The 55553-nt window shown below is 35.9% G+C and carries 71 protein-coding genes and 1 pseudogene; 51 read left to right on the top strand and 21 right to left on the bottom strand.

Annotated features, from left to right (window positions below; genetic code table 11):
* Nucleotides 1-124 precede the first annotated feature (124 nt).
* The 3 genes from CWO92_RS11165 to floT all read left to right on the top strand — a co-directional run bounded on the left by CWO92_RS11165 (nucleotide 125) and on the right by floT (nucleotide 3104).
* Nucleotides 125-838, top strand: coding sequence for an LbetaH domain-containing protein (locus tag CWO92_RS11165; RefSeq protein WP_101354288.1), 714 nt, complete (start codon nucleotides 125-127; stop codon nucleotides 836-838).
* Nucleotides 839-998: 160 nt separating this feature from the next.
* On the top strand, nucleotides 999-1541 hold the full coding sequence (locus tag CWO92_RS11160) for an NfeD family membrane protein (RefSeq protein ID WP_165786672.1): 543 nt from the start codon (nucleotides 999-1001) through the stop codon (nucleotides 1539-1541).
* A gap of 33 nt (nucleotides 1542-1574) precedes the next feature.
* The gene (gene floT, locus CWO92_RS11155) at nucleotides 1575-3104 is read left to right on the top strand and encodes a flotillin lipid rafts scaffold protein FloT (RefSeq protein WP_233269778.1); all 1530 of its coding nucleotides are present in this window, start codon (nucleotides 1575-1577) and stop codon (nucleotides 3102-3104) included.
* A gap of 32 nt (nucleotides 3105-3136) precedes the next feature.
* Here the strand turns inward: floT and CWO92_RS11150 are convergent, their stop codons facing one another.
* From CWO92_RS11150 to CWO92_RS11130, 5 genes are all read right to left on the bottom strand, one after another.
* The gene (locus CWO92_RS11150) at nucleotides 3137-3364 is read right to left on the bottom strand and encodes a hypothetical protein (protein WP_101354285.1); all 228 of its coding nucleotides are present in this window, start codon (nucleotides 3362-3364) and stop codon (nucleotides 3137-3139) included.
* Nucleotides 3365-3635: 271 nt separating this feature from the next.
* Nucleotides 3636-4643 carry a rod-share determining protein MreBH gene (gene mreBH / locus CWO92_RS11145; protein ID WP_101354284.1) on the bottom strand — a complete coding sequence of 336 codons (1008 nt, stop codon included), beginning with the start codon at nucleotides 4641-4643 and terminating at the stop codon, nucleotides 3636-3638.
* Between the two features lie 389 nt (nucleotides 4644-5032).
* On the bottom strand, nucleotides 5033-5869 hold the full coding sequence (locus CWO92_RS11140; protein ID WP_101354283.1) for a TIGR03943 family putative permease subunit: 837 nt from the start codon (nucleotides 5867-5869) through the stop codon (nucleotides 5033-5035).
* A gap of 105 nt (nucleotides 5870-5974) precedes the next feature.
* Complete coding sequence (locus CWO92_RS11135; protein WP_101354282.1) at nucleotides 5975-6859, bottom strand: permease; 885 nt, start codon at nucleotides 6857-6859, stop codon at nucleotides 5975-5977.
* Nucleotides 6860-7090: 231 nt separating this feature from the next.
* On the bottom strand, nucleotides 7091-7603 hold the full coding sequence (locus CWO92_RS11130; RefSeq protein WP_101354281.1) for an acyl-CoA thioesterase: 513 nt from the start codon (nucleotides 7601-7603) through the stop codon (nucleotides 7091-7093).
* A gap of 322 nt (nucleotides 7604-7925) precedes the next feature.
* Between CWO92_RS11130 and hutH the strand changes: the two genes are divergently transcribed.
* Nucleotides 7926-9446 (top strand): histidine ammonia-lyase, encoded by a 1521-nt coding sequence (hutH, locus tag CWO92_RS11125; RefSeq protein WP_437177541.1) that lies wholly within the window; start codon nucleotides 7926-7928, stop codon nucleotides 9444-9446.
* 142 nt (nucleotides 9447-9588) lie between these two features.
* Here the strand turns inward: hutH and CWO92_RS11120 are convergent, their stop codons facing one another.
* The 3 genes from CWO92_RS11120 to CWO92_RS11110 all read right to left on the bottom strand — a co-directional run bounded on the left by CWO92_RS11120 (nucleotide 9589) and on the right by CWO92_RS11110 (nucleotide 13231).
* The gene (locus CWO92_RS11120; protein WP_101354405.1) at nucleotides 9589-10368 is read right to left on the bottom strand and encodes a TraR/DksA C4-type zinc finger protein; all 780 of its coding nucleotides are present in this window, start codon (nucleotides 10366-10368) and stop codon (nucleotides 9589-9591) included.
* Between the two features lie 174 nt (nucleotides 10369-10542).
* On the bottom strand, nucleotides 10543-11814 hold the full coding sequence (locus CWO92_RS11115) for an MDR family MFS transporter (protein WP_101354279.1): 1272 nt from the start codon (nucleotides 11812-11814) through the stop codon (nucleotides 10543-10545).
* Nucleotides 11815-11995: 181 nt separating this feature from the next.
* Nucleotides 11996-13231 (bottom strand): aminopeptidase, encoded by a 1236-nt coding sequence (locus CWO92_RS11110; RefSeq protein ID WP_101354278.1) that lies wholly within the window; start codon nucleotides 13229-13231, stop codon nucleotides 11996-11998.
* 140 nt (nucleotides 13232-13371) lie between these two features.
* On the opposite strand from CWO92_RS11110, the gene CWO92_RS11105 reads away from it, so the two are divergent.
* Nucleotides 13372-13728 carry a DUF488 domain-containing protein gene (locus CWO92_RS11105; protein WP_165786671.1) on the top strand — a complete coding sequence of 119 codons (357 nt, stop codon included), beginning with the start codon at nucleotides 13372-13374 and terminating at the stop codon, nucleotides 13726-13728.
* A 175-nt stretch (nucleotides 13729-13903) separates the two neighbouring features.
* Here the strand turns inward: CWO92_RS11105 and CWO92_RS11100 are convergent, their stop codons facing one another.
* Nucleotides 13904-14341, bottom strand: a complete 438-nt coding sequence (locus CWO92_RS11100; protein ID WP_101354276.1) for an RrF2 family transcriptional regulator — start codon at nucleotides 14339-14341, stop codon at nucleotides 13904-13906.
* Between the two features lie 437 nt (nucleotides 14342-14778).
* On the opposite strand from CWO92_RS11100, the gene hmpA reads away from it, so the two are divergent.
* Nucleotides 14779-15999: an NO-inducible flavohemoprotein gene (gene hmpA / locus CWO92_RS11095; protein ID WP_101354275.1), complete on the top strand. Its 1221-nt coding sequence runs from the start codon at nucleotides 14779-14781 to the stop codon at nucleotides 15997-15999.
* Nucleotides 16000-16039: 40 nt separating this feature from the next.
* On the opposite strand, the gene CWO92_RS11090 is transcribed toward hmpA, so the two are convergent.
* Entirely contained in the window at nucleotides 16040-16462 is a 423-nt protein-coding gene (locus CWO92_RS11090) for an RDD family protein (RefSeq protein WP_437177540.1), read from the bottom strand.
* Nucleotides 16463-16568: 106 nt separating this feature from the next.
* Complete coding sequence (locus CWO92_RS25405) at nucleotides 16569-16724, bottom strand: hypothetical protein (protein WP_165786670.1); 156 nt, start codon at nucleotides 16722-16724, stop codon at nucleotides 16569-16571.
* A 182-nt stretch (nucleotides 16725-16906) separates the two neighbouring features.
* Between CWO92_RS25405 and CWO92_RS11085 the strand changes: the two genes are divergently transcribed.
* The 4 genes from CWO92_RS11085 (at nucleotide 16907) to map (ending at nucleotide 20004) form a co-directional block, all read left to right on the top strand.
* A complete protein-coding gene (locus CWO92_RS11085) occupies nucleotides 16907-17281 on the top strand; it encodes a DnaJ family domain-containing protein (protein ID WP_101354274.1) in 375 nt (124 codons plus the stop codon).
* Nucleotides 17282-17425: 144 nt separating this feature from the next.
* A complete protein-coding gene (gene motA / locus CWO92_RS11080) occupies nucleotides 17426-18220 on the top strand; it encodes a flagellar motor stator protein MotA (protein ID WP_101354273.1) in 795 nt (264 codons plus the stop codon).
* Nucleotides 18213-19001, top strand: coding sequence for a flagellar motor protein MotB (gene motB / locus CWO92_RS11075; RefSeq protein WP_101354272.1), 789 nt, complete (start codon nucleotides 18213-18215; stop codon nucleotides 18999-19001). Before motA ends, motB begins: the two co-directional genes overlap by 8 nt.
* Nucleotides 19002-19251: 250 nt before the next feature.
* Nucleotides 19252-20004, top strand: a complete 753-nt coding sequence (gene map, locus CWO92_RS11070) for a type I methionyl aminopeptidase (protein WP_101354271.1) — start codon at nucleotides 19252-19254, stop codon at nucleotides 20002-20004.
* Between the two features lie 76 nt (nucleotides 20005-20080).
* Here the strand turns inward: map and CWO92_RS11065 are convergent, their stop codons facing one another.
* Complete coding sequence (locus tag CWO92_RS11065) at nucleotides 20081-20302, bottom strand: DUF1128 domain-containing protein (protein ID WP_101354403.1); 222 nt, start codon at nucleotides 20300-20302, stop codon at nucleotides 20081-20083.
* A 156-nt stretch (nucleotides 20303-20458) separates the two neighbouring features.
* Here CWO92_RS11065 and CWO92_RS11060 point away from each other — a divergent pair, with 156 nt between their 5' ends.
* Nucleotides 20459-21301, top strand: coding sequence for a YihY/virulence factor BrkB family protein (locus CWO92_RS11060; RefSeq protein ID WP_101354270.1), 843 nt, complete (start codon nucleotides 20459-20461; stop codon nucleotides 21299-21301).
* Nucleotides 21302-21507: 206 nt separating this feature from the next.
* On the opposite strand, the gene CWO92_RS11055 is transcribed toward CWO92_RS11060, so the two are convergent.
* Entirely contained in the window at nucleotides 21508-22680 is a 1173-nt protein-coding gene (locus CWO92_RS11055; RefSeq protein ID WP_101354402.1) for an MFS transporter, read from the bottom strand.
* A gap of 417 nt (nucleotides 22681-23097) precedes the next feature.
* On the opposite strand from CWO92_RS11055, the gene cax reads away from it, so the two are divergent.
* The 4 genes from cax to CWO92_RS11040 all read left to right on the top strand — a co-directional run bounded on the left by cax (nucleotide 23098) and on the right by CWO92_RS11040 (nucleotide 27343).
* Nucleotides 23098-24153 carry a calcium/proton exchanger gene (gene cax / locus CWO92_RS11050; RefSeq protein ID WP_199256874.1) on the top strand — a complete coding sequence of 352 codons (1056 nt, stop codon included), beginning with the start codon at nucleotides 23098-23100 and terminating at the stop codon, nucleotides 24151-24153.
* 128 nt (nucleotides 24154-24281) lie between these two features.
* Complete coding sequence (locus CWO92_RS11045; RefSeq protein WP_101354268.1) at nucleotides 24282-25094, top strand: YfkD famly protein; 813 nt, start codon at nucleotides 24282-24284, stop codon at nucleotides 25092-25094.
* Between the two features lie 379 nt (nucleotides 25095-25473).
* Complete coding sequence (locus tag CWO92_RS25400) at nucleotides 25474-25650, top strand: SE1561 family protein (RefSeq protein ID WP_165786669.1); 177 nt, start codon at nucleotides 25474-25476, stop codon at nucleotides 25648-25650.
* Nucleotides 25651-25795: 145 nt separating this feature from the next.
* Nucleotides 25796-27343, top strand: a complete 1548-nt coding sequence (locus CWO92_RS11040) for a fumarate hydratase (RefSeq protein ID WP_101354267.1) — start codon at nucleotides 25796-25798, stop codon at nucleotides 27341-27343.
* A gap of 42 nt (nucleotides 27344-27385) precedes the next feature.
* On the opposite strand, the gene CWO92_RS11035 is transcribed toward CWO92_RS11040, so the two are convergent.
* Complete coding sequence (locus CWO92_RS11035; protein ID WP_101354266.1) at nucleotides 27386-27811, bottom strand: hypothetical protein; 426 nt, start codon at nucleotides 27809-27811, stop codon at nucleotides 27386-27388.
* A gap of 273 nt (nucleotides 27812-28084) precedes the next feature.
* Here CWO92_RS11035 and pdaA point away from each other — a divergent pair, with 273 nt between their 5' ends.
* Nucleotides 28085-28882, top strand: coding sequence for a delta-lactam-biosynthetic de-N-acetylase (gene pdaA / locus CWO92_RS11030; RefSeq protein ID WP_101354265.1), 798 nt, complete (start codon nucleotides 28085-28087; stop codon nucleotides 28880-28882).
* Between the two features lie 45 nt (nucleotides 28883-28927).
* On the opposite strand, the gene CWO92_RS11025 is transcribed toward pdaA, so the two are convergent.
* Both CWO92_RS11025 and CWO92_RS26305 read right to left on the bottom strand, forming a co-directional pair.
* Nucleotides 28928-29206, bottom strand: a complete 279-nt coding sequence (locus tag CWO92_RS11025) for a hypothetical protein (protein WP_101354264.1) — start codon at nucleotides 29204-29206, stop codon at nucleotides 28928-28930.
* An 18-nt stretch (nucleotides 29207-29224) separates the two neighbouring features.
* Nucleotides 29225-29791: a helix-turn-helix domain-containing protein gene (locus CWO92_RS26305; RefSeq protein ID WP_101354263.1), complete on the bottom strand. Its 567-nt coding sequence runs from the start codon at nucleotides 29789-29791 to the stop codon at nucleotides 29225-29227.
* A gap of 175 nt (nucleotides 29792-29966) precedes the next feature.
* Here CWO92_RS26305 and rlmD point away from each other — a divergent pair, with 175 nt between their 5' ends.
* Nucleotides 29967-31346 (top strand): 23S rRNA (uracil(1939)-C(5))-methyltransferase RlmD, encoded by a 1380-nt coding sequence (gene rlmD / locus CWO92_RS11015; protein WP_101354262.1) that lies wholly within the window; start codon nucleotides 29967-29969, stop codon nucleotides 31344-31346.
* Nucleotides 31347-31432: 86 nt separating this feature from the next.
* Here rlmD and CWO92_RS11010 read toward each other — a convergent pair whose 3' ends face one another.
* The 3 genes from CWO92_RS11010 to CWO92_RS11000 are packed head-to-tail and all read right to left on the bottom strand — an operon-like array spanning nucleotide 31433 to nucleotide 33461.
* Nucleotides 31433-32563, bottom strand: coding sequence for a site-specific integrase (locus tag CWO92_RS11010; protein ID WP_101354261.1), 1131 nt, complete (start codon nucleotides 32561-32563; stop codon nucleotides 31433-31435).
* Between the two features lie 6 nt (nucleotides 32564-32569).
* The gene (locus CWO92_RS11005; protein ID WP_101354260.1) at nucleotides 32570-33016 is read right to left on the bottom strand and encodes an ImmA/IrrE family metallo-endopeptidase; all 447 of its coding nucleotides are present in this window, start codon (nucleotides 33014-33016) and stop codon (nucleotides 32570-32572) included.
* 22 nt (nucleotides 33017-33038) lie between these two features.
* Nucleotides 33039-33461, bottom strand: coding sequence for a helix-turn-helix domain-containing protein (locus CWO92_RS11000; protein WP_101354259.1), 423 nt, complete (start codon nucleotides 33459-33461; stop codon nucleotides 33039-33041).
* A gap of 288 nt (nucleotides 33462-33749) precedes the next feature.
* Between CWO92_RS11000 and CWO92_RS10995 the strand changes: the two genes are divergently transcribed.
* From CWO92_RS10995 to CWO92_RS25395, 3 genes are all read left to right on the top strand, one after another.
* A complete protein-coding gene (locus CWO92_RS10995; RefSeq protein WP_101354258.1) occupies nucleotides 33750-33947 on the top strand; it encodes a helix-turn-helix domain-containing protein in 198 nt (65 codons plus the stop codon).
* Between the two features lie 5 nt (nucleotides 33948-33952).
* Nucleotides 33953-34201: a helix-turn-helix domain-containing protein gene (locus CWO92_RS10990; protein WP_101354257.1), complete on the top strand. Its 249-nt coding sequence runs from the start codon at nucleotides 33953-33955 to the stop codon at nucleotides 34199-34201.
* Nucleotides 34202-34288: 87 nt separating this feature from the next.
* The gene (locus tag CWO92_RS25395) at nucleotides 34289-34438 is read left to right on the top strand and encodes a hypothetical protein (RefSeq protein WP_165786668.1); all 150 of its coding nucleotides are present in this window, start codon (nucleotides 34289-34291) and stop codon (nucleotides 34436-34438) included.
* A 17-nt stretch (nucleotides 34439-34455) separates the two neighbouring features.
* Here CWO92_RS25395 and CWO92_RS10985 read toward each other — a convergent pair whose 3' ends face one another.
* Nucleotides 34456-34773 carry a hypothetical protein gene (locus CWO92_RS10985; RefSeq protein ID WP_101354256.1) on the bottom strand — a complete coding sequence of 106 codons (318 nt, stop codon included), beginning with the start codon at nucleotides 34771-34773 and terminating at the stop codon, nucleotides 34456-34458.
* A 180-nt stretch (nucleotides 34774-34953) separates the two neighbouring features.
* Here CWO92_RS10985 and CWO92_RS10980 point away from each other — a divergent pair, with 180 nt between their 5' ends.
* From CWO92_RS10980 to CWO92_RS25010, 12 genes and pseudogenes are all read left to right on the top strand, one after another.
* Nucleotides 34954-35631 (top strand): ORF6N domain-containing protein, encoded by a 678-nt coding sequence (locus CWO92_RS10980; protein ID WP_101354255.1) that lies wholly within the window; start codon nucleotides 34954-34956, stop codon nucleotides 35629-35631.
* 17 nt (nucleotides 35632-35648) lie between these two features.
* On the top strand, nucleotides 35649-35834 hold the full coding sequence (locus CWO92_RS10975; RefSeq protein WP_101354254.1) for a hypothetical protein: 186 nt from the start codon (nucleotides 35649-35651) through the stop codon (nucleotides 35832-35834).
* A 64-nt stretch (nucleotides 35835-35898) separates the two neighbouring features.
* Complete coding sequence (locus CWO92_RS10970) at nucleotides 35899-36726, top strand: DnaD domain-containing protein (protein ID WP_101354253.1); 828 nt, start codon at nucleotides 35899-35901, stop codon at nucleotides 36724-36726.
* Entirely contained in the window at nucleotides 36723-37973 is a 1251-nt protein-coding gene (locus tag CWO92_RS10965) for a replicative DNA helicase (protein WP_235851596.1), read from the top strand. The genes CWO92_RS10970 and CWO92_RS10965 overlap by 4 nt, the downstream gene beginning before the upstream one ends.
* A complete protein-coding gene (locus CWO92_RS10960) occupies nucleotides 37951-38379 on the top strand; it encodes a hypothetical protein (RefSeq protein ID WP_101354251.1) in 429 nt (142 codons plus the stop codon). The genes CWO92_RS10965 and CWO92_RS10960 overlap by 23 nt, the downstream gene beginning before the upstream one ends.
* A gap of 15 nt (nucleotides 38380-38394) precedes the next feature.
* Entirely contained in the window at nucleotides 38395-38598 is a 204-nt protein-coding gene (locus tag CWO92_RS10955; protein ID WP_101354250.1) for a hypothetical protein, read from the top strand.
* Entirely contained in the window at nucleotides 38582-38959 is a 378-nt protein-coding gene (locus CWO92_RS10950; protein WP_235851595.1) for a replication terminator protein, read from the top strand. The genes CWO92_RS10955 and CWO92_RS10950 overlap by 17 nt, the downstream gene beginning before the upstream one ends.
* Before the next feature lie 21 nt (nucleotides 38960-38980).
* Nucleotides 38981-39694 carry a hypothetical protein gene (locus CWO92_RS10945; RefSeq protein ID WP_101354249.1) on the top strand — a complete coding sequence of 238 codons (714 nt, stop codon included), beginning with the start codon at nucleotides 38981-38983 and terminating at the stop codon, nucleotides 39692-39694.
* Between the two features lie 57 nt (nucleotides 39695-39751).
* Complete coding sequence (locus CWO92_RS10940) at nucleotides 39752-39940, top strand: Fur-regulated basic protein FbpA (RefSeq protein WP_101354248.1); 189 nt, start codon at nucleotides 39752-39754, stop codon at nucleotides 39938-39940.
* A 56-nt stretch (nucleotides 39941-39996) separates the two neighbouring features.
* A complete protein-coding gene (locus CWO92_RS25390) occupies nucleotides 39997-40152 on the top strand; it encodes a hypothetical protein (protein WP_165786667.1) in 156 nt (51 codons plus the stop codon).
* Between the two features lie 147 nt (nucleotides 40153-40299).
* The gene (locus CWO92_RS10930) at nucleotides 40300-40560 is read left to right on the top strand and encodes a hypothetical protein (protein WP_101354246.1); all 261 of its coding nucleotides are present in this window, start codon (nucleotides 40300-40302) and stop codon (nucleotides 40558-40560) included.
* Between the two features lie 30 nt (nucleotides 40561-40590).
* Nucleotides 40591-40689, top strand: a pseudogene (locus CWO92_RS25010) (DUF3983 domain-containing protein); the annotation flags it as partial.
* A gap of 97 nt (nucleotides 40690-40786) precedes the next feature.
* On the opposite strand, the gene CWO92_RS10925 reads toward CWO92_RS25010, so the two are convergent.
* Entirely contained in the window at nucleotides 40787-41542 is a 756-nt protein-coding gene (locus tag CWO92_RS10925) for a DUF4393 domain-containing protein (protein ID WP_101354245.1), read from the bottom strand.
* Between the two features lie 323 nt (nucleotides 41543-41865).
* Here CWO92_RS10925 and CWO92_RS10920 point away from each other — a divergent pair, with 323 nt between their 5' ends.
* The 19 genes from CWO92_RS10920 to CWO92_RS10830 form a co-directional block, all read left to right on the top strand.
* Nucleotides 41866-42249 (top strand): ArpU family phage packaging/lysis transcriptional regulator, encoded by a 384-nt coding sequence (locus tag CWO92_RS10920; RefSeq protein WP_101354244.1) that lies wholly within the window; start codon nucleotides 41866-41868, stop codon nucleotides 42247-42249.
* 567 nt (nucleotides 42250-42816) lie between these two features.
* Complete coding sequence (locus CWO92_RS10915; RefSeq protein ID WP_101354400.1) at nucleotides 42817-43359, top strand: site-specific integrase; 543 nt, start codon at nucleotides 42817-42819, stop codon at nucleotides 43357-43359.
* A gap of 254 nt (nucleotides 43360-43613) precedes the next feature.
* Nucleotides 43614-44972, top strand: coding sequence for a site-specific DNA-methyltransferase (locus tag CWO92_RS10910; protein ID WP_101354243.1), 1359 nt, complete (start codon nucleotides 43614-43616; stop codon nucleotides 44970-44972).
* Nucleotides 44973-45114: 142 nt separating this feature from the next.
* A complete protein-coding gene (locus CWO92_RS10905) occupies nucleotides 45115-45354 on the top strand; it encodes a hypothetical protein (protein WP_367593489.1) in 240 nt (79 codons plus the stop codon).
* A gap of 19 nt (nucleotides 45355-45373) precedes the next feature.
* Entirely contained in the window at nucleotides 45374-45676 is a 303-nt protein-coding gene (locus tag CWO92_RS10900) for a hypothetical protein (protein ID WP_101354241.1), read from the top strand.
* A gap of 7 nt (nucleotides 45677-45683) precedes the next feature.
* The gene (locus tag CWO92_RS10895) at nucleotides 45684-46025 is read left to right on the top strand and encodes an HNH endonuclease signature motif containing protein (protein ID WP_101354240.1); all 342 of its coding nucleotides are present in this window, start codon (nucleotides 45684-45686) and stop codon (nucleotides 46023-46025) included.
* A 161-nt stretch (nucleotides 46026-46186) separates the two neighbouring features.
* A complete protein-coding gene (locus tag CWO92_RS10890) occupies nucleotides 46187-46474 on the top strand; it encodes a phage terminase small subunit P27 family (RefSeq protein ID WP_165786676.1) in 288 nt (95 codons plus the stop codon).
* Nucleotides 46449-48179, top strand: coding sequence for a terminase large subunit (locus CWO92_RS10885; protein WP_101354238.1), 1731 nt, complete (start codon nucleotides 46449-46451; stop codon nucleotides 48177-48179). The genes CWO92_RS10890 and CWO92_RS10885 overlap by 26 nt, the downstream gene beginning before the upstream one ends.
* An 18-nt stretch (nucleotides 48180-48197) precedes the next feature.
* Complete coding sequence (locus CWO92_RS10880) at nucleotides 48198-49415, top strand: phage portal protein (protein ID WP_101354237.1); 1218 nt, start codon at nucleotides 48198-48200, stop codon at nucleotides 49413-49415.
* Complete coding sequence (locus CWO92_RS10875) at nucleotides 49393-50151, top strand: head maturation protease, ClpP-related (protein WP_101354236.1); 759 nt, start codon at nucleotides 49393-49395, stop codon at nucleotides 50149-50151. The genes CWO92_RS10880 and CWO92_RS10875 overlap by 23 nt, the downstream gene beginning before the upstream one ends.
* Nucleotides 50151-51302: a phage major capsid protein gene (locus CWO92_RS10870; RefSeq protein ID WP_101354235.1), complete on the top strand. Its 1152-nt coding sequence runs from the start codon at nucleotides 50151-50153 to the stop codon at nucleotides 51300-51302. The genes CWO92_RS10875 and CWO92_RS10870 overlap by 1 nt, the downstream gene beginning before the upstream one ends.
* Complete coding sequence (locus tag CWO92_RS26690; RefSeq protein ID WP_101354399.1) at nucleotides 51289-51561, top strand: fibronectin type III domain-containing protein; 273 nt, start codon at nucleotides 51289-51291, stop codon at nucleotides 51559-51561. Before CWO92_RS10870 ends, CWO92_RS26690 begins: the two co-directional genes overlap by 14 nt.
* A complete protein-coding gene (locus tag CWO92_RS10860; protein ID WP_101354234.1) occupies nucleotides 51561-51860 on the top strand; it encodes a head-tail connector protein in 300 nt (99 codons plus the stop codon). The genes CWO92_RS26690 and CWO92_RS10860 overlap by 1 nt, the downstream gene beginning before the upstream one ends.
* Nucleotides 51841-52170 carry a phage head closure protein gene (locus CWO92_RS10855; RefSeq protein ID WP_101354233.1) on the top strand — a complete coding sequence of 110 codons (330 nt, stop codon included), beginning with the start codon at nucleotides 51841-51843 and terminating at the stop codon, nucleotides 52168-52170. The genes CWO92_RS10860 and CWO92_RS10855 overlap by 20 nt, the downstream gene beginning before the upstream one ends.
* The gene (locus tag CWO92_RS10850) at nucleotides 52170-52535 is read left to right on the top strand and encodes an HK97-gp10 family putative phage morphogenesis protein (RefSeq protein WP_101354232.1); all 366 of its coding nucleotides are present in this window, start codon (nucleotides 52170-52172) and stop codon (nucleotides 52533-52535) included. Before CWO92_RS10855 ends, CWO92_RS10850 begins: the two co-directional genes overlap by 1 nt.
* Complete coding sequence (locus CWO92_RS10845) at nucleotides 52532-52921, top strand: hypothetical protein (protein WP_101354231.1); 390 nt, start codon at nucleotides 52532-52534, stop codon at nucleotides 52919-52921. The genes CWO92_RS10850 and CWO92_RS10845 overlap by 4 nt, the downstream gene beginning before the upstream one ends.
* Nucleotides 52922-52936: 15 nt before the next feature.
* Entirely contained in the window at nucleotides 52937-53503 is a 567-nt protein-coding gene (locus CWO92_RS10840) for a major tail protein (RefSeq protein ID WP_101354230.1), read from the top strand.
* A gap of 15 nt (nucleotides 53504-53518) precedes the next feature.
* Entirely contained in the window at nucleotides 53519-53845 is a 327-nt protein-coding gene (gene gpG / locus CWO92_RS10835; RefSeq protein WP_101354229.1) for a phage tail assembly chaperone G, read from the top strand.
* Between the two features lie 270 nt (nucleotides 53846-54115).
* Nucleotides 54116-55553, top strand: a 1438-nt coding sequence (locus CWO92_RS10830) for a phage tail tape measure protein (protein WP_207767796.1), incomplete at its 3' end; no start/stop codon positions are given.

The raw sequence follows: 55553 nt of genomic DNA, 5'->3' as shown, positions 1-55553 counted from the left end.
ATTAGAATAAAGTCCACGGAGCGGGTGTAGGTGAGCTAAAAAACAAGGTTTGTTGCGAATATTTTTATTCCCCCATGAATACCCATGTATTGATACAATTTTATGAGATGGGGAGGTACTTCATATGCAATACTATCAAGGCTACCCATATTATCCATATTCTCCTGCCATGAGGCCGCAGCAGCCTAATGCAGGGGCTGAAGATCTTCAATATAAACAAACTGGCATCTATCCACAAAGACAAATTCTTTCATTTAATCCTCCAATTGAAGAAAATCCAAATTCAGAGTACCCGAAGGTTAGTGCTAAAGCTGTGGTGGGCCCGAATTCATATATATTTGGAGATGTACTTGTAGAAGAAGATGTAATTATTGGCTGGAATAATTTAATACGTGCTGATTCCGCTGGCCCATTTTACATCGGTAAAAAGACAAATATTCAAGACTTTGTTGTTATCCACTGTCATCCAAACCAGCATGTTGTTGTAAAAGGCAAAAAATATGGTGTATATATTGGGGATGAAGTAAGTATTTTGCATCATGCCCAACCGCATGGTCCCTTATTTATAGGTAGGAATACTTTTATTGGGGAAGGAGTATCTATCTATGGTGCGAACATAGGTAAAAATTGCGTGATTATGCACGGAGCAACTGTAACAAATGATGTCAAAATCGCGGATGGACGTTTTATAGAACCAGGTAAAGCAGTATGGAAACAGGAACAAGCAGATGCCTTACCTCCTGTCCCGGAAAAATTTAAAGGCTTAAACCAAGAGATTGTCGATCACTACTATCGTTTAGGTAAATCTTATCGGAAAAATACACAATATTTTATATAGACTGCCTATTCCTTAGGCAGAATTTTTTTTGCAGTAGCTATTTTGTAAATCTTTTTAAAATTATATGAAACCAATGATCTAGTTGTAACGTAAATGTAGGTAGGAACAGGGAGAGAGCTAGAAAAAGAATATATAAGTTCAATCTGAAGGAATGATGAGGATGACGATATTCGGAACATCAATTGAGACTATTTACTTAGTTCTATTAATTGTATCAGGTGTCTTAACCATTCTTTATATTTTTTTCGGTGACGTACTGCATGGTGTTGGAGAAGCGATAAACTTTTTACACCCTACTTTAGTACTGTCATTCATCACATTTTTTTCTGCGAGCGGATATATATTCGAGCTTGTAACGTCTTTATCAAGCGCATTGATTATTGCTATATCTGCTATTATCGCGCTCATTCTCGACACATTGCTAAATTTGTTTGTCCTTATTCCACTTTCCTCAGCGGAGGAATCTCTTGCCTATACGGAGGAATCATTGAAGGGGAGAATCGGTAAGACGATTATATCTATTCCTCAAGACGGTTTTGGCGAAGTCGTTATTGAAAGTAAAAGTGGAACGATTGCCAAACCGGCTGCCAGCGTGAAGAATATTCCAATCGTTGAAGGCACACAGGTTCTGGTCATTGAGGTGAAAGATGGAGTACTTTATGTAGTTTCATATGAAAATAATCAACTACATTATGAAGAATAAGAGATTGGGGGAAAAGGTATGTTTGAATCAGGAATGATTGGAATTTGGATTGTGGTTGCTATTGTTGTCTTCTTATTAATTGCTTTAATTGCTGTCTTTATTTCGAAGTATCGCACAGCAAGTCCAGATGAGGCATTAATTGTTACAGGAAGCTATCTTGGCGGTAAAAATGTCCATGTGGATGAATCGGGAAATAAAATTAAAATTATTCGCGGCGGTGGTACATTCGTGCTACCCGTATTTCAACAATCTCAGCCGTTAAGTTTATTATCGAGCAAATTAGAAGTTACGACTCCGGAAGTGTACACAGAACAAGGAGTACCGGTAATGGCTGATGGAACGGCAATTATAAAAATTGGCGGATCCATTGGAGAGATTGCAACAGCGGCAGAACAATTTTTAGGAAAAACAAAACAAGATCGTGAAAATGAGGCGAAGGAAGTACTAGAGGGGCATTTACGTTCGATTCTTGGATCGATGACAGTAGAAGAAATTTATAAAAATAGAGATAAGTTTTCGCAAGAAGTACAGCGTGTTGCTTCACAGGATTTAGCGAAAATGGGGTTAGTGATTGTTTCTTTTACCATTAAAGAAGTGAAAGATAAAAATGGATACTTAGATTCGCTAGGAAAACCGCGAATTGCCCAAGTAAAGAGGGATGCTGATATTGCAACTGCCGAAGCCGAGAAGGAAACGAGAATTAAGCGTGCAGAAGCTGCAAAAGAAGCGAAAAAAGCAGAATTAGAAAGATCGACGGAAATTGCAGAAGCGGAAAAAGTAAACCAATTGAAAATTGCAGAATACCGTCGTGAACAAGATATTGCCAGGGCACGTGCGGACCAAGCATATGATTTGGAAACAGCTCGTTCCAAACAGGATGTAACGGAACAAGAAATGCAAATTAAGATCATTGAACGCCAAAAGCAAATAGAGCTAGAAGAGAAAGAAATTCTTCGCCGTGAGCGTCAATATGACTCAGAGGTAAAGAAAAAAGCAGATGCAGACCGTTATGCTGTGGAGCAAGCGGCAGTGGCAAATAAAGCGAAAGAAATGGCAGAAGCGGATGCAAATAAATATCGCATTGAAGCGATGGCAAAAGCAGAAGCCGAAAAAGTCCGTATCGATGGTTTGGCAAAAGCAGAAGCCCAAAGAGCACAAGGGGAGTCGGAAGCAGAAATTATCCGTTTAAAAGGTCTTGCAGAAGCAGAGGCAAAGAGAAAGATTGCCGAAGCATTCGAGCAATTTGGTCAGGCAGCCGTTATGGATATGATCTTAAAAATGCTTCCTGAATATGCAAAACAAGTTGCAAGCCCACTTAGCAATATAGATAAGATTACCGTTGTCGATACCGGCGGTGGCAGCGGTGAAGGCGGAGCCAATAAAGTAACAGGCTATGCGACTAGCTTAATGTCCAGTCTTCAAGAATCGCTTAAAGCGTCTTCTGGTATCGATGTAAAAGAGCTATTAGAAAACTTATCCGGAAAATATAATGTTCGCGGAAGCATTGAACATCTAGCAGATACAATCTCAGATTTTAAAAAAGAAAAAACAGAACAAAAATAAGGAGAGAGGGAGCGTGTGATCGCTCCCTTTTTTTATACCTTCTGTTCATAAATCTTTAGATACATCCAAAAATAGTAGCGAAACTCATCAAATAATAAACGGTCATAGTCTGTGAAATCAAAGGTGTCAAAAAAGTTCTCTAAAGTATAGCGATCAACATCGTCCAGCAAACCTGAAATTTCAATTGCAGTTTTCATAGTTTTGTAATAGTGTTGATATCCATATTCATCAAAAGTATCCTCAATTTCATGAATTAACACATGTCTCACCTAACTTTATGATTATATAGATATCATCATTCACGAATGGAAGAAAAATAATTCATTATTTATGTTACATTTTCAGAGAAACTAGAAGAAAATCATTTGAGAATGTAAAGACAACAGACTGAAATGACTTTTCAACGGACCCAATGGTTTACTGAAAGGACCGAAAAAGACCTCGAATAGACCGGAATAGTGCTAAATACTTAATGCGGTTATTTACGTATACTAAAAAAAGAGCTTTCATAAGCTCTTTTTTTAGAATGATTTACTTCGCAACAGGCTGCATACGATTAATAAACTTCAACGATTTTCCAGTACCAACGACAACAGACTCCAATGGATTTGGTGCTAAGTGAACGGGAACGATAATGCTTTTAGATAGCCAATCTTGCATACCGTTAAGCAAGGAGCCGCCACCTGTTAAAATAACCCCGCGATCCACAATGTCCCCACTCAATTCAGCAGGACAATTTTCGAGAGTTGCCCGAATGGATTCTAGAATTTTTAATAGAGATTCACGCATAGAGTTTTGAATTTCAGTTGATTTTAATATGACTGTTTTTGGCAATCCTGATACTAGGTCACGCCCGCGAACTTCCATAGAGATTTCATCATGATCGACTAACGCATAACCAATTTCCATTTTGATTTGTTCAGCAGTACGCTCCCCAATTAATAGGTTATAAGTTTTACGGACATGTTGAATGATATCCTCATCCATTTTATCCCCGCCTATGCGAATGGTGTTGCTTGTAACTACTCCCCCATAGGAAATGATGGCAACTTCGGTCGTACCACCGCCGATGTCGACAATTACATTGGCAACAGGCTCATCAACCGGTAAGTCAGCTCCAATGGCTGCAGCAACTGGCTCTTCAATTAAGTGAACATTTTTGGCACCGCTATTTTTTACCGCATCTTGAATGGCTCTTCTTTCCACAGATGTTGCCCCAGATGGTGCACAAACAATTACATTTGGCTTTCTAACTGCAATTCCAAGCTGTTTACTTATTTTTTTCATTATTTGTCGCAGCATTTCGGTAGTGATGTCGAAATCAGCAATTACTCCATCTTTTAGAGGGCGGATAGCAGCAATTTTTTCCGGAGTCTTTCCAATCATATTTTTTGCTTCTAATCCTATTGCGACAATTTTTTTTGTTTCCGTATTAATGGCAACGACAGAAGGCTCATTTAAAATAACTCCTTTACTTTTACTATACACAAGAGTATTTGCTGTACCTAAATCAATTCCAATATCAGCATTTGAAAACATAACGGGTTCACCTTTTCCTTTAAAAATATAGTGAGTTTTAGTAATAGATTTTAGATAAAGTCATTGTCATTGTTGAACAGTGACGAAAGTCTGCAATATTTGTCATTACATATAAATCTTAGTTTAGTATAGTTGATTTATGAGGGTGATGAGGCAGACAATTTATACCATACAGTAAATATTACAAATGGAAATAATATGAAAAGAGTCCGGCAGCGCAACAACCAAGAAGCATTGAGCGATATTAGCAGATCTCATAAAGCTTTTAGTGTCATCCAATCTTAAATGTTTTGTAAAAATGTAATAGGGTATACATGATAGGTGTATACCCTATAGTTAAAATATATTAACTTCTAGTAGAATTTAATCCTATTTTTTGTTTCAACTACTTAATAGTTCCGATAAACATATTGGTCTTTTGGAACAGGAATTTGCTCTACTTTTTCCACCTTTAACACCGGAATGGTTTTCTTAAATGGCTGATAATATTCTGATGTTAAAGTACCTGTGACTTGAAGCCAGTCATCGTTGTCGTAGTGAACATTTTTGGGAAATTCCACTAACATACCGAAAACGCCAGAGTCCGCAACACAATGGATAATTCCAAACCGGAAGATAAACAATTGATTTGGCGCTATATCTTTTTCATTATAGGCAAAACCTCGGAATGATATCGTTTTTCCCTCGAAATCTCCTGGGAAACGATAGATTGTCTCCATTCCTTGCAGCCAATTCTCATCACTTAGGGCAACATTATTGCCGAATTTACTAAACTTTTTCTTAGATTTGCTCATCAATTCGTCGTAGCCATCTGTTCCGTAATAGACGCTGGAATCAGGCTGCAAAAATTCGTGAATGGCTGAAGTATCCTTATCGTTATACACATTAAAATTAAAACCCTTTGCTTTTACAATATTAGAATCTAGCGTAGCAACGGGCAGACATAATACTGAAAAGATAGGAAAGATGAGAATCGGCAGCATTATATAATCTTTCCACGTTTTCTGATGGTGGTGGTGATGCTCACATCCATCTTCACATGCATCCGTTTCCTTGTCTCCTTTAATGTAAAAATACAGCTGAACAATGGTAAGGAAAAAAAGTACGAAAATAGTAATAAATGAAATATACGAGTATTTCATATTAATATACTTGCTTATAGAGCCGGTCGCATGCAAATGTAAAAAGAGAAACGAGAAACCAAGTAAAATAAAAAATCTTATCATGCTTCAGCATTTCCTTTCTAAATAAAAATTTTGAAAAAGGGGGAATAACTACAAGAGCTGTCCAGCTACAGCGCCTATCAGTTGAGTAAGGCGCCGTAGCTTTTCTTATGAAAATTGTGCTATTACCATTGATCCTAAAAATACGAATACCGCAACATATATAAATAGATATAAAATAAATTTAGGTTTAAATGCCTGCAACATCATCAATGTATTTTTAATATCAAACATTGCACCGAAGACGAGGAACGCAACGATGGAACTGATTGAAAATGTACTTTGAAAGGATGAAGCCACAAAAGCATCTGCTTCTGAACAGATAGATAACACATATCCAAGACCCATCATCACAAGATGTGAAGAAAAAGGTCCATGTCCAATGGATGTTAAGGTGGATGTTTTTACATATGTTTGCATAGCAGCAGCGATTAGAGCACCGATGATCAAAAACTTTCCAACAGAAAAGAACTCATCGATAGTATGCTGAATGGTTCCTTTAATTTTACCTTTGATACCACTTCCATGGTGATGATGATCATGAGAAGCAGATTCTCTTAACTGCGATGTTTTAAATTGATAAGAGATGATGAGCCCAACAATAAGAGAAACAACAAAGGAAAGTCCGCCGCGATAAAAGACCATTCTCCAACTGTTTCCGAAGGCGATATAAGTGGAGAATAATACAATCGGATTAATAATTGGTCCCGTTAACATGAAGCTTATAGCAGCATGCAGTGGTACACCTTTTGCCATCAAACGTCTGGATATCGGAACAATTCCGCATTCACATGCTGGAAAAAGCGCGCCCATAACCGTTGCCACTAGTACGGCTAAGAAGCGATTTTTCGGTAATATTTTCGATATCATTTCTTCAGTGACAAACATTTGAATAATTCCCGAAACAAGAACCCCTAGTAACACAAATGGCAAGGATTCTATTAAAATACTAATAAAGATGGTATTCATTTGTAAAAAGGATTGACTCGTCATTGCTTCGTCTCCTTTAATATATACTCGCGTTAATAGGATTAGCTAAGAATGTATAGTGGAATGCACGTGTGATGGTTCTTTAAGTGCTCCCACTTTCTATTAAAATGCTAATCTGTATTATAGACCACATTCGACCCTTTGCCAAACGAATTACCTAAAATAAGGAAATGGAAGTTATTTGATAAAAAAGAACTCCACAACTAACATGTGGAGTTCTTTACTGTCGTGACCTTATTTTACTTTTTGAAAAAAGTTTGCTAAATCTTCACTTTCCTTTTTCCTTACTTTACGGTGTTCTGCTCTTTTTATAGCTGTTTCATTTAACCATTTTTCTTCGTCTGTTTCAGGAATCACAGCAGGAATTTTTGTGGGCTTTCCATTTTCATCTAAAGCCACAAACGTTAGGAATGAAAGGGCAGCAATAGATCTTTCCCTTGTTAATGGATTTTCTGAAGTAATTTTCAAAAAGATTTCCATCGAACTTTTGCCTGTATAAGAAACCATTGCTTCGATTGTGACAACGTCCCCAACACGTATAGGTCTGATAAAATCTACAGAGTCTGTAGAAGCTGTAACAACCGGACCTCTTGCTAATTTTGTTGCAGCAATAGAAGCAGTTTCATCTATATATGCCATTAATTTTCCTCCAAATAATGTTCCATGATGGTTGGTATCAGGAGGAAAAACCTGTCTCATTTGAATGGTTAAAGTTTCTCGCATAGGAATTGATTGTCGTTCATTCATTTCAGTCACTCCATTTGTTAAGTTAATGTTAGTATGTACAGAGTTAGTTACTTTATCATTTTTTTAAAATCTTCTTTCCTATTTTAACACAGTAATAATATAACTTGTTAAAATATGGAACATTTTTAATTGACAAAATACTTATCTTACGCTTATTCTGTTAGTAAGAAATGAAAACAAACATAAAAAGGTGAGTACCTATGAGAATACACTTCAAATTAAACAAGGAAGTAATAAAAGGCTTGATCACAAACTAACCAATTGTGATCAAGCCTTTTTTCTTTAGCGTGCTACTATATCAAATGAAAAGAGGTTGTTAGAAGTGGAACTAACAGGAAATACATTAACGCTGAAATCTGTAAATGAGGTTTTATATAATAAGGAATTTGTAATTGCCTCAAATGAAAGTATGGAAAGAGTGCAAAAAAGCCATGAGGCCGTAAAAAAAATTGTAGAGCAAAAAAGAGTTGTGTATGGAATTACTACAGGATTTGGGAAATTTAGCGACGTGTACATTGATGCTGAGAATGTGGAAGAGCTGCAATTAAACTTAATTCATTCCCATGCGTGCGGAGTTGGCGAACCCTTTCCAGAAGTGGTCTCCAGAGCGATGCTTTTACTTAGGGCAAATGCCTTATTAAAAGGTTTTTCCGGTGTGAGGCCAGTAGTTATTCATCGTCTGTTGGATTTATTGAATGCACATATTCACCCAGTCATTCCTCAGCAAGGTTCATTAGGAGCGAGTGGAGATTTAGCGCCGCTTTCCCATTTAGCCCTAGTCTTAATGGGAGAAGGAGAGGTTTACTATAAAGGTGAACGGACTAATACATGGAGCGCATTAGAAAAGGAAGGAATCCTTCCGATTACTTTACAAGCAAAAGAGGGCTTAGCTTTAATCAATGGTACTCAGGCCATGACAGCAATGGGAGTAGTTGCATTTTTAGAAGCAGAAAAATTGGCAATGCAAAGTGAGTTAATTGCATCCATCACTATGGAAGCATTACAAGGAATTATCGATGCATTCGATGAGGATGTTCATCAAGCTCGCGGCTATTATCAGCAAGTAGATGTGGCAAGACGAATACGCAAATATTTAGCGGACAGCAGACTCACGACTAGACAAGGAGAGCTAAGGGTACAAGATGCTTATTCTTTGCGCTGTATTCCGCAAGTGCATGGTGCTTCATGGCAGGCATTGGATTATGTAAGGGAGAAACTTGAAATTGAAATGAATGCTACTACTGATAATCCACTAATTTTTAATGACGGGGAAAAAGTAATTTCAGGCGGAAACTTTCATGGTCAGCCAATTGCACTTGCCATGGATTTTATGAAGATTGCCGTTGCTGAATTAGCAAATATATCGGAAAGAAGGATTGAAAGATTGGTAAATCCGCAATTGAATGATTTGCCGGGTTTTTTAAGTCCGGAACCCGGGTTGCAATCAGGAGCAATGATTATGCAATATGCAGCGGCTTCGCTAGTTTCTGAAAATAAAACATTAGCTCATCCGGCCAGCGTGGATTCCATCCCATCTTCTGCAAATCAAGAGGATCACGTAAGTATGGGCACCATTGCTGCACGACATGCCTATCAAATTTTGCAAAATACTAGAAGGGTATTGGCAATCGAAATGATTTGCGCTATGCAGGGAGCAGAATACCGCGGAGTAGAAAAAATGGCACAGGCGACAAAAGGCTTTTATGATAAAGGACGTCAAATTGTACCAAGTATTAAAAAGGATCGAATTTTTTCCAAAGATATCGAGGCCATGGCAGCATGGTTAAAGGAATCGGAGGAATCCACTTTGATGGAAACAAAACAAGGTTCAAAAGTGCAGTAGGGTAAAAAAAGGTGCCATGTATGGCACCCTTTTTAGCTTGGGCAAGGTATTCAATGTATAATGTTCGGTTATTTAAACAGGCGAATTTAGGGATTAATCACCAAATACTGTAGTAGATTTATTTGAACCTAATCCCAACTTTTTAATGAAGTGGATCGCTATCGTCATTATCATCCTCAACATAAGGGTCATGCTCATATCTTGGAAGATCCCCAAAGGTCGTCATGATATTTTCCTCTTCTAGTACATCATTATACTTCTCATACTGCTCATTTCGGAAAATATACTGGTGTTTGCCCTCTATATCAGTTCCGACAAAATTTTCGAAGTCCTCCACATAACCAACATTTTCATCAGAATCAATATACATTTCATTGTAATGGTCAGGTGGATTTACGAAATCGGATGGCGACTCAGAGGTTCCCCACTTTGCAACATCTTGCCAAGAATCTTCTGCATCATATGCCACAGACTCATCTAATTTTTCATCAAAATTAAATTTTCCCCATGGGGGCATAAGTACGCCTTCTTCAATCGGACGATTGGTGGATACGGTTCGGTCTGGCGTATGATCGATGCAATATAGTGTCTGTGGAATAGCCTCCAAACGTTCAAGCGGAATTTCTTTACCACATTCCATACATTTTCCATAAGTACCATTTTGAATCGCGTCCAGTGCGCGTTCTATGTTTTTTAATTCATATTCACCATGTTCATTAAGAGCAATATCTTTTTCACGCTCATATAGTTCAGTTCCTTCATCACCAGGGTGATTATCGTAGCTCGATAATTCCCCTACCGATTCATGAGGATGGTCATTCTCGTTACCATAATTATCATTATTTTGAAACTGTTCTTCCAGTTCATCTTTTGCCTGCTGGAGCACAGATTGGAAGTGAGATAACTGTTCTGAAGTAAGGATAACAATCACTTCTTTCCTAATAAATTCTTCATCTGTCTGTATTATTTAACAAAACAAATGAAAACATGACTGTAAAAAAGTTCATAAAATAGGATTCGGTGCTTATCAAAAATGTAAGGAAATCTATGTCCCCTAAATTCATTACCATGAAAAAAGCCTAAATCCCAATAAGATTTAAGCTACTTTATCCTTCTGCATTTCAAACTTTTTAAATACTACTGAATAAATCCCTGCACTTAAGACCGCTAATAATCCTAATACGATAAATGTATTATAATATCCTATCCATGATGCGAGTGGGATGGAGATGGGAGCAATCGTTCGTCCAATGGTATAACGTAAACTTGCTGCTGCAAAATATTGTCCACGCATTTCTTCAGGAGCTAATTTAGAAATAAATGTTTGCTGGATGCCAGCTACCATTAATTCGGCAAATGAGAAAAGTGCCATAGCAATTATGAATCCCCAGATGAATGGGAACTGTCCGAATAAGTAAATAGAAATCGCATAGGTAAAACTGGATAAGATAAATACATATTTTTCCCTATATATAGTCATCCATCTTGTAACAAATACCGTTAACAACGCAACAAGTAATCCATTTTCCGATAAAATAAGTCCAAAAGTCTGCTCGCCAGTTATCGAGATATGGAAGGAACCTATATTAAATAATGCAGCATGATGGACTGCTTCTTTTGTAAAAACTGGAAGAAGAAGATCTAATTGCATGAAGGTTTGTGAAACCAAAATTCCTGCAATAATAAATAATAAAAAAATGCGATCTTTTATGATAATGCTATAGGAATGTAGTTGGGAAAGAATGACCCGATACCAATTTTTCTCTTTATTTTTATCTGAAACACTTGTATATGATGGAGAGGTTTCGCGTGTATATTTTAATAAAAGCAAACCTAAAAAAATGCATACTGCACCTGCTATTACTAGTAACTGAAAGCTATAGTTTGTAAAAAAGATACCTCCTATAATTGGACCAATGACAACGGAGATATTGGTAGACGTATAAAAGATCGCAAATACATCGCTGCGGTCTTTTTCCTTTACGACATCGGCTACCATCGCTTGACTTGCAGGGTAATAAAATGATCCAAAAACACTTGCAACGGTAAAGCAAATAAAGCTTATAGCAGCAGAATCAAACCAAGGAGAGTTGGAAACCCCAAAGATTAAGAAAGCAATTCCCTGTCCAATTGCAGAAAGAACCATCATTTTCTTTCTGCCGAAACGGTCTGCATAATAGCCGCCAAGTAAATTAGCAATAACGGAAAAAACTTGTGAAATAATTAAAAGCCATCCTGCGGTATTTTTGCCAAATGATTCTGTAAAATATATCGTCAAAAAAGGAAAGAACATCCAGAAAGTTAAATTCATCATGGACTCTCCAATGAGACGAATTTTCAAGTTTCGATCCCAATCACGTATTCTCATAGTTGTAACCTCTAATATCATTTACTAAGACAATATGATATACGATTCATTTTTGGAAAACAATAGAAAGATGTTAATATTGGTTATTGTCGTAATAAATAAAAAACTCCTACTGTAAATCAGTAGAAGTTTTTATCTCCGTCTTGTTCCGGCGCCTATCGGTTCAGATGAGCAATGTGTATCAAAATGCCCAATCACCATTACGGAAAATTGGTTCGGTTGAACCGTCCTCTTTTATTCCATCGATATTCATCTTTTCTGATCCTACCATGAAATCGACATGTGTAATGCTTTGATTTAAACCGTGGTTTTCAAGTTCTTCTTTGGACATTTGCTTTCCACCTTCAATACAGAATGCATAAGCACTTCCGATTGCGAAGTGGTTCGATGCATTTTCATCAAATAATGTATTGAAGAAAAGAATATTGGATTCTGATATAGGCGAATTATGTGGGACTAATGCCATTTCTCCTAAGTAATGAGATCCCTCGTCTGTTTCCACTAATTGTTTTAAGATTTCTTCCCCTTCTTTTGCCTTAACATCGACAATACGACCATTTTTAAAGGTAATCGTAAATTCATCGATAATATTACCGCCGTAGCTTAGAGGTTTTGTACTGGTAACATATCCTTCTACAGCATCCTTTTGAGGAACGGTAAATACTTCCTCAGTCGGCATATTTGCCATAAATTCATGGCCTTGTTCATTAATGCTGCCCGCACCGACCCATAGATGTCCTTCTGGAAGTCCAACCGTTAGGTCAGTACCAGGGGCTGTATAATGGAGTTTTTTATATCTTTTTTCATTTAAGTAATCTACTATTTTATGGAGTTTTTTATCATGTTCTTTCCATGCTTGCACAGGATCTTCTGTATCAACACGAGTAGCTTTAAAGATAGCATCCCAAAGCATTTTTACACTTTCTTCTGCTGATGGAGCTTGCGGGAATACTTTTTGTGCCCATGCTTTAGATGGAGCAGCAATAACCGTCCAGCTGACCTTATCAGATTGAGTATATTGACGATATTTTTCAAGCGCTTTTCCGGCCGCTTTTTGGAAATTGGCAATGCGTTCTGATTTTACACCCTTAAGTAAGTCAGGACTTGCAGAAACAATAGCCATAAAAGCAGCTCCATTTTCGGCAAGTTCTATTGTTTCCTGGGCACGCCATTTAGGGTATTCTGTAAAAGATTCATCTGGTGCAAGATCGTATTTTATCCGGGAAACAGCGTCATCGCTCCAATTCACAACAACATTTTTTGCGCCTACTTCATAGGCCTTTTTTACGACAAGGCGTACAAATTCTGCTGCTTCGATGGACGTATTGACGACTAACGTTTGGCCTTTTTGAACGTTTACGCCAACTTTAACTGCTAACTCGGCATATTTCTCAAGATTTTCTTGGAATTTAGTCATATATGTTTCTCCTTTTTCCTCTTTTCAGAATGTTCTATTCTATTTTAACAATCTCGTACCATGATAACAAGCAAGTTGAAGGTATTCTAAAAATGAATGATAATATGGGAATATAATCATAGAGGAAATAGGGGATAAATATGTTCAAAGTAAAAAGAATTTATGATGAGTATAGTGACGATGACGGGATACGGATACTGGTAGACAGACTATGGCCAAGGGGGATTTCAAAGGAAACGGCTAAATTGGATTACTGGTTCAAAAATGTGGCACCGAGCACGGAGCTAAGGAAATGGTTTCATCATGAACCAGAGAAGTTTCAAGAATTCACCTTGAAATATAGAAATGAATTGAATGAACATAATCCTATAGAAATACAGCAGCTTATAGAACTAGGCAAGGAGCATGTGGTGACCCTTTTGTATTCTGCAAAAGATGAGGAGCATAATCAGGCTTTTGTATTAATAGATTATTTACAAGAAAAACTGAAAAATTAAATAAGCTTCTTCTTAGTATACTTAATGAGCAGTCCATTTCATCGATGAATGTACTGCTCTTTTATTTGGATCAAGGATGGTGGCATTGTACATGGACATACAATAAACATAGAAAAAACCCGTCAGATAGCCTGAGCATTTTTCTATATATCTTACTTAAAACTAATAAAACAATTTACTTTGTACCTTCTTCAAATAATTGCCGATATATTAACGGGTTATGCACAATATCTGCTAATGTGTATCGGTCCAAAACCTCAAAATAAGCGGAAAGTGCTTTGCGAAGCATATGTTTTAGTCCACATATTGGAGTTAATACACATGCGCCGCCCTCGAAACATTCCACCATTTTAAAATCATCTTCTGTTTTGCGAATGATGGAGCCAATATTAATTTCATTTGGCGGATGGGCTAATCTAATTCCGCCGTTCCTTCCTCTGATGGTTTCAATTATCCCCATTTTGCCAAGCTCATGGGTAACTTTCATTAAATGATTTTTGGAAATCCCATATACTTCGGCAATCTCTTTAATATTAGAGAGCTTGGAGGGTTCTTGAGATGCTAAATATATTAAAACACGCAACGAATAGTCTGTGTAATTGGTTAATCTCATATATATCACCTGTTTATTTAAGGCTGTTTTCGTAATTTTAAATTTGCTGAATGAAAAAGCTCGTTAGACTTCTTTTACGCAGTGACAAAGCTTAAGAAAAGAGCCTTATTTAATGTTAATATTATATCTTTTTGTACACGTTAAGGAAACTTTAAAGTCTAGTCCTTTAGTAACCTTCTTAGAAATTCCTTGTCTAGCTACAGCACCTTTTGGCTAGCGGATTTTTCCGTCTTTCCTTCGATAAGTCAATATCATGTGAATTTGAAGTGCTAATACTAGCTCGGGAACTACTTTAACTTCAGTTGAATACTACAAAGTTGTGACAACTTATTAAAAGATGTATTTAAAATATTGCTTTTAAGTAATCAAGGGGGTAATTTATAAACGTAGATAAAAAATGTATTTAAAATATATCTTTTAAATAAGGAGAGATAACCATGTTATCACAAAAAACAATAGATTTAGTAAAGTCTACGGTTCCAGCATTAGAAGCAAATGGCACTACTGTTACTTCCACTTTCTATAAAATGATGTTTGCTGCACATCCTGAATTATTGAATATTTTTAATCATGTCAATCAAGCACAAGGTCGTCAACAAACAGCATTAGCTAATACCGTATTAGCAGCAGCAAAATATATTGATAAACTAGAAACTATTGTTCCAGTGGTTAACCAAATTGCCCATAAACATCGTGGTTTAGGAATTAAGCCAGAACATTATCCAATAGTAGGAGAATTTCTTTTAAAAGCGATCAAAGTGGTAATGGGTGAAGCAGCAACGGATGAAATTATTAATGCTTGGGCAGAAGCATACGGCGCTATTGCGAAAGTGTTTATGGATATCGAACACAGAATGTATGAAAGTGCAGAAAAGCAAATAAACGGCTGGATGGATTTTAAGGAATTTAAAGTAGTGAAAAAAGAAAAGGAAAGCAATGTTATTACATCCTTCTATTTAAAACCAAAGGATGGAGAGGGAGTACCTACATTCGTCCCTGGCCAGTATATTACGGTGAAGGTGAAGATACCAACTGAAACTTATATTCTAAACCGTCAATATAGCTTATCCTGTGCACCTGGTCATGACTATTTCCGTATTTCTGTAAAGAGAGAAGCAGATCATGATCCAAATGGTAAAGTATCAAACTATCTTCATGACCATATTAATGAAGGGGATACGCTTGATATTAGTGCTCCAGCAGGGGTATTTACATTAAATGAAAAAGAGGATTCACCCATTGCGCTTATTAGTGGCGGTGTAGGCTTGACACCGATGATGAGTATGCTAGAAGCACTAGCAAATAGTGAATCTAAACGTGAAGTTACCTATATTCATTCAGCACGTAATGAAGAATTTCATGCATTTAAGGATGCCGTTCTAGAAAATATCAATAAATTGGAAAATGGCCGTGTATACTTTGGTTATGATAAACCTTTAAATAAAGATGGAAATCATCATTTTGAAGGATATATTACGAAATCATTCCTACAAAATATTGTAGATGAGAACACCGTTTGCTACATATGCGGTCCAGTTCCGTTCTTAAAAAATATCGTGACTATTCTTCAAGAAATTGGATTGAAACCGGAAAATATTCGTTATGAATTCTTTGGACCTGCCATGAATTTAACCGCAGGAACCGCTGCTGCCAAGTAATGTAAAAAGCTTGAACACCCATTAAGGATGTTCAAGCTTTTTAGTCTACTAAGCCTTCTTTGCTTGGCGGGTTGCTTGTAACATACGTTCCCGCAATAAAATCATGGATAGATCTTTTATCCTCACGAATTGCCACCATAAAGATACTTACAATTAAGGCAATTCCAAATGTAATGCCATATACAATGCCGCCAACTATATTTCTAAGGAGCATCGTGCCAATCGTAGGGGTACCCCCATCTTTTTTTACGATGCGAATTCCTAAGGCTCTTTTTCCTAATGTGTAACCAAACCAAATAATGGGTAAGGCTGTTTGGTATATCAGCTGAACTACTCCATTAATGGAATCACGGGTATCTTTATTATCAATACCTATAAATAAAAAACCAATAATCATAAATACAATACCATCTAATATTAGTGCACCAAATCGTCTCCAGAAACCAGCAGGATTTTCGAACAATTTCATTCCCCCCATCTTTATTTCACTCATTTTCATTATATTATACAATGATGCTTGGCATGTTAAAAAGAAAAAACCCCATTGAAAAATGGGGATTAATATCTACCTAATCTTCCTCTACACGATTTTTAAAGGCTTCCTGTACGACAATAAATTCTTCATCCTCGATTCGTTCTTTCCGATGCTTTTCTGTTATGCTATTTTGCGGGAAATTACCTGGATGATTTTTTTGCTTATGATTTAAGGATTTACCACGAGCCATCGTTCTCCTCCTTCGCTAATCTGTCCTTGTTAGGGTACCCACCCCTTAAGACGTTTATCCTAATGGAAAGTGTTAAGAAATGTAAATGTTGGAATATTGTCAATTTTCATCTGTTTATTTATGATTTAAAACAACGATTTCCGATATAATAATGATATACCATGTCGGAAAGGGGAAAATATATGGATTTTTTTAGAATTACCGAGCATCGAATAAAGGAAGCTTATAAGAACGGTGAGTTTGATAATCTCCCTGGAATGGGAAAGCCTCTGCCTGAAGATGAATTTGCAAATCTTCCTGAGGATTTAAGAATGGCTTATCGTATCATGAAAAATGCCGGTTATACGCAGGAAGAAACTGCATTAAAGAAAGAAATGATGTCCATCCAAGATTTAATCCGACAATGTAAAAATGACAAGGAACAAGAGGAACTAAAAAACGAGCTAAATGAAAAGCTGCTTAAATATAATAGTATGTTATCGAAACGCGGGGTTAAAACCAATTCTTCCGTGTTCAAAAACTATGAGCGTAAAATTGAAAATAAACTTTTAAAGTAAAAACAGGACTCCTTCTAAAGTCCTGTTTTTCTGTTTTTTTGCCGAGAAAATAAGGATTTGTCGAACTTTCAGAGAAAATATCTTAAAAAGTTGAATTGTTAGCCGATATAAAAGGAGAATGAATAAATTATAGGGTGAAAAATTATGGATAAAACATCGGTTATCGGAGTCATTATTGGGTTTATTGCTGTCGGAGTAGGTATGGTGCTAAAAGGGGTAAATCCTTCTGTTATCATTAATCCTGCGGCGATATTGATTATTATTGCAGGAACGGTCGCATCTGTAACGATTGCATTCCCGTTGAGTGAAATTAAGAAGGTCCCTAAGCTATTTAAAATTATCTTTACAGAGCAAAAGTTATTGGATGGGAAAGCAATTATTACCTTATTCTCTGATTTAGCGCAGTTGGCACGTAAAGAAGGATTATTAGCATTAGAAGGAAAATTGTTGGAAGTAGAGGATCCATTTTTGAAAAATGGCTTAAGTCTTGCAGTAGACGGTCAAAGTGCCGAGTATATTCGGGATGTATTAAGTGAAGAAATTGATGCGATGGAAGATCGACATCAAGCAGGAGCAGCAATATTTTCTCAAGCTGGAACCTATGCACCAACACTAGGGGTATTAGGAGCTGTGCTTGGACTAATTGCAGCCTTAGCACATATGGATAATACGGATGAATTAGGTCACGCAATTTCTGCAGCGTTTGTGGCAACAATGCTGGGGATTTTTACAGGTTATGTACTTTGGAATCCTTTTGCCAATAAGTTAAAGCAAAAATCGAAACAGGAAGCAAAAGTGAAAGAAATGATGCTTGAAGGTATCCTATCTATATTAGAGGGAGAAGCCCCTAGAGTTATCGAGCAAAAATTAGCTTCTTATTTACCGGCAGAAGAACGTAAAAAGATTCTTGCAGAAGGCAGTGAGTTAGCAAATGAGTAGAAGAAAAAAGAAAGGCAGAGATGACGATCATATAAATGAGGCATGGTTGCTTCCATATGCTGATATTTTGACTTTGTTGCTTGCCTTATTTATTGTTCTCTTTGCTAGCAGCTCAGTAGATGCACAAAAGCTAAAAGAACTTTCAAAAGTCTTTAATGGAATATTTGTAAGTGGATCTGGAGTTTTGAACTATACAAAGCCTGCACCACAAGATAGCAATAATATAAATGAGGGAGAGAAAAATCAGGTTACTGCCCCGCAAACTCAGCAAAACACAGATAAACTTAAACAATTGCAGAATCAAGATAAAGAAGAATTACAGGAATTACAGGCAAAAGTAAATGTATATATTAAAGAAAAAAAGCTAGAAGGTAAATTTGCCACTTCTTTAACGGATGAGGGATTATTATTAACCATTAGGGATAATGTTCTTTTTAATTCTGGAAGTGCTGAAATCCGCCATGACGATATCCAAACAGCAAAAGAATTAGCTAATTTATTGGTAATGGATCCGCCACGAAACATTTTGATAAGTGGGCATACGGATAATGTTCCTATTCATAATGCTAATTTCCAATCTAACTGGGAACTTAGTGTAATGAGAGCATTGAATTTTATGGAAATTATTCTGGAAAATAAACAGCTGGATCCAAAATATTTTAGTGTAAAAGGTTATGGTGAATTTAAGCCAATTGCTAGTAACAGTACTGCAGAAGGAAGAGCAAAAAATAGACGTGTAGAAGTGCTAATCATGCCACGAGTGAAGGTGACGAAACAATAATTGGCTTTTTGTACAATAGTACAGAAAGCTTTTTTCATTCGTTATATATACATATTCGACATGATTTAAATTACTATCTGAATTATCGCACGATTCGTTAAGAATTTCTCGGGAAATAAATAGATTTTTGTCATGTGAAGGGATTTTTTTTGTCATTGAATTGTTTTAGCGATATGATGGTTATATTAAGTTCACATTAAATTGGGAATGACATACATATAGATAGGACTGAAGTGAAAGGAAGATTGAAATGATTACGTTAAAATCGCAGCGAGAGATCGATATGATGAAAAAAGCCGGTGAATTATTAGCGAGAACCCATAAGGAAATAGCAAAAATGATTAAACCCGGAATTACAACTTGGGAAATTGACCAGTTTGTCGACCGTTTTTTAGCAGAGCATGGGGCAACACCTGAACAAAAGGGGTATAAAGGATATGAATATGCAACTTGCGCGAGTATAAATGATGAAATTTGTCACGGTTTTCCTAGAAAGCAGCCTCTTGAAGAAGGCGATATTGTAACCATTGATATGGTTGTAAATTTAAATGGTGCATTAGCGGATTCAGCATGGAGCTATCCAGTCGGAAAAGTTGATCCGCTTACTCAAAAACTATTGGATGTTACGAAAGAATCTTTGTATAAAGGGATGGAACAAGTAAAAGTAGGTAATCGCATTGGCGATATCGGTCATGCCATTCAAACATATGTGGAAGCACAAGGATTCTCTGTGGTACGCAATTTTATCGGTCATGGAATTGGACCAACCATACATGAAAAGCCGGAAGTTCCTCATTATGGGCTTCCTGGAAAAGGACCTCGCATTAAAGAAGGAATGGTATTTACCATTGAACCTATGGTGAATATCGGCGGTTTCGAAACGAAAATGGATAACAATGGCTGGACCGCTCGTACATTAGATGGATCTCTTTCTGCACAGTATGAGCACACTCTTGCCGTTACGAATAACGGAATTGTGATTATTACAGACCAAGAAGATTAATATATAGCAAAAAACGGCATCCAAAATGGATGCCGTTTTTTGTGTCATAGCTCGCTGGGATGGTCCTGATTTCACTTTATTTCCGTAAGTTCCCTAATTCCTCTACAATTGCCTGCATTTCATTCGGACTAAAGGAATTTTTCTTCATCACCATTTCATAAATCTCATGTAAATCATCGTACATTTCCTCTGTGTAATTTGTTGCTTTTATTGCTTCTGCATTCACCATTTTTAATTTAGTAGTTATTTCTGAAATCATATACTCAATGTTTTCAGGTGTTTTTTCGGTAAGATTCATGATAAGCATCCTTTCCTCTTCAGAGCTATTTCTATATTTTCACGAAAAGGAATAGGTGTCAAATGGAAATTAAAAAGGATTTTATAGAATTATGTTTTTTCTATCATGAACAAGGGAAAATAATGTACAAGCATGGTACATTGTTGAGGTGAAAAAATGGGGAACGGCTTCTTTAAGGTAAGAAATGTAATAAACTTTGTTAAAAATTTAGTGAAGAGAATAGATGGGAACGATATTAATGGTGTAGCAGGGCAATTAGCCTATTTTTTTCTTTTATCAATGTTCCCGTTGTTATTATTTATGGTTTCACTGCTCTCTTATCTTCCTTTAACAACAGAGGATCTATTGAATGTTATTCGTGACTTTGCTCCAAAACAAACTGTTGCCATGATAGAAGAAAACCTCGGAGAAATATTGAATAATCGAAGCGGTGGATTATTATCGTTTGGAATTATTGCAGCACTTTGGTCTGCGTCTTTAGGAATGAACGCAATTATCCGAGCCATGAATCGAGCATATGATGTACAAGAAACTAGGCCATTTTTTATCACAAGGGGATTATCGATTCTGCTAACCATTGCAATGATATTTGTATTATTGATTGCGTTAATTGTTCCATTGTTTGGAGAAATCTTTGGAATCTATATTTTTTCATATTTCGGGATATCGGAAGGATTTGTAAGTCTATGGAATGGATTGCGATGGTTTATAAGTATGGTTATTTTATTTGTAGTATTTATGGCTCTCTATTTTATAACACCGAATAAAAAAATAAAATGTTTGACGGTTATCCCTGGAGCAATTATTGCAACCATTGGTTGGGCTATCGTATCTTATGCATTCTCTTATTATGTTGGGAATTTTGGTCACTATTCAACAACCTATGGCAGTTTAGGGGGAATTATCGTATTAATGCTTTGGTTTTATCTAACTGGGTTCATCTTGATGATTGGCGGAGAAATAAATGCGATGTTGACAGATAGAAACAAAAATTGCTAAAAGAACTTACAAAAGATACCATGGAAGCTTTTTTGGAAAATGATGAAACTAAAATTGTAAGTTCATTTACAACAAAGAGGAGTGAACTGTTATGGGTAAAACAAAGCAAAATAAAAAACAAAAGCCAAAAGGAAAAACATCTGGTTCTGCGAACGGGCAGAATGGATATCACTAATAAAAGAGGGTGGCTACTCGCCACCCTTTTATTATTTTTCTCTAACAGTTACAAATGATTTATGTCCGAATGTAAGAATGAGCAAAAAGACAATGAACAATATGGTACTAATGATATGAAAATAGCTTATACTCCGGAAATATTGAATAAATAATCCACCGATAAATGGACCTCCTAAGCTTCCGATACTATAGAAAATCCCACATAGTAAATTCCCAGTAGGCAATAAGTTTTTTGGCATCAAATCAGCCATATAAGAAATCCCAAGGGAGAATGTAGACCCTACCAGCATTCCGGCAATAAACAGACAGAAAAGCAAGGCAATAACGGAACCTTCGACAATGCTTGCTGTCGTAAAGCAGACACTTCCTAAAAGCAGAATGAAAATTAAAATGTTTCGACGTCCATATTTATCACTCATTATTCCCAGGGGAAGCTGAAAGACGATCGCTCCAATTGCAAATGCTGCTAGCAGAACGGAAACATTTTTGACATCAATTCCATTACGGAGTGCGTATACAGGAAAACTGCCGTTTAAGGAGGATTCCAAAAATCCGTATCCTAAAGGCGGCAAAAAGGCAATCCAACCATACTTAAGGGCAGATGAAAATCGTTTAATCGTTTTAAAAAAAGAATTTACTTCGATATCCTGATCTGGAAATTCATTTTTTAAAGTAAAAATAAATAACCAGCCGATGAGGCAAAATAGCGAAGAAATAATAAACGGCAATGACTGATTAACTTTAACAAGCGGAGTCATTAAAGGACCTACTGCAAAGCCGATTCCAAAGAATAATCCATACAGTGATATATTTCTCCCCAATCGTTTTGGAGAGGAAAAAGAAGTAATCCATGTTTGGGTGGCAAAATGCAAAGCATGGTCACCAATTCCAATCAGCAGCCGCAAAAAGAACCAAAACCAAAATGTTTTCCATAAAGGAAATGAAATTAAGGAGACAACGACATCTAAACCACCCACCAATATTATTGGTTTGTAGCCGAATTTTCTTAACGGCTGCTCCATAAAAGGAGAGGCAATCAGTGTCCCAATGTATAAGGCGGTCGCATTAATCCCATTTAAGGAGGAGGATAAGCCGCTGCTTTCAAATATGACGGAGATTAATGGCAGCAGCATCCCTTGTGAAAATCCTGACATTGCAACAATACTAACTAATATCCAAAATCTAAAATTAGTTTTCCCCATATGTATTCCCTCGGTGTTAAATTTTTTTGTTTTAGAAATATATGATAAGTTCTCTATCTGGATAACTTTGTAAAAAAAAGGTCCTGCGTCTATTGGATAGCGGATTTCTATGTCTCTGTACGATAAATCAGCATTAGGTAAAATTACAATACAAATTTCACGCATCCATACAAAGATGGATAAGTCGCAAGCGCTTTTGTTCTCATTATCATAATACCTAATCTTATCAGCGATGGGAATGCAATTAAACAAAATAATTGGAATAATCATTTGAATTTTCGATATATCATAAAGTAGGAAGACAGGCATTTTTTTTAATTTTCGCTTTATATGGAAGAAGGAGAATATCTTTCCTGCGTTTTCATTTTAATAAGAGGTTACGATAATAGGAAGAAGCAATTTAGTTAGGAGGTCATTATGAATAGAGTCTTTGCAATAATGGTATTTATTGGGGTACCGATTTCAGTTATTGGCGCTATATTTCATTGGCCAAGCGTTATAATGTTTATTATATATTGTTTAACAATCATTGCATTGGCAAGCTTTATGGGAAGAGCTACCGAGAGTTTAGCAATTGTTGCAGGTCCAAGGATTGGAGGGTTATTAAATGCAACGTTTGGTAATGCGGTAGAGTTGATTATATCCATCTTTTCTATTCAAGCTGGGCTAAACGAAGTTGTACTTGCCTCCTTAACGGGATCTGTATTGGGGAATTTATTATTAGTAGCAGGAATGGCCTTTCTGATAGGTGGGATTAAATTTAAACGCCAGAAATTTAATGTCTACGATGCGAGACACAATTCCGGCTTACTAATATTTGCCGTTATCGTTGCTTTCGTTATTCCAGAAGTTTTCTCCATGAATCTTAATTTAACCAACACTGTTCATCTAAGTGTAGGAATAGCGATTATTTTAATCTTGCTATACCTTGCTGCTTTATTTTTTAAGCTGGTTACACATAGAGGAATATATCAGGACCCGTCTGTTGTTGATGATGAGGAAGAAGAGGTTCCAGAATGGAAGAAGGGGAAGGCAATTGGGATCTTATTTTTATCAACTGTAGCAGTGGCTTATATTTCTGAAAATTTGGTTCATACATTTGAGTCTGTGGCCAGAAGCTTTGGCTGGAGTGAATTATTTATTGGTATTGTGATTGTTGCGATTGTAGGAAACGCAGCAGAACATGCATCGGCAATCTTGATGGCTTATAAAAATAAGATGGATGTAGCGGTGGAAATCGCTTTCGGCTCAACCCTGCAAATATCCATGTTTGTAGCACCAGTTCTCGTCATATTATCCTTATTTTTCAGCCACCCAATGCCGCTGGTGTTTACAATGCCTGAATTAGTGGCAATGGTAACCGCTGTCTTGTTATCCATTATATTAGCGAATGATGGTGAAACGAATTGGTTTGAGGGGGCTACTTTATTAGCAGCTTATATCATAATGGGAATCGGATTTTATCTTTTATAAGAAGACTACTTAGTCTATACGGCTAAGTAGTTTTTTATGGATCAGTAAAAATTTGTGGATAAGAAATATTCATGCTGGAAAAAGTAAAAACAAATGATTACTCATCTTATGAAGGGAGTCTCTCAATAATGAAATGGCAAAGGCTATTACTTGTGTTTTTATTGATTTTTTTATCTGCAACGCCAAGTGCATTCGCGAATAAAGCTGCCCCTCCGTCCAAAGGAATAAAGAAATTGACGGTTCCTTCGTCTGTATTAGATATTACGAAGGAAAATACGTACCCAAATTCTACACAGGACCTTCCGTATTTACAGCCAAGTGAATTTACCAAGAAGGTTATCAAAACATCTAATGTAAAGATTGAAAATCCTAACTTAATTAGAATCTTAAATGAATCATCTGTTAATAATTCTCCATTGTCCATCGGTTTAAGAGCCACTATTTATTTAGGGGAGTGGCCGTTAAATTATGAATCAATGGAAACATCACCAAATTGGCAGTACCAAAAGATTAATACGAATTATTTTGATAATCGCGGCGGAAAAAACAATTATCAGATTCATTATGTCCAGGAATCTCAAAAAGTGGTAAGGGGAGGTCTCACTGCAAAAGTTGCAAAAGCCGAAGATGTGAAGAAAATGATGCTACTGAAAGCAATGAATGCAACGAACCTTCCGCTTTCTTTTGAAACAATCGTTGGAGGAGGCACTAAGAAGGACCGAGTATATAATATTCCTCCAAGAAGACTTGGCTACCTGTATGGTTATGCACCTGCCATTAATGAAAAGGGCAAGGTAACTTACGGAGAAGTATACCTAGTCTTAAAAGGCAAACAGAAAAGAATCATGGTTAAAAACGTAACATCCCAAGGTATCGGGGCTTGGATCCCTGTACAAGATCACGTCTCCTTTGGATTCATGGCCACGGATCAACCTCGATAATTGGGAAGGAGGGACTGGTTCCTCGCCTGTAAGTGGATAAGGACGCTTGCCCTGATCAGTAATCATTCTATAAAAATAAACTGCACCTTGAGGCATGAGGTGCAGTTTGTTTTTTATACTGATTTAGGACTAAAGTCACAACTCGGTCCGTTCCACTCAAATCTCGGTCCATTTAATGGTCAACTCAGTCCATTGGACAATGGTTTCGGTCCGTTTCTTCTCCATTTCGGTCCATTAATCCTGATAATCTCATTCTGCAAATGATTTACTTGATATAAATCCATGAAAAGAGTAAAAAATGTTAACAATTTTTGTTATGATATAGATAGGCTTGGTTGTACATGTTCTAGAAAGCAGCCAATCAGAAAGGAGAGACAACATGGGTAATGCCGTTCACGATAAAGAGTCACAAGTAGAATATTTAAAACATCGCTTAAACATGTTCTTAGAAGTTATTGATTCTATGGATCCGGAACAAACGGAACTTGAAGATATTGATCGTTTAATTCAGATGATTGACGACCTGGAACTAAAATGCGAACAATTTAAGAAGTAATGAAAGGGGTCAACCTGGAATGGTTTGGCCTTTTTTTATGCCTAAAAGTCTAAAAACTATTCTTTTATAAATCCCTTTATAGGAGTATAATGGGAGGCGGAAATATACATATAAAATTGAAACAGGCTACAAGGGAGAGAAGAAGATGAACGTGGAAAAGTTCCAAGAGAGCATGTACCAACTAATTGTGGAAACGTCTACAAACTTGCCAAAGGACGTTCGCCGCGCTGTTAAAAAAGCGAAGGAAAGTGAAAATGCTGGCACTCGAGCAGCATTAAGCTTAGGAACCATTACAAATAATATCCAAATGGCAGATGAGAATATTTCACCAATTTGTCAGGATACTGGCCTTCCAACCTTCAAAATCAAAACGCCAGTTGGAGTTAATCAAATAAAAATCAAAGAAGCAATTTACAATGCGATTGAACAAGCAACAAAAGACGCAAAGCTTCGTCCAAATTCTGTTGATTCTTTAACAGGTAAAAACAGTGGAAATAATCTTGGAGGCGGAACCCCTGTCATCAAATTTGACCAATGGGAAAAAGATTACATCGATGTTCGTCTAATTTTAAAAGGCGGCGGCTGCGAAAACAAAAATATTCAATACAGCTTGCCATGTGAGTTAGAAGGCTTAGGCCGTGCAGGACGCGACCTGGATGGAATCCGTAAATGCATTCTTCACTCCGTATATCAAGCGCAAGGTCAAGGTTGTAGTGCTGGTTTTATCGGCGTAGGAATTGGTGGAGACAGATCTTCTGGATATGACCTTGCAAAAGAACAATTATTCCGTTCAGTTGAGGATGTTAACCCAAATGAGGATCTTCGTAAACTAGAAGATTACATCATGGAAAACGCGAATAAACTAGGTATTGGTACAATGGGATTCGGCGGTGAAACAACCCTTTTAGGTTGTAAAATTGGGGTAATGAATCGTATTCCAGCAAGCTTTTTTGTATCCGTTGCCTACAATTGCTGGGCATTCCGTCGTCTTGGTGTAACTATTGACCCTGAAACAGGAGATATTCAAGAATGGCTATATCAAGATGGGGAAAAAGTTGAATTCGTAAATGATGCAGAGAAAGAAACTGCAGCAGCATCGGAAGAGCAAACAAATGTAGTTCATCTAAAGGCTCCTATCACTGAAGAACAAATCCGCGAATTAAAAGTAGGGGATGTAGTTCGTATCGATGGCCGTATGTATACTGGCCGTGACGCTATTCACAAATACTTAATGGATAATGATGCTCCAGTAGATCTAAATGGACAAGTTATCTATCATTGCGGACCTGTTATGGCAAAAGATGAAGACGGCAATTGGACAGTTAAAGCTGCCGGTCCAACAACTTCTATTCGTGAGGAACCATATCAAGGTGATATCATGAAGAAATTTGGTATCCGTGCGGTAATTGGAAAAGGCGGTATGGGTCCAAAAACACTTGCTGCGCTTAAAGAACATGGTGGAGTATACTTAAACGCAATTGGCGGAGCTGCACAATACTATGCAGACTGTATTAAAAAAGTAGATGGTGTCGATTTAACACAATTCGGTATTCCAGAAGCTATGTGGCACTTAAATGTTGAAGGCTTCACAGCCGTTGTTACAATGGATTCTCATGGCAATAGTTTGCATGCAGATGTAGATAAATCTTCTTTAGAAAAATTAGCTCAGTTTAAAGAGCCTGTTTTCAAATAATAAAATAAAACGCTTGGGGGCAAAATACCTCCAAGCGTTTTTTTAATATCCTCTAGGTTTGTAATTCAACTTTCGCAAAAGAGTATCCGTTTCCCCTTCGAATAGAAATAAATGGGTTCTATTTTTTTCATCCATTACTAAATAAAACGGGTGTTCCTTCGGTGGGAATACAAGAATAACTTGATTTATTTTCCCATGCAACCACTGATTACGCAGAACCATTGCCGGCTCTAGAGGCACTTTCACCATAAAACCCTTGCTTGGAATAGGCTTTACCTTAGGATACACACTCGTGGTTCTCTCTAATAGTCGTTTAACATTCTCCTGTATATCTGATGAAGCTGGAACTTTCTTTACTACTCTTTCCTTGCTTATATCGAATATTTCAATTTGCCTATTGGTTTGAGCCGAGGCATTCGTTGTTAGCAAAAATAGAAACAGAAAACCTAAAAACAGTTTTTTGCTCATTGGAGATCACCTCTTAACGTTTAAGTTCCCCCAAACGAGAGAATGTATTTTGTAACAAATTCTCCAATAGCGGCAAACTTTGATTTTTTATCCACTATCTATAATCTATCCACATTCGAATTTTTTGAGTAATGAAAAGTTTTCCACTATTTATTGTTAATCATCCACAAATTCTGAATAACTTAAATTCTATCCACAAATTCATTTTGGTAATTATTAACCGGCATAGTTCTTTTATAAGAGAAAAAAATATACAAAAAGAGAGGTGCCGAAATGAAAAAGTGGTTTATGTTTCCTACTATTGTGTTACTTATTTTCTCTATTGCCTATCCTACATATGCCATTTCCAATAGAGCTATTCATTGGGGCTTTACTAAAGGGAAAAATGAGCAGCAAGCGGATGCGGGGAAAGAATATGATGAACTGCTAAAAAAGCATCATGCTTTTTATAAAGGGAATCCACATGACAAAATATTATATTTGACCTTTGATAATGGCTATGAAAATGGGTACACAGAGGATATTTTAAATGTGTTGAAAAAAGAAAAAGTACCTGCTACATTCTTTGTGACCGGCCACTATTTAAAGTCACAGCCTAATTTAGTCAAAAGAATGGTAAAAGATGGACATATTATTGGAAATCATTCATGGAGTCATCCAGATATGACAGCAATATCTGATGACAAAATCAGAGAAGAACTTCGAAAGGTACAGGAGGAAACGGCGCGAATTACAACCCAAAAGGAAATGCATTATTTGCGTCCGCCAAGGGGGATATTAAGTGAACGTACGATGGAGATTGCAAATCAGGAAGGATATACCCATGTCCTATGGTCACTCGCCTTTTTAGATTGGAGAATCAACCAACAAAAAGGGTGGAAATATTCCTATGACAATATTATGGCACAAGTCCATCCTGGAGCTGTTATTCTCCTACACACTGTTTCAAAAGATAATGCGGAGGCACTTGAAAAGTCGATTGAAGATTTAAAGAAACGCGGTTATCGCTTTGAAAGCCTAGATTATTACATGATGAAGGAAAAAGTAAAAAATCCGTTACTCGGCTCTTAAAAGGATGGAAAATAAAAAAGGCCTGTTTGCCAGACAGGTCTTTCCTTAATGTTGCCTATTATTGTATTGTTTAATATCCTCTTCTGTTGCAATGCGAAAGATCATGTCGAGTCTTATCTCGCTTTCCGTTACACCGTATTCTTGACAAATACAATCTTTGAATTTTTTATTAAACTTAATCATCATCATTAAGTCACTTTCACATGCCACCCCAAAGACGTCTTTTATAACATCTTCATACCGTAATTGTGTCTCTGTTGCGATAGTGGTGATATTTCTCTCTGGATTATTTAAAAAGTACATTGTCTCGATAGCTGTTTCCAACGATACCACCCTTTCCATTTATACAAATTGTGGATTAGAATATTGAATGATTAAATTAAATTCACAAGGCTCGTCCATTAGATTTTGGTATACTTGATGAATATCGGAAGAAAAGGAAATAGAGTCCCCTTTTTTCAAATTGTATTCCTCATCACCGATTTTAATTAACAAGGCCCCAGTATAGACAGTGACAATTTTTATCACACCGATTCCCTTTGCCTCAGATTGATGTGTACAACCAGGCAGTATTCGAATACGATAGTTCTCAATTGGTATTCCTGGGGAAGCGAACGTATTATATGTCTCAAACAAATTATCGTCTTCTTTAATAAACGGCTGGTCCTCCAACGGCAGATATTTTATAGATGGATTCTGCATTAAAAAGGAGGCAATTGGCACTTGTAAACCAGCTGCAATTTTCCATAATACCGCTACTGTTGGATTCGATGTACCCCGTTCAATTTGACCGAGCATTGGTTTACTCACTTCTGTTAGCTCTGCAACCTCATCCAAAGAAAGATTTCGTTGTTGCCGATAAAAGCGTAAACGCTGACCAATTTGAGCGGATAAGAAATTTTTATCCATAAGACTCCTTTGCTGTATGCTATATTATTCTTATATTTATATTATAACATATTTTTGTTTAAAAAAGGGCGGATGGTGCATATTGGTAAAGGATAGGGGCTGTAAAACATTCAAAATGATGGTGTGGTATAATACAAAAAACTGATGTACGTATCGACAGACGGAGTGATAATAGTTGAAAAAAGAAAAAACATTATTAATAAAAGAAAAGCAGCAGTTCCCTTTGACCATTAAGCGTTTGGGAATTAACGGAGAAGGTGTCGGTTACTTTAAAAAACAAGTCGTCTTTGTACCAGGTGCTCTTCCAGGCGAAGAGGTTGTTGTAGAGGTAACAAAGGCACACCCGAAATATGCAGAAGCGATTGTGAAAAAAGTAAGAAAACGCTCGGAGCACAGAGTAAAAGCTCCATGTATCGTCTATGAACAATGCGGTGGGTGCCAGCTGCAACACTTAGAATACAGTCAACAACTGAAAGAAAAACGTGACATTCTAATTCAAGCACTGGAACGCCACACTCGGTTTAAAATAGAGGAAATGGATATTCGTGAAACAATTGGAATGGACAACCCATGGCATTATCGCAACAAAAGCCAATTTCAATTGGGGGAAGATCACGGAAAAGTCATCGCGGGAATGTACAGTATCGATTCTCACAGACTTATCAACATTCCAGAATGTATCGTCCAACAGCCCGTTACAAATAAAGTGACGAATGTCGTCAAGCAAATTTTAGCAGATTTCAAAGTTCCTATTTATAATGAAAAAACAAGAAAAGGCATTGTGAGGACCATTGTAACACGTGTCGGTGTAGAAACCGGACAAGTTCAGATCATGCTTGTCACAGCAAAAAAGGAATTGCCTCGTAAAGACGTGATTATTTCCGAAATAAAAAAACGACTGCCGGAAGTTGTATCCATCATGCAAAATATAAATCCGAAAAAGACTTCCATTATTTTAGGCGATGAAACCATTCACTTGTCCGGCGAAAATATTGTGGAAGAACGTCTAGAAGAATTTACATACGAACTATCTGCCCGTGCTTTCTTTCAACTAAATCCCGTTCAAACGGTCAAACTATATAATCAAGTAAAAGAAGCTGCAGGACTAACGGGAAAAGAAAAAATTGTCGATGCATACTGCGGGGTCGGTACCATTGGACTCTGGCTAGCAGACGGAGCGGAGGAAATCCGCGGAATGGATATAATCCCAGAAGGCATCGAGGATGCAAAGAAAAATGCAAAGAAACACGGTGTGGAAAATGCCCATTATTTTACCGGTAAAGCCGAGGAGCTTATGCCAAAATGGGTAAAAGAAGGCTGGCAGCCCGATGTAGTGGTGGTGGATCCACCCAGAACAGGCTGTGACTCCAAATTTTTAGAAACAATTTTGAAAGTCAAACCGAAGAAGTTCGTATATGTATCATGTAACCCTTCAACTTTGGCAAAAGATTTACAGGTATTAAGTTCGAAATATAAAGTAGAATATTTGCAGCCGGTGGATATGTTTCCGCAGACGGCGCATGTGGAAAGTGTAACACAATTGTTATTGAAATGACAATGTTTTAAAATGATTTTTGATAAAAAAGTATAAGTTTTCCACCTGTTTGCCACCGTAAAATTCCGTGCGGTGGCAATATTCTTTTATTTTTTTAAGAACTTCTCAAATAGATCTATTGTTGATTTTTCCATTGTTTCTGTTACATGGGTATAAGTATCAAGAGTAGTAGAAATTCTATTATGACCTAATCTTTTTTGAACATCTTTAGGATTAGCTCCAGATTCTAATAGCATCGTAGCATGGGTATGACGTAAGGAATGAAAGTTAAAGTTAATACACAATTCATAATTTACAACTCTACTCAAATATTTTAGCGTATTCATTGTAATAACTTGTCCATTTTCCTTAGTACAAACAAAATTTGAGCTAATGTAATGTTCTTTATAATATTGTTTGTTTTTCTCTTGATTATCTTTATGCTTTTTGAGTATGTTAAACAACGTTTCACCAATTAAAATATCCCGATTTGACGAAGAGGTTTTTGGTGTTCCAAATTCAATAGTGCTACCCTTTAAGACGATTATTTGACGTACTTTAATAATTCGTTTTTCAAAATCGACATAATCCCAAGTTAACCCGCATACCTCTGATGCTCTCATACCAGTATGAAAAGCAATTTGTAAAGGAATATAAAACGAACTTCCTTCTGGAAATCTATCAATGATTTTTTCGAAATCGTCCCGACTTATAATTTTTAATTTATTATCCTTAACTGATTCGTCGAATTTTGGTATATGAATAGTAGAAGCAGGATTGTTTTTTATAAAATTATAAGGATCTACTGCCATTCTAAATGCTTTTTGTAATACTCCATTAAAATTCGCAATAGAACTTTTAGAAAATCCATCAAGGAATTTTTTATTTAAAAATTCTTGCAATGATTTTGAAGTTATTTGTTTTAATTTATATGAACCAAAATAAGGTTTAATATGGTTATTAATAATGCCTCTATAGTATTGCTGCGTGTTATATTTACAATTTATCAAAACATAATTTTTGAACCAGTAATCAAAATAATCAGCTACGCTTACGTTAGATTCAACGATTGGATTACCTTTTTGCTCAAATTCAGCAATTGCATTCCTGAGAGCTATTTGAGCTTCCTTTTTTGATTTTCCACCTTTTCGTTCAATCTTTTTCCTTTTCCCATTAACTTTTCCTGCTTCGAAATAATAGTACCAATTATCACCGCGTTTTCTAACTCCACCTTGCACTAAAATTCACTCCATTTGATTCAATTTTGCTATCAATAAATTTTGTGGGATTCCAGTAACTCTTTCTAGATCAGTTAAACTTCTATAGTTGGTTAAATATTCATTCCATACATCATCTGGTAACATTAATTCTATTGCAAACGCGTTTGCTTCACGTTCAAGTTTATTTATTGAAAACATAGTATCTCTTCTTAAATGCGGAGTATTGAATCTTTCATGTAAAACGCTATGTCCTAATTCATGACTGCAAGTAAAATATTTTTCTTTTTCATTTGAATTGCCGTTAAGGACAATCCATTTAGTTTTTTTCTCATACTTATAAAATCCCATAATATCTTTATGAAGGTTCCACTCTAATACATTAATATTTAATAAGTTTGCTAAATCATATGGATTATTTGTTTTGAATTTTTTTGTTAGTTTTTTAACCCTTTGTTTTATGTAGTTAGTCAAATGTAACACTCCGATTCAACTATTATTCTTTATCGCGATGTTTTTTGGGGATATATTTTTTATTGATTATTTTTGTTTGAGTCACTATATAATCCATTGCAGATAAAAGTGATTCTACAGCTTCTTCACTCATAGGTTCTCCAGAGAACATTAGTCCATCTGCATTTTCTAATTCCTTTTTAATTTCTCTCATCCTTTTCTCTATGTCTTTTTGATCCTTAGAAGATAATGAGGATTTTATAGATTCCGTATCTTCATTTTCATTAAGTAAATAATCTACAGTTACACCAAAATAATCTGCGACCTTTTTTAATTTATCTGCAGAAGGATAAGCATTATCCCATTTCCTAATTGTTCCATTACCAAATTCAAGTGTTCTTTCTAATGCTGCAACCGATATCTTTCTGTGCCTACATAGATGCTTTATCCTTTGAACTAACGACATAATTATCACCTTTCGAGCAACTTGAACAAAAAAATAGTCTACAGTCTAATAAATTATTTGACTTTTAGTCTATAAGCTATTATTATTCAAGTATAAGCTATTTATTTAGCGGATTGCATAGCAAAAAAAGACATAAAAATGCCATCAAAAAGCATCTAACTATTAGCTGGGGGGCTATAGTATTAATGTTTATTTGCTGTGCTTTCCTATAAATTCATATTAGCACACATGCTAATTTTCAGTCAATATTTCAGCGAAAATTTTCTCATTGTGTCGGAGGTGAGGCTATTGGAGAATAAGCAATTTCAAATCAATGTTCAAACTGCATTAATTTTAAAGGAAATGACTATGACTGAGGTTGCAAAAAAGATTGGAATTTCTGTTTCTTACCTATCAGATATTGTAAAAGGAAATCGAAGAGGAGAAAAGTACAAAAAACAAATTTCTGACCTTCTTGGTTTTTCTTACAAAAGTGAGGAGGATTAAAAAAGATGGAAGATGTGTTATTCACAGTAAAGGAAACAGCAAAGCTCTTTAAATGTAACGGAACTTTTATTTACTCACTTATTAGGAATGGTCATTTAAAAGCACTGAAACTAGGCCAATATAAAATACCTAAATTTGAAATAGATGATTTTCTAAAAAGATATATAGGAAAAGACTTTTCTGACTTAAGTAATGTGAAGGATATGGAACTCAATAAAGTTGAAGATGAAAAAGAGAAAGTGATAAAGACATGAACTATTTCCTTACTCTATATTTCTTCACAGTATTAGTAGCATTGATAAGCATTATGGTAAGTGATCAATTTTTAGGAGGTGAGGAAAGTGAATAAACCAGAGATTATTTCTCAAATTATAGGAGTTTTAGTTAGGGAAGAATTGAACGCTGCTGAAGTGCTTAACGTTCTTGAAGAAACAAAAAATACTTATTTAGAAAGAAGTTGGCATATTTCAATAAATAAAAAAGCAGACTAAAAAGTCCGCCTAACAAACTAATTATACATGTCAATAATAGTCGTAATGCAACATGTTTGTAGAATTAAGGGTTTATTACCCTCAAAATGTGAGTTCTTGAAAGCAAATGAATGTTTCCTATATTCCAAGCCATGGTTAGAATCATGTCTTTCAATACTAATAAATTTATATTTTGCTAGATTGCTTAATAACTCTTCATAATAATCTTTTCGCCAAGAGTATCCTGAACGAGTTACTTCAATGTTTGGAATTATATTGTAAAAAGCAATTTTATCAAATCCATCAACAACAATATCAGAACCATCTGAAATACAAATATTTAGAACCATATCCATATTTTTCACCTCCTATACGTAAAAGTTATGTCTGGGAGACAAGACTATTTTACCAAAAGGGAGGAAAAGAATGGTGATTAAATGTTAACTATTAACCCTAACCAGGCTTTCCTTTTTAGTCACATGGCGAATTTTGATGAACGATTTTAGTTCTAAAACTTGAAAGGGGGTGAAAAAACGATGGAAATGCAAATTATAGATTATCAAGGTCAAAGGGTTTTAACAACTGCTCAATTGGCAGAAGCTTATGGAACATATTCAAAGGTAATAAATAGAAACTTCCAAAGAAATTCAGAAAGATATGTTCATAGAAAACACTATATTGCTTTATCTGGTGAAGAATTACGAAGTTTCAAATGGTCACGTCAATTTGACGATAACCTTAAATTCACTTCAATTTTATATCTTTGGACTGAAAAAGGAGCTTGGCTACATGCTAAATCATTAAATACTGATACTGCATGGGATGCTTATGAAATGTTAGTAGATAACTATTATAAGATAGAAAATCAAGTAAAAATGCTATCTCAAAAGGAACAGCTTGAGGCTTCGATGAGGTTATCACTTATGAATTCCGAAGATGTCTCAGCATTAAAGAATGAAGTAAAGGAGATTCGTTTAATGGTTGAAGAGCAAATTACTCTTGATCATGGCGAGCAGAGGAGAATTCAGAAAGCTGTAAGCAGCAAGGTTTATGAAATAACCGCAGATAAGGATATGAGACCAAAATTGTTTAGCGAACTATACCGAGATATAAAAGATCGTTTTGGTGTTGCAAGTTACCGAGACATTAAACGAAAAGATATGTTAAAAGCTGTTGGATATATTGAGGCTTGGATTCCGAAAAAAATTTCATAGAAAAGGAGTTTAATAGCATGTCAAAAAAAGAAGAATATCAAAAATGCTTGAATGAGACTGGTAAGGTCGTTCAACTCATTGAAAAATATGAGGGATTGAAACTTTATAGATTTGCTGAATTATACAGAGGTGTATTGAAGTCTCAAATAAATAGATTAAAGGAATTAAAAAGAGCAGTAAGTGCGCCAACACCAACTGCCTAAATTTTACTTTACTTTGCGAATATAGTAACACTAATTTTTAGTTTTGACAAATAGAGGTGAGAAAATGGCTAAATTCAGATATATACATGTGGAATTTTGGCAAGATGCTAGGGTTCTTGAGGAAATGACACCAGAAGATAAATACTTTTACTTGTACCTTTTAACCAATCCAAGCACTACTCAGATAGGGGTATACCAAATAACGAAAAAGCAAATGGCTTTTGACCTTGGATATTCCACTGAGTCGATTAATAGCTTGCTAGATCGCTTTATTAAGGTTCATGGTCTGATTAAATATAATGATCAGACAAGAGAAATAGCCATTCTTAATTGGGGTAAGTACAATCTCAATAAAGCTGGTAAACCCATATTGGATTGCGTGAAAAAAGAGTTAAGAGAAGTGAAGGATAAATCATTGTTAATTGATTTGTTACCAAATATTCCAAATCAGACTATTTATGAGCTTTTTTCACGATACGTGCACGACACGTCCACGACAAGTGGGGAAAAAGAAAAAGAAAAAGAAAAAGAAAAAGAATCATTAGGGGAAATTAGAAACGCTGCTGATGATGCTATAAATTTTTATCAACAGAATTTTGGAGTGTTAAACCCATTTATTACACAGTCGATTATTGAATGGGTCAATGATCTTAGCGAAGAACTAGTGTTAGAAGCAATGAAGCGTGCCTTAGCCCAGCAAAAAAAGTGGAAATATGCAGATAGTATTTTAAAAGACTGGTATAACCAGAACGTTAGTAACATGTCTGATGTAGAAGCACTAGATATGGAATTTCAAAATCGAAAAAATATGCCTAAGGATTCCCCTCCCGTAAGCAGCGTTACGAATAAACCGTTCGAGTTTGACATAAATGCAGGTGAAGATTGGGTATGACTGCTGAAAAATCTTTTCTAGGAACTATTATAAAAGCCAATTATTTAATTAGCGACACAGTCATAAGGGCGGAGCACTTTGAAGGTACAAGGCATCAGGAACTTTTTAAAGTCATGGTAGATATGATTCAAAAAGGCAAAACCGTTGATCTCATATCTCTCACCACATTAGTGAACTTGGAAAGTTTCGGAGGAATATCATACATCAATGAATTGTTATCCTTTGCGAACGAGGAAAAATTTGAGGAGATAGAGGATTTAATTTTAGAATCCTGGAAGGAACGTGAAAAGCGCAATATTCTTGTGAATGCTTCCTCCGAAGATTGGGAGATTAATAAGGTCATAGGAGCATTGGATAAAATAAATGAATCTAAGGTGGATGACCATACATCCATCGAGGATGCATTAACGAAAATGTACGAGGCACCCTGGCAAGAGAAGGCAATTAATAAAGGTATTCCAACCGGTCTGAAAGTGCTAAATGCCATGACAAATGGATTTCAGAATGATGAGCTAACTATCATTGCCGCAAGACCCTCTATGGGAAAAACGGATGTTGTCATCCATTTTGCAAAAGAAGCAGGGTGGCAAGGATATTTACCTATCTTTTTCTCACTTGAAATGCCAGAACAAAGGATTACAGACCGTCTAATTGCTTCTACAGGAAGATTCAACCGAATGAAAATGCGGAATCCATTTAAAGATTTAACGGATTCGCAAAAAACGGCATGGTCTGCAGTCATTGGTCGAGTTTCGGACACCAAGATTCAAATCTTTGATTCTCCAGGTCAGAGTGTCGGGGAGATAAGGGCAAAGACTAGAAAAATGATTCAACAGTTTCCGAATAGAAAGCCAATCATTTTTATAGATTATCTCACTCTTATTCGTCCAGATAATTTTTATGGGGGGAATGAAACCTCCCAAGCTTCGGAGATCTCTAGAAATCTTAAAGCTGTAGCTAAACATTTTCATTGTCCAGTGGTTGTTTTATCACAACTAAGTCGTTCTGTGGAAACAAGGCAAGATAAACGGCCGATGATGTCTGATATAAGACAGTCTGGAAGTATAGAGCAAGATGCAGATTTAATCATGTTTCTATATCGAGAAAAATATTACAATCCAGATTCAGATGACAATTCGTTAGAAATAATCGTGAGGAAAAACCGAAATGGACCTGTAGGAACTGTTTACACAAGATACAACGAACATACAGGGGAAATATTGGATGCTGATCAAGGAACTGTATGAGGACAGCATTAAATACGAGGAATCATTCATAGCCCATTACATACTTTTTTTACTCCAAGAGGGAAGAATTTCCTTAGCCGATGATGTTAATAAACTCAAACTTGTAAAAGCTGATGAACATAAATTTTGGCAGCTATATAAACAAAATCCTTTAGGTTTTTCTTTAATAAAAGTTTTTGCATTAAAACATAGTGGGAAAATATTTGTCTTCATTTTCGCGAAAGACAAGTCGGAAGCCATTTCATTCTTTCAACAAACTTTTAATCAAAAACCAATAAATTGTCATGAATATTCATTGGATACACCTATGAATCTTGGGAACCGGTTTTTGAGTTTTAGAGATTTGCGAAAAGAGACAAATGAATTTCCTTCACTTATTGGATTTTATGAAAAAAATTATGGATAACAGGGAGAGGACTCCATGAGTGGTCAAGCTGTTTTTGAGAAAATGGTTGCTTACCATATGGCTACAGGAAAGGTATTACAAGGTAAACAATTTGTTCGTGAAATAGTTGGAAAGTATGAAATAGATCATGTAATTGGTGGACTTCTCACCTTTAATAAATATCTAGATGAACAGAGATTAGAAAAACAGGAGGGAATGGCACATGCCAAAAATTATTGATTTAAACACTTTTGCAGACGGCGCATTGTCAGAACGATTTAATCAGGAACTGCAAAAGATATTAGAGAATATTGCGGATCCAAACACAGATGCATCTAAAAAGAGAAAGCTCACTGTGACAGTAACTTTAAAAGCTGATGAAAAAAGGGACGTTGTTTTATCAACAGTAGTTGCAAAATCTACACTTGCTCCAGCAAAACAAATCGAGGCTAAGCTCATTATGGATTTAGACAACAAGGGTAAAGTGACAGGAGCAGAATTAAAATCTGGGCTAAAAGGTCAAACATTCATTGATGAAGAAGGCGATGTGTCTGATGACCAAGGTAATAAAATAATTAATTTAAAACAACAAACAAAATAAAATTCTTAGGAGGAATGAAAAATGATTAAAGAAGCTATTCAATACATTGTTGGTTTAGGTAATACAAGATTGGAATCGATTAATGGGCAAGAATATTCAACTCAAAAAATGCATTTAATCGAGGAAGCAACACCATTTCCACTGGAAGTAAGAAACCTATCCGGGATTGTAGATTACTTAAAATCCGGATTTGATAAAGATGAATATAGTAGCAGAATGATTCAAATTGTAAGCCCTACAGAGGTAGTCGTAAGTAGTACTTTTAATCAAGATTACAAAAGAAATGAATATATGAAAGCAACGGCTATGATTCCGAGTTTTGATTTTGACCGCTGGTATGATGCAGAAAACTTTAATATAAAACTTCAATCAACATTTGTAAAAAATGAAGATCGAGATATTATGCTGCAGGTGGTTGGAAATATCAAAGAAGAAGCTGTAAATACCGTTGGAGATGATGGTGTTTCCCAAACTGTTGTTGCCAAAACAGGAGTTGCAACAGTAGGGAATGTGCTTGTTCCTAATCCTGTAGTTTTAAAACCTTATCGGACATTTGTAGAGGTAGATCAGCCTGAAAGTGAATTTATTTTCCGTATGCAATCTGGTCCACGATGTGCATTATTCGCAGCTGACGGTGGAGCTTGGAAAATAACTGCAATGAAAAATATTAAAGATTACCTTGTAGTTGAATTGAAAGAAGAAATAGAAGACAACAAAATTGTCATCATAGCTTAATAGATTATGATTATCTCTCCTCTTTTTGAGGAGGGATAAATATAAAGGAGTAACTTTATGGACGGACAAGCTAATAAATTAAGACTTGCAGTTGAACAGCGAAAGGATTATTTGAAAGGCGAGCTGCTGAAATATGGATATTTTAAAACACCTGACGGAAAACAACTTTATGAATTAACTTTGTCAGAACTTGAGCAAATCCATATTAATGTGAAATGTCAGTTTGCCAAAGAAATGAATGACTAACTTTTTTCAGCATGATTCAGCATCCTGTGAAATTAAATAAACGGGAGGAATCAATAATGGCAAAAGATTGTATTGAATGTAAAGTAAGACCTGCTCGATATTGGGGAAGTTCATTTTGCGAGGAATGTTTTAAGGAAGTTCTTAAAGAAAAGCTTGAAAATGATAATTCACCTTCTTATACGGGGAAAAGCTGTGAAAGTAAAAATCATTGATACTAGGCCAAAGTGGATGCGCCAAGAAGATGAACAATTTAAATGCAGGACTTTTTGCGATGAGTACAGGAAATGTTATACGAGATGTGGTTCCAATTGTAGGAAATTTGGTGGGGACGTTATTCCTAAAATAAGAAGGTGATTGTCATGGGGCAATTAAGAAAGATTCAAAGAGGAAAGCAGGCAGTTGTTTTTTCCTCCTTTTCCAATAAAAAAATGACAAATGCATTAAAAGTTGCATGGGATGATGGATATGACAAAGGGGCAAAGGATCAGCGTGAATCGGATATTAATAATCTAGTTAAAATTCTTGAGGAATTAGAATCCTTCCCAGGTATCGGAGAAAAGACAGGGTGGAAAATTCGGAAATTGTTTTTAAACAAGTTCGGGGTGAAGGATGATGAGTAATCAAAAAAGCAGGGATAAAAACATCTTGCTAAGCGAAAGAAGGAAATTGAACGTGCTTTATTGGAAAAAGCGTGGAGAAATATATTTGTTAATGCAGGTTTGCTTAAAAATAAAGGAAAGAGTGAATAGTAATGAAAGAATTAGGTCTTGTGATATTAACTAGTTTTGTTATATCACTTTTGGTTAATTTTATCCTTAATATAAAAAAAAACGACCGATAGGGTCGTTATAAACATATATTTATAAAGGTTTTACCAAGAGGAGATATTCTAACGATTCCCTCTTTTAAATCGAACGTGGCATTAGAGTTAGGTTGATTTTGTAAAGTCTTAAATAAATCGGACTCTCTATATATAGCATACTTATTTTTGTTAATATAACTTTCATCATACGAAATAGAAACTAATCCTAATCTACTTAAATTGGTAATTGATGTAGCATTTTCTTCTCCAGTTCTGATATTTGTTAAGTTACCATGAAAAACATTTGATTTCCAAATATTATATCCGTCTCGATTAGGTAAATAAAAAATAAATTGGACAATTGGATAGTTATCAGTGTCTTTAAATAAAACCAAGTTTCTTGCATCTTCTGGTGAGAGTTGTTTTGTTATTTCAACAAAAGAATGGTGAACCGTTTTGGATTTACTTTTATCCATGGATGCAGCAATTATATTTGCAAACATTTCCCTTAAAGTTTCTTCTTCAATGTAATATTTTGATGCTTCTAAAGCAGGGCCAACCACACTCATTGGCGGCTCTTGAAGATTATCTTCTTCAATCGTTAGAATCTTCTGAGCAATAGAATTTTTATACGCATCTAAATCAAATTGATTTCTTGCTCTTTTCTTTTCTGCAATATGATTTATTTTACCAAAGGCAAGATACCATAAGTCATCAAGGGTTTGCATAGGTGCTTTACTACTATTCGTAGCTACCGATGTTACAAAAGATGTTAAGGCTGATGTTAATATTGGATCCATTTTTTCACCTCCACTTGTTATTAGTATAAATATATCAAATTTTGTAGTTTTTTGTAAAAATAAGTAGGGGTTGTTTCAATAGATTCATATATAATGACATGGCAATATTTCTTGTAACAAATTTTAGTCTGTTTATTTGCTAAAGATATCTTTTAATTGAAATAGAAAAACTTTATCGCGAGAAGGTTGGAAAACAATATGATTGAATATGTTTGTAAGGATTGCGATGTAACTCATATGGATATAAAAATCATTCCAAAAAAGAAATGCCCAAAATGTAATTTATTAATGGAGGCCATAGAAAAAGGATAGGTGGTGATTATATGGCAGCCGAACAATTAGAAATGTTTGAACCAGTTGATGAAAAAGAAGTTAGACGTGAAGTAGCAAGGCATTTAAGAGAATATAAAGCATTAAAAGTCCAGATTGAAAACATAAATGAACGGTCTGCAGCTGGTGTAAAAAATCTATATCCTTCTTTAAGAAAAATTAGTCCAGAAAATGAGTTAAAAGTACGCCAAATGGAAAGAACATTATTAAACAGTTTAAATGATGAAGAACGGGAAGTAATTGAGAGAAAGTATCTCTCGAATAAACGAGAAAAGGACATTAGCATATACACAGATCTAGGATATGACAAGGACAGATTTTATGATATACAACGGTCAGCCATATCTTTAATTGCAACAGCACTCGGGATAATCTGAGTGCTTTTTATTTTTCACCGACAAAACACCGACAATTTACCGAGAAAATCCCGACAAAAAAGGGGACTATTTTATTTTTCATCATAGGTAAGATTTTCTTATCGAAGGTTTGTTCGATAGGAGAAGCATCTTTCCTTTATCAAGGATGTACTCGGACTAACCAAAATTCCGATGAAGAATGCAGCTGTACGAGGGGAGCATTCAGAGGAATGGCTCGCAGCATTGCGAATGGAGGTCACGGGGAAAAAGAGTGCAATTCTCTTCTGTTATTTCGCAATCTTAGCTTATCCTCTCGGAGCATTGACGAAATAAAATCTATACCTGTAAGCAGTCTCTCAAGGACGTTCATTTCACCAACCCCTTTTAAATGATTTTGGTATTGGCTAATGCGTTCATTTTTTTATGTTAAATCCTCTTTTTTTTAATAGAGTATATCACGGTAATGTTTGTTGATTCTGTTGGATCTTTACGAAATATATTTATTACCCTTGGGGGACTGCTTAGAAATATAGAGCCATTCGATTGAATGGTTTTTCTTTTGACCTAATAGGAATTGAGGTGATGAAGATGAACATTGTGGAGCCTATTCGAGATAAGGACATTATCGATGAAATCAAAGAATATTTGAAAAAGAAGAATGAAAGAAATTATATTCTGTTTATGCTTGGTATTAATACGGGACTTCGAATCCAAGACATCTTAAAACTAAGAGTTCGTGATGTAGAAGGATGGTGGATTACCATAAGGGAAAAGAAAACCCATAAACATAAACGCATCAAAATGACAACTGTCTTGAAGAAGGCAGTCAAAGAGTATATTCAAGGGAAACCGAAAAATGAGTATCTCATTAAAAGTCGGAACGGAAAGAACCGTCCTATTACAAGAGGAATGGCTTACAATATTTTAAATGAAGTGGCTAGGGAATTCGGTCTTGAAAGTATTGGCTGCCATTCCATGAGAAAAACATATGGCTATCATTTTTATAAACAGTTTAAAGATGTAGCAGTTTTAATGGATATCTTCAATCATTCAAGTGAAAAAATCACACTACGGTACATCGGCATCAACCAAGATACGCAGGATAAATACATGAGAAGATTTAGCTTATAACCATTCCTTTTTTATGCTTAAAATGAATTCGCTACAAAAATAAGTTGTCTAATTCGTTTTTGAGAAGTGGAATGAAGGCTGATATTGTAAGGAAATTGGTTAGAGGCTGAATTAGACAGAATATAAGATATGTATAATTCAATACTTAAAAATAAGGCCAAATACTTGAGAATAAAGGGCAATTATCCACCTAAAATAGAGTTAATTTTATTACAGAACGAATTTGAATCATTATAAATTAGGAGGACCAACGATTGGAAATTCGAAAGGTAAAAATAGAAAATATTAATCCAGCACCATATAATCCAAGAAAGGATTTGCAGCCAGGGGACAAAGAATATGAAGCATTGAAGAAATCTATAGAAGAATTCGGCTATATTGAATCGATTGTATGGAATGAAAGGACGGGTCATTTAGTTGGTGGCCATCAACGTTTTAAGATTTTAGTAGCAGAAGGTGAAACAGAAATTGATGTTTCTGTTGTTAATCTTGATCTCGATAAAGAAAAGGCATTAAATATTGCATTAAATAAGATATCGGGCGATTGGGATGATGAAAAACTTTATAACTTACTAAATGAATTAAATGAACAGGACCTTGATATTAGCCTTACTGGATTTGATCCAGAAGAAGCACTAGATTTTATTAATAACTTCCATGATAACAGTCTCTCTGATATTGGAGATTTAGAGGATGATAATTTCGATATTGAGGAAGCTCTGGAAGAATCAGAAACAGAGACAAGAACGGCACCAGGCGACATTTGGTTATTAGGAAGGCATCGATTAATGTGTGGAGATAGTACAAACGAAGAGGATGTACAGAAATTAATGGATGGCCAATTAGCAGATATGATTTTTACGGATCCTCCTTATAACGTAAATTATCAAGGCAGCACAAAGGATAAATTAACAATCGAAAATGACAATATGGATTCCGAATTATTTTATCAGTTTTTAAATGCAGCTTATAGAAACATGGCTAATTCGATAAGAAACGGTGGGGCCATTTATGTTTGTCATGCAGATATAGAGTGGTATGCATTCAGAAAGGCACTGGTTGAAAATGGTTTTCTTTTAAAGCAATGTTTAATTTGGGTTAAAAACTCATTCACTTTAAGCAGGTCAGATTACCACTGGCAGCATGAGCCAATTTTATATGGGTGGAAAGAAGGAGCAGCTCACACTTGGAATGGCGACCGTCTCCAAGCAACCGTTATTGAAGAAAAGAAAGGTCATTTTACTGCAGTAAAAGAAAAGGACCACTATATATTAACGATTCCAATTGGTGAGCAACATTTAATGATTAAGGTACCAGACTATGAAGTAATTGAAGAAATAAACGAATCTACTATTTGGAGAGTGGACAAACCTCAAAGGAATGCTGACCATCCAACTATGAAACCAATCGCTCTTCCTGCTAGGGCAATTAGAAACTCCTGTTTACCAAACGATATAGTATTGGATCTATTTGGAGGAAGTGGCAGCACATTAATGGCCGCAGAGAAGACAGGAAGAAAATGTTACACAATGGAATACTCGCCAAATTATTGTGATGTTATTGTTAAACGCTATGAAGAACTAACTGGAGAAAAAGTAATAAAAGCTAAATAAAAAAGGAGTGGGCATCCCGTCAGATACCACTCCTTTTTCTGTTCAAGAGCAACATGGCCCATGAAGAGATAGTGTAAGTACGGATCCGTATTGAGCCACACTATCTCGATACTTATCTTATAAGTTAATGAGGGATGTTGCAATGGAAAGCGTTGATAAACAGGTAAAAAAGTTAATTAATGAGATTCAAGAAACCAATCTTAATTATAGGAAAATCATACAAGCCGGTATACACAAGTGGGTTAAAGACTATCAAGAAGGGCGTATTAAGATTGAATCAGTTGCTGATTTAAAAAAGCTAATCGACTTAGATACAGAGCTTCAGAAAGAAAATATTTTTCTATTAAAAACACACAAAAAACTTTTAGAAGAAGATAAATGAATGGAGAGTGGAGAAGGAAATGAAATATAATACTCAATTTGAATGTATGGACAAGTCTTGCAACACGGTTACTATAGGCCACAATAGAATGGATGGTGTTAGATGTCCAAGATGTTCTGGTCCCGTTATTCCTAAACCATTTAAACTAGGAGAAAAAGTTGGAAAGGATAAACCTTTAAAAACTCAACCTATTACAGACGATATAAACGAAATAGGAAAAACACTGGAAAAACAGATACTTGATTTGGAGGGTAAAATCTCTGATCTTGAGCAAAGTTTAGTAAGTTTAGAGATTAAAAAAAGAGTTAGAGGTTCGGTGTGATTGTTAAATGAATCCCCATCGATACTACAACAAGTACAAACGTAATAAAGAAGCAGTAGCCTTTTATAAATCTAAAGAATGGCTGCGATGCAGGGAGATTGCTCTTATTCGTGACGGCTATCTGTGCCAACCTTGTTTGCGAAATGGAAAGCTTACACCAGCTAATACAGTACATCATATCAAACACTATGAAGACTACCCTGAATTAGCATTAGATTTGGATAATCTCGAAAGCATTTGTCCTTCTTGTCATAACAAAGAACACCCAGAGAAGGGGAAAGGCAAAAAGGAAACGAAAAGGACGAAGATTCCTGTCATAAAAAGCAAAGCGAACGAGGAAGTGACATAGCCCCCCTACCCTTTAACTTAAAATATATATCTCTACGGAACGGGGATGGCCCTTCGTTTTCACCGCGGATGGTTTTTTCTTAAGGGGGGGTACACCAAAAAAACAATGAGATTTGTAGGAAAGGGGTGATTTTCTTGTCAGTTCCTACCAGAAAAAAATTGATGGAATATATAGGTGAGTCTTACAAAGAATCAGATGAAGAATTAATAAAACTGTACTTGGAAACTCATCAAGTTTATAGAAGGTTAAAAGCTGAAATAAAAAAATCAGATTTAATGTTTGAATATACAAACAAAGCCGGAGCAACCAATCCTGTTAAGAATCCACTAGTTGGTGAGCTAACTAAAGCAGTCCAGACATTAAATAATTTATTAAAGTCAATGGGGTTAACACCAGCGCAACGCAAAAAGGTTGTGAACGAAGATGACGACGACTTTAAGAACTTCTAATGGAATTTTAAATGTTTTAAACAAGCCGTCACCAACTTTATTAGCAACGTGGTATGCAGAACAGGTTGTAGCTGGAAATATTATTGCCTGTAAAGCTGTTATCTTGGCCTGTCAACGCCATTTAAACGATTTGAAAAAACAAGGGACAGAAGATTTTCCTTGGATATTTGATGAAGATCTTGGGCATAGACCAATTCGTTTTATCGAAAAGTTTTGTAAGCCATCCAAAGGAAACTATAAACAACTTATCCTTCAAGCATGGCAACATTTTTGTTTAGGACTTCTTTTTGGTTGGATTCATAAGGATACCAAGTTAAGGCGCTTTAAAGAGGGCCTTATTTTTGTTGCTAGAAAGAACGGAAAAACCACAGTAATTTCTGGAACAGCTAATTTTGGTGTTAGTAAAGACGGAGAAAATGGTGCGGATGTCATTTTACTTGCGAATTCAATGAAACAAGCTAGATTGCTTTTTGACGAATCCAAGAAAATGATATTATCATCTCCACAATTAAAGAAGCATTTTAGAGCATTACGAGATGCTATCTATTATGATGAGACCAACTCTAAAATTGAACCACAAGCAACCGATAGTGATAAATTAGATGGTCTTAATACTCATATTGGCATCTTCGATGAAATTCATGAGTACAAGGATTATAAGTTAATAAATGTTATTAAAAACTCTAGGGGATCTCGAGAACAACCATTATTAATTTATATAACAACAGCAGGTTATCAATTAGATGGACCGTTGGTGGAATATTATGAGCAAGGAATCGATGTCTTAAATGGAGTCATCGATGACGACCGTACATTTTATTACTTGGCTAGTCTAGATGATGAAAGCGAATTTGATAAACCGGAAATGTGGATTAAGGCTAATCCAAACCTTGGGGTATCCATTAAACTACAGGATATGATTGAAGATTGGGATAAAGCAAAAAGGATCCCAGCTGAGCGTAACGATTTTATAACAAAACGATTTAATTTATTTGTGGAATCATCCGAACAGTCTTTCTTAGACTATGAGGTTATTAAGAGAAATAACAAAGTTATTGATGAGAAGACGCTTGAGGGAATGTCTTGCATCGGTGGATTTGATTTATCCCAAACAGAGGACTTTACAAGTGCAGAATTGGAATTTCCACTTGATTCTGGTGAGGTTTTCGTTTTGTCTCACTCATGGATTCCGGAAAGAAAAGTAAAAATGGAGAATGAAAATATTCCGTATAGAGCATGGGCGAAAGAAGGACTTCTCACTATTTGTCCTGGTGATTATGTTGATTATCGTTCCATATTTGATTGGTTTGTTGAACAATCTAAGCGTTTTTCAATTGAATTAATCACCTATGACCCTGCAAATGCTTATAGATTAGTAGAAGATTTAAAGTCATATGGTTTTAATACTCTGGCAGTAAGGCAAGGGTACATAACTCTTAGCCCAGCTTTAAAAGATTTAAAAGAACTTTTCCTAGATGGAAATGTAATCTACAATAATAATCCACTTTTCCGTTGGTTCATTAATAATGTCAAGTTGGTTGAGGACCGAAATGGAAATTGGTTACCCACTAAATTAAGTCGCTACCGAAAAATTGACGGTTTTGCGGCTTTTTTAAATAGCCATACAGAAGTAATGAAAAGAATGGTTCAGCCACAAGGAAAAGGAAATATTAAATTTATCTCTGTTAATGATCTTTTTAAATAATTGAAAGGTGGTGAGATTTTGAAATGGTTCACTCGAGCGAAATATGCGGTAAAAGCCGCGGTTGCTGGATGGAAAGGAGCAACGTTTGATTTTTCTAAATGGTTTGGTCGTCGTTTTTGGGGAATTGATAACTCAAAATTAGCTACAAATGAGACGATTTTTAGCGTTATTAGCCGTCTAGCCAACACTTTATCGTCATTACCTTTAAAGCTTTATAAAAATTATGACATAGTAACAAACCACCAGGTAGCTGATGTGGTCATAAACAATCCTAATCCAAATATGTCTGGGTTTGAATGGATAAACAAAATTGAAGTGTCCAGGAATGAAACAGGGAATGGTTATGCTGTTATCATGAGGGATATCCGAATGCAGCCAGAAGCTATTGTTCCAATTGAATCATCTTATGTTACACCATTCATCAATACCGACGATAATAATTTGTGGTATGAGGTACGGGCTACGGATGGAACGTACTATTTTCATAACTTAAATATGCTTCATGTAAAGCATATAACCGGTGCCTCTCGATGGGCAGGAATAAACCCTTTATCAGTGTTAAAAAATACACTTGATTACGATAAAGCTGTTCAAGAATTTTCTCTTTCTGAAATGCAGAAAAAAGATAGCTTTATATTGGAATATGGAGCAAATGTGGATGATGAGAAAAGACAACAAATTATTGACGATTTTAGACGGTTTTACTCAGAAAATGGCGGTGTATTATTCCAAGAACCAGGTGTAAACGTTAAAAATATTGATAAAAAATACTTTGCATCTGATACGTTGGCATCGGAGCGTATTACTCGTTCACGTGTGGCCAACGTTTTTAATGTTCCTGCGTCATTCTTAAATGACAATGAAGGGCAGAGCTATGGAAGTAACGAACAGCTAATGATTCAGTTTGTCCAAATGACTTTAACTCCAATCGTTCGCCAGTATGAACATGAATTTAATAGAAAACTCCTTACACCAGCTGATAGAAAGGCTGGTTTTTATTTTAAATTCAGCTTAGGAGGTCTATTAAGAGGAGATACCGCAGCCAGAACAAACTTCTATCAAGCTATGATTAGAAGCGGTGGTATGTCACAAGACGAAGTAAGGCAATTAGAAGATTTACCGCCTAAAGGTGGAAATGCATCTCAACTTTGGGTAAGTGGTGATTTATATCCAATTGAAATGGATCCTGCTCAACGAAAGGGGGTGAAGGATAGTGGAAAAGAAACAGAAGAATAAGTTTTTTGAAATGAAGATGTCTGCGAATAATTCTAATGCCGCAGATATTTTTATTTATGGAGAAATAACCAAATACGCTTGGGAAGATTATGGTGAGCATTCTGCTACAACGTTCAAAAATGAATTGGATGCGCTTGGTGATGATATCGAAGCTATTAATTTATATATTAATAGTCCTGGTGGCAGTGTTTTTGAAGGGATTACCATACACAACATGCTCAAGAGACATAAAGCAAAGGTGATTGTTCATGTGGATGCTTTAGCTGCTTCCATTGCAAGCGTCATTGCTATGGCAGGTGATGAAATTCGTATGCCTTCTAACTCTATGCTTATGATTCATAATCCTTGGACATTTGCCATAGGAAATGCTGCAGAATTACGAAAACAAGCGGATGATTTAGACCGCATAGGCAATTCTAGTAAGCAATCATACTTGCAAAAAGCCGGTGACAAGTTAACAGATGAAAAACTTCAAGAAATGCTGGACGCTGAAAAGTGGCTTTCTGCAGAGGAAGCATATGAATATGGTTTATGTGATGTTGTGGAAGGAGCTAATGAAATGGCTGCTTCAATCAGCGAAGAACTATTCGCTAAATATAAAAATGTACCTAAACAGCTATATTTTAAGCAAAAAAACACTATTTCTGCTGCAGAATTGGCAAAAAGGCAAAGAATTGCTGATGAATCTAGGGCTAATTCAGCTTATATAAATACTATTTTGGAAGGATTGATATAATGAAAACTTTATTCGAATTAAAACAAGCAATGGCTACAATCGGTCAACAATTACAAAAAACTGAAAACGAACTTGCTGCAAAAGCAATGGACACCACTGCTTCATTGGATGATATCCAAGCATTACAAAAGTCTAAAGCGGATTTACAAGCTCGTTTTAATGTAATTAAAGAGCAACATGACGCTATGGAAGCGGAACAAAAGGAGAAATTTGCAGCACAACAAGGGATTAAAGGAATTGAAGATCCGAAGCAAAAAGTAATTTCTGCAAAGGCATCACTCATTCGTGCCACAATGCAAAAACAAGCAGTTTCGAAAGAAGTGTTCCAAGTGTTAGGTGATAATGACACTACTGGAGGTAATAATTTTTTACCTAAGACGGTTTCAAATGATATTTTAATGGAGCCGACAGTAAAAAACCCATTGAGAGGGAATTCTGCTGTAACTCAAATTACAAATTTAGAAATTCCAAAGTTAGATTTCACATTAGATGATGATGATTTTATTGCAGATACAGAAACAGCAAAGGAATTAAAGGCAACAGGTGATGTTGTAACATTTGGACGTCACAAATTTAAAGTATTTGCAGGTATTTCTGAAACTGTATTAAATGGTTCAGATGCTAATTTGGTATCCTACGTAGATAAAGCACTAGAATCTGGTGTAGCAGCTAAAGAAAAGAAGGTCGCATTTGCAACATCTCCAAAGTCCGGAGAAGAGCATATGAGTTTCTATACTCCGTCTTCTGACAATTATATAGGAGTAAAAGAAGTTACAGGGTCCGATTTATATGAAGCTATTACAACAGCAATTGCAGATTTACATGAGGATTATCGTCAAAACGCTAAAGTGGTTATGGCATTTACTGATTATCTAAAGATTATTAAGACCTTGGCAAATGGTAATGCAACACTTTATACTGCTCAACCAGAACAAATTATCGGAAAGCCAGTTATCTTCTGTGATTCTGCAGTATATCCTGTTGTCGGAGATTTTAGTTACTCACATTTCAACTATGATCTTAATGCTCTTTATGACCGTGATAAAGATGTTAAAACAGGTATTGAGCAATTTGTTGTTACAGCATGGTTTGACCATCAAATTAAGCTAAAATCAGCATTCCGTATTGCAAAAGTAACTGCCACACCCTGATTCGCCCCAAAATCTAGCTGGCACTACTACCATTACGCAAGCTAATTTAACGTGGGATGCCGTAGATGGGGCAGACTCTTATAAAATTTATCGAAATGGAATAGAAGTAGGAACATCCTCTACAAATTCCTATAAAGATACAGGATTAACAGGTGATACAACGTATCAATATCAAGTTTCAGCCGTAAATGTAAGCGGAGAATCCGCAAAAAGCTCCGAAATTAGCTTAACAACTCAACCTAGTACGAGTGGTAGCTAATGGCGGTAACCACTGATTTGGCAAAACAATGGCTGAAAATTGACTGGAACGATGAAGATACGTTAATAGACTTTTTAATTCAAAGTGCTAAAGAAGAATTATTAAAATCGGGTGTTAAAGAGCGCGAGTCATTAGTTTATGACCGCGCTATTTTAATGCTTGTTTCCCATTGGTATTCGAATAGAACTGGTTCAGACGATTCAAACGACATTTTGTCTAAACCATTAGCTTATGGAATACGTGATGCAATTCTAAAGTTGAAATGGGAGGATATTTCGGATGGCCAAACAACTGGTTAATCGTTTAAATCGAAGAATCTCCTTTTTCAAAACAGTTACCAAAAAAGATGATGGCGGTGACTTCGTTAAACAGGATGTAATTTTATTTTCCTGCTGGTCAGAATTTTTTTCGCAAAGTGTCCAGGATAAAACAGCATCCATTGGAACGGTATATGAAGATACGGTTTTCTTTAATGTTGCTGCACAAATGGAAGAAAAAATAGATAATTCCATGAAAATTCGATTCAAGGAAAAGAAATATTCCATTATTTCTATCGATCTAAGACCTAGTGAAGAACTAGTTCGGATCACTGCAAAGGCGGTGTCCTAATGAGTGTGGATGTTTCAACAACACGAATAAATGATAATTTAAGAAGATTAGCCATCGAACAGACAAAAGTACGAAATAGAGCATTAAAAGAAGCTGGAAAAAGGCTAGCTCAAAGATTACGAGAAAATACTCCTGTAGATGGTAAAACGGACGAACATATGAGAGATGATGTTCGAGTTTCCGGTGTAAAAGACGGAGAAGTCACTGTAGGATTTGGAAAAGATACTGCCTGGCGCGCTCATTTCGTTGAAATGGGGACCATAAAACAGCGTCCTCAAGGATTTATACAACGAACGGAAGAGGAAATGAGAAATGAAATTCTACAAATCGTAGAAACAGAATTAAGGCGAGGGTTTGGGTTATGAAACTACCAATAAACGTTGTGTATGATCTTTTAATGAATGCTTCTGAAATTACAAGCATGATCAATCCAGATATGATTTTTAAATTGTATGTACCAGAGGAATATCATCAAATCGAACATCTTCCCATTGTTCGTATAAATGAAATTAGTGACTATCAAGAGGGTTTTGCGTCTGATATGCCTTTTTCCTTTGTATGTAGTGTTCAAGTAGATGTATGGGCTTCTACCAGCAAGACACTGGAACAAATACAAACTGTAATGGACAAACTCATGGCACAAAATGAATGGGCACAATATAGCGGCGGTATCGATAGCGATCCTGATTTTAATAATACTCCTCGCATGTATCGACGTTATCGAACTACCCAACAAATTGATTTTAATTAGAGAGGGGTCAATATAATGGCTACATTAGGATTTCAAAAGGTTCATATAGGAATTTTTGATGAAACGGAAAACATTACAAAAGTACATGTTTTAGATGCACAAGAAGGTGGTACTATCTCTGCAAAAGTCAGTGGATTAGGCGCACCAATGAACACGGTATGGGCTTCTGATGTTCCATTTTATGTGGATGCCAGCGGGACTGGACAGCCTACACTAGAATTAAATATCGCGGATATTCCAGAAGATGTATTGAATGAAATTACTGGTGCAAAAGTGGAGAATGGAATCGCAAAAATCGGAGCGAATACTACTCCACCATATGTTGCAGTCATTTTAGAATCAAAAGGGACAAAGAATGATACCATTTACATTTCGTTACTAAAAGGAGTTTTCTCTTACGACGAAGTTAACCTTGCTACTGGTGAGGATAAAGGTAAAGAGCTGCAAACAGATACCATTACCGGCAACTTTGTAGCACGTTCTAGTGATGCTCTTGTTTATGCTAAGGGTCGCACAAGTACACAAAGCTTTACCGAGGAAGCGTTCAAAACGTTCGTATTCCCAGGATATACTGCTGCTTAATAGGGGGAGAAAAAAATGTTAAAGATAGAATTATATAATCCCGAAAAGAAGAAAAAAGAAACGATTACTCAAACCTTTGTATCTGCCCGTAATTTACGAAAGGCCGTGCAATTTTATACCAAAGTAGAAACAGAAGAATTGTCAGAACTCGAACAATTGGACGAGTTAATCACCCTTGTTGCAGATTGTTTTAATGATGATCGTGTCACTTTCGATAGTATCCTAGATGGTATAGCTGCCGATCAATTGTCAAAAGTTTTAGAGGGGATTATGGACCAACTTCTGGGTGGTGAAGCTAAAAAAAAGGAACAGGCAGCCAATCTAAGAAAGGTGGCAAAATAACCTTTCAAGATTCTTATAACAATCTTAAAGGAACGTACCAGGAGTTACTACAAGCAGGGTGGAAACTAAATGATATTGACTCAATGGATATTAATTTTTTCCTCGAACTAATGGATCCATCTGAGCAGGAAGAAGATATAGAAGAATTTTTCAAACGAATTTAAGCCTTGCCTTTCATTGGGTAAGGCTTTTTTGCTTTACCCTGTACTCTTCTTATGAAAGGAAGGTGAGAAAATGGCTGGAAGCCAAAACGGAAGACCTTTAGGGAATATGGTCATTAATTTAAGTTTAGATGGCACAAGATTCTCAAGGAACATGGATGTCATCCAAAGACAAATTAAAACAGCACAATCAGCTATGAGAGCTAACTTGGCTGTTTTAGGTGATTCTGCTACAGAATATGACCGTCTTAGAGTTCGGATTGATGGTTTATCTCAGTCAATGAGGGCAAATCAGCAAAAAATAGACGTTTTAAAAGAAAAATATGAGGAATATGTCCGATTAGGGAAAGAAAATACTAAAGAAGCTCAAAATTTGGCTAATAAACTTAATAACGCAATCAGAGTTCAAGCTAATTGGGAAAATGAACTGAATAGGTCCAATCAGCGTTTAAGAGAACTCGAAAAGGGAACAAGCAAATTTGGAAATAAATTAAAATCCCTAGGTGGCCAATTTGGTGGAGCGATAAAAAAAATTGGTGGTTTTTCTAAATCATTAGCTGGAATGTTTGCTGCGCCCATTGCTGCATTAGGCATTTTTAGTACAAAATTTAGTGCAGAAATGGATGAAATAGAAGGAAAAATCCAGGCAATGACTGGATCCACAGCGAAAGAAGCCAAGAAACAAGGGAAAATTGTTGGACAAGTGTGGGCGGATGGTTTTGGAGAAAGCACAGATGAAGTAGCGGAAGCGGTAATTAAAATTAAACAAAACCTCCAAGGTATCGATGATAGTCAGCTAAAAGGTATCACGGAGAAAGCTTTTACTCTTACCAAAATTACTGGCGCGGACTTTGATGAATCTCTACGCGGGATTAATGCTATCATGACTAATTTTGGTATCAGTGCTAATGAAGCTTTTGACTATATGGTCAAAGGTGCTCAGCGAGGATTAAACAAGTCTCACGAGTTAGAAGATAACATGGCTGAATACAGCCAGTTATGGGCACAAAATGGCTTTTCTATTAAAGATACCTTCAGCATTCTCGAAAACGGCTTAAAATCTGGAGCTTATAATTTTGATAAGGTAAATGATTTCGTAAAAGAATTTGGTATCTCGCTAACGGATGGACGATTCTCCAAAAATATTAAAAGTTTTTCCTCAGATACTCAAAATCTATTTAACCAATATAAAAAGGGTAAAGCCACGACAAAGGATGTCTTTAATTCTGCTATAAATGACCTTAAAGGAATGAAAAACGAGCAACAGAAACTTTCTATTGCTTCCACAGTGTGGTCTGCTCTTGGCGAAGATAATGCCATGAAGGTCATTGAATCCTTAAATAATGTCAACCATGCCTATGATAATGTAACAAACACCACAAAAAAAGCAGGTAAAGCATTAACCGATACACCTATAAGTAAGTGGAAACAAGCATGGAGAGACTTCCAGAACACAATAAAACCAGTAGGAGATCATTTATTAAATATCGGTTCTAAGATTCTTCCTAAAGTAACCGGAAGCCTAAAAGCATTTAAACAGATGTTTA

Origin of the sequence: Heyndrickxia camelliae, assembly GCF_002844575.1 — a bacterium.
In the GTDB taxonomy this organism is placed as follows: Bacteria; Bacillota; Bacilli; order Bacillales; family Bacillaceae_C; genus Margalitia; species Margalitia camelliae.
This window is presented reverse-complemented; position numbering and strand designations above follow the sequence as displayed.

Excerpts from the sequence above, each read along its gene's own strand:
- CWO92_RS25400 (WP_165786669.1), top strand. The coding sequence starts at position 25,474 with ATGGGTAATGCCGTTCACGATAAAGAGTCACAAGTAGAATATTTAAAA.
- motB (WP_101354272.1), top strand. The coding sequence starts at position 18,213 with ATGAGTAGAAGAAAAAAGAAAGGCAGAGATGACGATCATATAAATGAG.
- CWO92_RS10955 (WP_101354250.1), top strand. The coding sequence starts at position 38,395 with ATGAGTGGTCAAGCTGTTTTTGAGAAAATGGTTGCTTACCATATGGCT.
- CWO92_RS10930 (WP_101354246.1), top strand. The coding sequence starts at position 40,300 with ATGGGGCAATTAAGAAAGATTCAAAGAGGAAAGCAGGCAGTTGTTTTT.
- hmpA (WP_101354275.1), top strand. The coding sequence starts at position 14,779 with ATGTTATCACAAAAAACAATAGATTTAGTAAAGTCTACGGTTCCAGCA.
- CWO92_RS10840 (WP_101354230.1), top strand. The coding sequence starts at position 52,937 with ATGGCTACATTAGGATTTCAAAAGGTTCATATAGGAATTTTTGATGAA.
- CWO92_RS26305 (WP_101354263.1), bottom strand. The coding sequence starts at position 29,791 with ATGGATAAAAATTTCTTATCCGCTCAAATTGGTCAGCGTTTACGCTTT.
- CWO92_RS11110 (WP_101354278.1), bottom strand. The coding sequence starts at position 13,231 with ATGACTAAATTCCAAGAAAATCTTGAGAAATATGCCGAGTTAGCAGTT.
- CWO92_RS25390 (WP_165786667.1), top strand. The coding sequence starts at position 39,997 with ATGGCAAAAGATTGTATTGAATGTAAAGTAAGACCTGCTCGATATTGG.
- CWO92_RS10915 (WP_101354400.1), top strand. The coding sequence starts at position 42,817 with ATGAACATTGTGGAGCCTATTCGAGATAAGGACATTATCGATGAAATC.
- CWO92_RS10905 (WP_367593489.1), top strand. The coding sequence starts at position 45,115 with ATGGAAAGCGTTGATAAACAGGTAAAAAAGTTAATTAATGAGATTCAA.
- CWO92_RS10890 (WP_165786676.1), top strand. The coding sequence starts at position 46,187 with ATGGAATATATAGGTGAGTCTTACAAAGAATCAGATGAAGAATTAATA.
- CWO92_RS11100 (WP_101354276.1), bottom strand. The coding sequence starts at position 14,341 with ATGAGATTAACCAATTACACAGACTATTCGTTGCGTGTTTTAATATAT.
- CWO92_RS11035 (WP_101354266.1), bottom strand. The coding sequence starts at position 27,811 with ATGAGCAAAAAACTGTTTTTAGGTTTTCTGTTTCTATTTTTGCTAACA.
- CWO92_RS10985 (WP_101354256.1), bottom strand. The coding sequence starts at position 34,773 with ATGGATATGGTTCTAAATATTTGTATTTCAGATGGTTCTGATATTGTT.
- CWO92_RS25405 (WP_165786670.1), bottom strand. The coding sequence starts at position 16,724 with ATGGCTCGTGGTAAATCCTTAAATCATAAGCAAAAAAATCATCCAGGT.
- CWO92_RS11040 (WP_101354267.1), top strand. The coding sequence starts at position 25,796 with ATGAACGTGGAAAAGTTCCAAGAGAGCATGTACCAACTAATTGTGGAA.
- CWO92_RS10940 (WP_101354248.1), top strand. The coding sequence starts at position 39,752 with ATGGACGGACAAGCTAATAAATTAAGACTTGCAGTTGAACAGCGAAAG.
- mreBH (WP_101354284.1), bottom strand. The coding sequence starts at position 4,643 with ATGTTTTCAAATGCTGATATTGGAATTGATTTAGGTACAGCAAATACT.
- CWO92_RS10870 (WP_101354235.1), top strand. The coding sequence starts at position 50,151 with ATGAAAACTTTATTCGAATTAAAACAAGCAATGGCTACAATCGGTCAA.
- CWO92_RS11105 (WP_165786671.1), top strand. The coding sequence starts at position 13,372 with ATGTTCAAAGTAAAAAGAATTTATGATGAGTATAGTGACGATGACGGG.
- CWO92_RS10965 (WP_235851596.1), top strand. The coding sequence starts at position 36,723 with ATGACTGCTGAAAAATCTTTTCTAGGAACTATTATAAAAGCCAATTAT.
- CWO92_RS10970 (WP_101354253.1), top strand. The coding sequence starts at position 35,899 with ATGGCTAAATTCAGATATATACATGTGGAATTTTGGCAAGATGCTAGG.
- CWO92_RS11065 (WP_101354403.1), bottom strand. The coding sequence starts at position 20,302 with ATGAATCTTACCGAAAAAACACCTGAAAACATTGAGTATATGATTTCA.
- CWO92_RS10900 (WP_101354241.1), top strand. The coding sequence starts at position 45,374 with ATGAAATATAATACTCAATTTGAATGTATGGACAAGTCTTGCAACACG.
- CWO92_RS10980 (WP_101354255.1), top strand. The coding sequence starts at position 34,954 with ATGGAAATGCAAATTATAGATTATCAAGGTCAAAGGGTTTTAACAACT.
- CWO92_RS11165 (WP_101354288.1), top strand. The coding sequence starts at position 125 with ATGCAATACTATCAAGGCTACCCATATTATCCATATTCTCCTGCCATG.
- floT (WP_233269778.1), top strand. The coding sequence starts at position 1,575 with ATGATTGGAATTTGGATTGTGGTTGCTATTGTTGTCTTCTTATTAATT.
- CWO92_RS10850 (WP_101354232.1), top strand. The coding sequence starts at position 52,170 with ATGAGTGTGGATGTTTCAACAACACGAATAAATGATAATTTAAGAAGA.
- CWO92_RS10885 (WP_101354238.1), top strand. The coding sequence starts at position 46,449 with ATGACGACGACTTTAAGAACTTCTAATGGAATTTTAAATGTTTTAAAC.
- CWO92_RS10920 (WP_101354244.1), top strand. The coding sequence starts at position 41,866 with ATGGCAGCCGAACAATTAGAAATGTTTGAACCAGTTGATGAAAAAGAA.
- CWO92_RS10860 (WP_101354234.1), top strand. The coding sequence starts at position 51,561 with ATGGCGGTAACCACTGATTTGGCAAAACAATGGCTGAAAATTGACTGG.
- CWO92_RS10960 (WP_101354251.1), top strand. The coding sequence starts at position 37,951 with ATGCTGATCAAGGAACTGTATGAGGACAGCATTAAATACGAGGAATCA.
- CWO92_RS10895 (WP_101354240.1), top strand. The coding sequence starts at position 45,684 with ATGAATCCCCATCGATACTACAACAAGTACAAACGTAATAAAGAAGCA.
- CWO92_RS11060 (WP_101354270.1), top strand. The coding sequence starts at position 20,459 with ATGGGGAACGGCTTCTTTAAGGTAAGAAATGTAATAAACTTTGTTAAA.
- CWO92_RS11140 (WP_101354283.1), bottom strand. The coding sequence starts at position 5,869 with ATGATAAGATTTTTTATTTTACTTGGTTTCTCGTTTCTCTTTTTACAT.
- CWO92_RS10990 (WP_101354257.1), top strand. The coding sequence starts at position 33,953 with ATGGAAGATGTGTTATTCACAGTAAAGGAAACAGCAAAGCTCTTTAAA.
- motA (WP_101354273.1), top strand. The coding sequence starts at position 17,426 with ATGGATAAAACATCGGTTATCGGAGTCATTATTGGGTTTATTGCTGTC.
- CWO92_RS10925 (WP_101354245.1), bottom strand. The coding sequence starts at position 41,542 with ATGGATCCAATATTAACATCAGCCTTAACATCTTTTGTAACATCGGTA.
- map (WP_101354271.1), top strand. The coding sequence starts at position 19,252 with ATGATTACGTTAAAATCGCAGCGAGAGATCGATATGATGAAAAAAGCC.
- CWO92_RS11115 (WP_101354279.1), bottom strand. The coding sequence starts at position 11,814 with ATGAGAATACGTGATTGGGATCGAAACTTGAAAATTCGTCTCATTGGA.
- CWO92_RS11055 (WP_101354402.1), bottom strand. The coding sequence starts at position 22,680 with ATGGGGAAAACTAATTTTAGATTTTGGATATTAGTTAGTATTGTTGCA.
- pdaA (WP_101354265.1), top strand. The coding sequence starts at position 28,085 with ATGAAAAAGTGGTTTATGTTTCCTACTATTGTGTTACTTATTTTCTCT.
- CWO92_RS11000 (WP_101354259.1), bottom strand. The coding sequence starts at position 33,461 with ATGTCGTTAGTTCAAAGGATAAAGCATCTATGTAGGCACAGAAAGATA.
- CWO92_RS10950 (WP_235851595.1), top strand. The coding sequence starts at position 38,582 with ATGCCAAAAATTATTGATTTAAACACTTTTGCAGACGGCGCATTGTCA.
- CWO92_RS10945 (WP_101354249.1), top strand. The coding sequence starts at position 38,981 with ATGATTAAAGAAGCTATTCAATACATTGTTGGTTTAGGTAATACAAGA.
- CWO92_RS10855 (WP_101354233.1), top strand. The coding sequence starts at position 51,841 with ATGGCCAAACAACTGGTTAATCGTTTAAATCGAAGAATCTCCTTTTTC.
- CWO92_RS11160 (WP_165786672.1), top strand. The coding sequence starts at position 999 with ATGACGATATTCGGAACATCAATTGAGACTATTTACTTAGTTCTATTA.
- CWO92_RS11045 (WP_101354268.1), top strand. The coding sequence starts at position 24,282 with ATGAAATGGCAAAGGCTATTACTTGTGTTTTTATTGATTTTTTTATCT.
- CWO92_RS10845 (WP_101354231.1), top strand. The coding sequence starts at position 52,532 with ATGAAACTACCAATAAACGTTGTGTATGATCTTTTAATGAATGCTTCT.
- CWO92_RS11135 (WP_101354282.1), bottom strand. The coding sequence starts at position 6,859 with ATGACGAGTCAATCCTTTTTACAAATGAATACCATCTTTATTAGTATT.
- CWO92_RS11085 (WP_101354274.1), top strand. The coding sequence starts at position 16,907 with ATGGATTTTTTTAGAATTACCGAGCATCGAATAAAGGAAGCTTATAAG.
- CWO92_RS11130 (WP_101354281.1), bottom strand. The coding sequence starts at position 7,603 with ATGAATGAACGACAATCAATTCCTATGCGAGAAACTTTAACCATTCAA.
- cax (WP_199256874.1), top strand. The coding sequence starts at position 23,098 with ATGAATAGAGTCTTTGCAATAATGGTATTTATTGGGGTACCGATTTCA.
- gpG (WP_101354229.1), top strand. The coding sequence starts at position 53,519 with ATGTTAAAGATAGAATTATATAATCCCGAAAAGAAGAAAAAAGAAACG.
- CWO92_RS10975 (WP_101354254.1), top strand. The coding sequence starts at position 35,649 with ATGTCAAAAAAAGAAGAATATCAAAAATGCTTGAATGAGACTGGTAAG.